At 72.5% G+C, this 56,029-nt stretch carries 56 protein-coding genes and 1 pseudogene (1 of these 57 cut by a window edge); 29 read left to right on the top strand and 28 right to left on the bottom strand.

Annotated elements, in window-relative coordinates; genetic code table 11:
- The 10 genes from AB0D01_RS22785 to AB0D01_RS22740 form a co-directional block, all read right to left on the bottom strand.
- A protein-coding gene (locus AB0D01_RS22785; RefSeq protein WP_363058006.1) for a TetR family transcriptional regulator crosses the window boundary here: on the bottom strand, positions 1–674 show its 5' portion. The gene continues 76 nt to the left of window position 1, outside the view; the window shows 674 of its 750 coding nt (coding positions 1–674); it begins with the start codon at positions 672–674; its stop codon lies beyond the left edge, outside the window.
- Positions 675–685: 11 nt separating this feature from the next.
- Entirely contained in the window at positions 686–1,120 is a 435-nt protein-coding gene (locus AB0D01_RS22780; RefSeq protein ID WP_363058004.1) for a DCC1-like thiol-disulfide oxidoreductase family protein, read from the bottom strand.
- Between the two features lie 3 nt (positions 1,121–1,123).
- Positions 1,124–1,528 (bottom strand): hypothetical protein, encoded by a 405-nt coding sequence (locus AB0D01_RS22775; RefSeq protein WP_363058002.1) that lies wholly within the window; start codon positions 1,526–1,528, stop codon positions 1,124–1,126.
- Between the two features lie 104 nt (positions 1,529–1,632).
- On the bottom strand, positions 1,633–2,742 hold the full coding sequence (locus AB0D01_RS22770; RefSeq protein ID WP_363058000.1) for a protein kinase family protein: 1,110 nt from the start codon (positions 2,740–2,742) through the stop codon (positions 1,633–1,635).
- 105 nt (positions 2,743–2,847) lie between these two features.
- Positions 2,848–3,387 carry a hypothetical protein gene (locus AB0D01_RS22765; protein WP_363057998.1) on the bottom strand — a complete coding sequence of 180 codons (540 nt, stop codon included), beginning with the start codon at positions 3,385–3,387 and terminating at the stop codon, positions 2,848–2,850.
- A gap of 152 nt (positions 3,388–3,539) precedes the next feature.
- On the bottom strand, positions 3,540–4,298 hold the full coding sequence (locus tag AB0D01_RS22760) for a succinate dehydrogenase iron-sulfur subunit (RefSeq protein ID WP_363057996.1): 759 nt from the start codon (positions 4,296–4,298) through the stop codon (positions 3,540–3,542).
- Complete coding sequence (sdhA, locus tag AB0D01_RS22755; protein ID WP_363057992.1) at positions 4,298–6,052, bottom strand: succinate dehydrogenase flavoprotein subunit; 1,755 nt, start codon at positions 6,050–6,052, stop codon at positions 4,298–4,300. The genes AB0D01_RS22760 and sdhA overlap by 1 nt, the downstream gene beginning before the upstream one ends.
- A 23-nt stretch (positions 6,053–6,075) precedes the next feature.
- Positions 6,076–6,558, bottom strand: coding sequence for a succinate dehydrogenase hydrophobic membrane anchor subunit (locus tag AB0D01_RS22750; protein ID WP_363057990.1), 483 nt, complete (start codon positions 6,556–6,558; stop codon positions 6,076–6,078).
- Positions 6,559–6,563: 5 nt separating this feature from the next.
- Entirely contained in the window at positions 6,564–6,944 is a 381-nt protein-coding gene (gene sdhC / locus AB0D01_RS22745; protein WP_360872662.1) for a succinate dehydrogenase, cytochrome b556 subunit, read from the bottom strand.
- 152 nt (positions 6,945–7,096) lie between these two features.
- A complete protein-coding gene (locus tag AB0D01_RS22740; RefSeq protein ID WP_363058170.1) occupies positions 7,097–7,678 on the bottom strand; it encodes a 2-oxo-4-hydroxy-4-carboxy-5-ureidoimidazoline decarboxylase in 582 nt (193 codons plus the stop codon).
- Between the two features lie 370 nt (positions 7,679–8,048).
- On the opposite strand from AB0D01_RS22740, the gene AB0D01_RS22735 reads away from it, so the two are divergent.
- A complete protein-coding gene (locus AB0D01_RS22735) occupies positions 8,049–8,780 on the top strand; it encodes an RNA polymerase sigma factor (RefSeq protein WP_363058168.1) in 732 nt (243 codons plus the stop codon).
- A complete protein-coding gene (locus tag AB0D01_RS22730; RefSeq protein ID WP_363057988.1) occupies positions 8,780–9,796 on the top strand; it encodes a hypothetical protein in 1,017 nt (338 codons plus the stop codon). The genes AB0D01_RS22735 and AB0D01_RS22730 overlap by 1 nt, the downstream gene beginning before the upstream one ends.
- A gap of 238 nt (positions 9,797–10,034) precedes the next feature.
- Here AB0D01_RS22730 and AB0D01_RS22725 read toward each other — a convergent pair whose 3' ends face one another.
- Positions 10,035–10,916, bottom strand: a complete 882-nt coding sequence (locus tag AB0D01_RS22725; RefSeq protein ID WP_363057986.1) for a L,D-transpeptidase family protein — start codon at positions 10,914–10,916, stop codon at positions 10,035–10,037.
- A gap of 299 nt (positions 10,917–11,215) precedes the next feature.
- Here AB0D01_RS22725 and leuE point away from each other — a divergent pair, with 299 nt between their 5' ends.
- On the top strand, positions 11,216–11,866 hold the full coding sequence (gene leuE, locus AB0D01_RS22720) for a leucine efflux protein LeuE (RefSeq protein ID WP_363057984.1): 651 nt from the start codon (positions 11,216–11,218) through the stop codon (positions 11,864–11,866).
- Here the strand turns inward: leuE and AB0D01_RS22715 are convergent.
- Entirely contained in the window at positions 11,859–13,217 is a 1,359-nt protein-coding gene (locus AB0D01_RS22715) for a polysialyltransferase family glycosyltransferase (RefSeq protein WP_363057982.1), read from the bottom strand. The genes leuE and AB0D01_RS22715 overlap by 8 nt on opposite strands.
- Complete coding sequence (locus AB0D01_RS22710) at positions 13,214–14,245, bottom strand: glycosyltransferase family 2 protein (protein ID WP_363057980.1); 1,032 nt, start codon at positions 14,243–14,245, stop codon at positions 13,214–13,216. The genes AB0D01_RS22715 and AB0D01_RS22710 overlap by 4 nt, the downstream gene beginning before the upstream one ends.
- A 203-nt stretch (positions 14,246–14,448) precedes the next feature.
- Here AB0D01_RS22710 and AB0D01_RS22705 point away from each other — a divergent pair, with 203 nt between their 5' ends.
- From AB0D01_RS22705 to AB0D01_RS22650, 12 genes and pseudogenes are all read left to right on the top strand, one after another.
- Positions 14,449–15,783: a DUF6716 putative glycosyltransferase gene (locus AB0D01_RS22705; RefSeq protein WP_363058166.1), complete on the top strand. Its 1,335-nt coding sequence runs from the start codon at positions 14,449–14,451 to the stop codon at positions 15,781–15,783.
- A pseudogene (locus AB0D01_RS22700) lies at positions 15,780–16,280 on the top strand (NTP transferase domain-containing protein); the annotation flags it as partial. The gene AB0D01_RS22705 and the pseudogene AB0D01_RS22700, both read left to right, overlap by 4 nt.
- Before the next feature lie 390 nt (positions 16,281–16,670).
- Complete coding sequence (locus AB0D01_RS22695; protein WP_363058164.1) at positions 16,671–17,600, top strand: N-acetylneuraminate synthase family protein; 930 nt, start codon at positions 16,671–16,673, stop codon at positions 17,598–17,600.
- Between the two features lie 36 nt (positions 17,601–17,636).
- Positions 17,637–18,809, top strand: a complete 1,173-nt coding sequence (locus tag AB0D01_RS22690) for a hypothetical protein (RefSeq protein WP_363057978.1) — start codon at positions 17,637–17,639, stop codon at positions 18,807–18,809.
- Positions 18,810–18,946: 137 nt separating this feature from the next.
- Positions 18,947–20,191, top strand: coding sequence for an amidohydrolase (locus AB0D01_RS22685; protein ID WP_363058162.1), 1,245 nt, complete (start codon positions 18,947–18,949; stop codon positions 20,189–20,191).
- Between the two features lie 230 nt (positions 20,192–20,421).
- Positions 20,422–21,483: a BMP family ABC transporter substrate-binding protein gene (locus AB0D01_RS22680; RefSeq protein WP_363057976.1), complete on the top strand. Its 1,062-nt coding sequence runs from the start codon at positions 20,422–20,424 to the stop codon at positions 21,481–21,483.
- A gap of 271 nt (positions 21,484–21,754) precedes the next feature.
- Positions 21,755–23,389 (top strand): ABC transporter ATP-binding protein, encoded by a 1,635-nt coding sequence (locus tag AB0D01_RS22675; protein WP_363058160.1) that lies wholly within the window; start codon positions 21,755–21,757, stop codon positions 23,387–23,389.
- Positions 23,386–24,501 carry an ABC transporter permease gene (locus AB0D01_RS22670; RefSeq protein WP_363057974.1) on the top strand — a complete coding sequence of 372 codons (1,116 nt, stop codon included), beginning with the start codon at positions 23,386–23,388 and terminating at the stop codon, positions 24,499–24,501. Before AB0D01_RS22675 ends, AB0D01_RS22670 begins: the two co-directional genes overlap by 4 nt.
- Complete coding sequence (locus AB0D01_RS22665) at positions 24,498–25,760, top strand: ABC transporter permease (RefSeq protein ID WP_363057972.1); 1,263 nt, start codon at positions 24,498–24,500, stop codon at positions 25,758–25,760. The genes AB0D01_RS22670 and AB0D01_RS22665 overlap by 4 nt, the downstream gene beginning before the upstream one ends.
- Complete coding sequence (locus tag AB0D01_RS22660; protein ID WP_363057970.1) at positions 25,757–26,173, top strand: cytidine deaminase; 417 nt, start codon at positions 25,757–25,759, stop codon at positions 26,171–26,173. Before AB0D01_RS22665 ends, AB0D01_RS22660 begins: the two co-directional genes overlap by 4 nt.
- Before the next feature lie 95 nt (positions 26,174–26,268).
- Positions 26,269–27,546, top strand: coding sequence for a thymidine phosphorylase (locus AB0D01_RS22655; RefSeq protein ID WP_363057969.1), 1,278 nt, complete (start codon positions 26,269–26,271; stop codon positions 27,544–27,546).
- A 122-nt stretch (positions 27,547–27,668) separates the two neighbouring features.
- The gene (locus tag AB0D01_RS22650; RefSeq protein WP_363057967.1) at positions 27,669–28,007 is read left to right on the top strand and encodes an STAS domain-containing protein; all 339 of its coding nucleotides are present in this window, start codon (positions 27,669–27,671) and stop codon (positions 28,005–28,007) included.
- Here AB0D01_RS22650 and AB0D01_RS22645 read toward each other — a convergent pair.
- From AB0D01_RS22645 to AB0D01_RS22635, 3 genes are all read right to left on the bottom strand, one after another.
- Positions 27,894–28,919: a sigma-70 family RNA polymerase sigma factor gene (locus AB0D01_RS22645; protein ID WP_363057965.1), complete on the bottom strand. Its 1,026-nt coding sequence runs from the start codon at positions 28,917–28,919 to the stop codon at positions 27,894–27,896. The two genes, AB0D01_RS22650 and AB0D01_RS22645, sit on opposite strands and share 114 nt — an antisense overlap.
- A 76-nt stretch (positions 28,920–28,995) precedes the next feature.
- Entirely contained in the window at positions 28,996–29,703 is a 708-nt protein-coding gene (locus AB0D01_RS22640; RefSeq protein WP_363057963.1) for a L,D-transpeptidase, read from the bottom strand.
- A gap of 159 nt (positions 29,704–29,862) precedes the next feature.
- Positions 29,863–31,206, bottom strand: coding sequence for an MFS transporter (locus AB0D01_RS22635; RefSeq protein ID WP_363057961.1), 1,344 nt, complete (start codon positions 31,204–31,206; stop codon positions 29,863–29,865).
- Between the two features lie 119 nt (positions 31,207–31,325).
- On the opposite strand from AB0D01_RS22635, the gene AB0D01_RS22630 reads away from it, so the two are divergent.
- On the top strand, positions 31,326–32,243 hold the full coding sequence (locus AB0D01_RS22630; RefSeq protein ID WP_363057960.1) for a LysR family transcriptional regulator: 918 nt from the start codon (positions 31,326–31,328) through the stop codon (positions 32,241–32,243).
- A 30-nt stretch (positions 32,244–32,273) separates the two neighbouring features.
- Here the strand turns inward: AB0D01_RS22630 and AB0D01_RS22625 are convergent, their stop codons facing one another.
- Positions 32,274–33,344 (bottom strand): helix-turn-helix transcriptional regulator, encoded by a 1,071-nt coding sequence (locus AB0D01_RS22625; RefSeq protein WP_363057958.1) that lies wholly within the window; start codon positions 33,342–33,344, stop codon positions 32,274–32,276.
- A gap of 264 nt (positions 33,345–33,608) precedes the next feature.
- Here AB0D01_RS22625 and AB0D01_RS22620 point away from each other — a divergent pair, with 264 nt between their 5' ends.
- A complete protein-coding gene (locus tag AB0D01_RS22620; RefSeq protein WP_363057956.1) occupies positions 33,609–34,721 on the top strand; it encodes an ATP-grasp domain-containing protein in 1,113 nt (370 codons plus the stop codon).
- On the opposite strand, the gene AB0D01_RS22615 is transcribed toward AB0D01_RS22620, so the two are convergent.
- Together AB0D01_RS22615 and AB0D01_RS22610 are read right to left on the bottom strand one after the other, a co-directional pair.
- Complete coding sequence (locus AB0D01_RS22615; RefSeq protein ID WP_363057954.1) at positions 34,703–35,068, bottom strand: cupin domain-containing protein; 366 nt, start codon at positions 35,066–35,068, stop codon at positions 34,703–34,705. The two genes, AB0D01_RS22620 and AB0D01_RS22615, sit on opposite strands and share 19 nt — an antisense overlap.
- Before the next feature lie 45 nt (positions 35,069–35,113).
- On the bottom strand, positions 35,114–35,857 hold the full coding sequence (locus AB0D01_RS22610) for an alpha/beta hydrolase (protein ID WP_363057952.1): 744 nt from the start codon (positions 35,855–35,857) through the stop codon (positions 35,114–35,116).
- A 113-nt stretch (positions 35,858–35,970) separates the two neighbouring features.
- Here AB0D01_RS22610 and AB0D01_RS22605 point away from each other — a divergent pair, with 113 nt between their 5' ends.
- The 3 genes from AB0D01_RS22605 (at position 35,971) to AB0D01_RS22595 (ending at position 38,386) form a co-directional block, all read left to right on the top strand.
- On the top strand, positions 35,971–37,119 hold the full coding sequence (locus AB0D01_RS22605; protein ID WP_363057950.1) for an adenosine deaminase: 1,149 nt from the start codon (positions 35,971–35,973) through the stop codon (positions 37,117–37,119).
- A 139-nt stretch (positions 37,120–37,258) separates the two neighbouring features.
- Positions 37,259–37,510, top strand: a complete 252-nt coding sequence (locus AB0D01_RS22600) for a hypothetical protein (protein WP_363057948.1) — start codon at positions 37,259–37,261, stop codon at positions 37,508–37,510.
- Positions 37,511–37,636: 126 nt separating this feature from the next.
- Entirely contained in the window at positions 37,637–38,386 is a 750-nt protein-coding gene (locus AB0D01_RS22595; protein WP_363057947.1) for a hypothetical protein, read from the top strand.
- Positions 38,387–38,422: 36 nt separating this feature from the next.
- On the opposite strand, the gene AB0D01_RS22590 is transcribed toward AB0D01_RS22595, so the two are convergent.
- The 3 genes from AB0D01_RS22590 to AB0D01_RS22580 all read right to left on the bottom strand — a co-directional run bounded on the left by AB0D01_RS22590 (position 38,423) and on the right by AB0D01_RS22580 (position 40,030).
- Positions 38,423–38,635 (bottom strand): PspC domain-containing protein, encoded by a 213-nt coding sequence (locus tag AB0D01_RS22590; protein WP_363057945.1) that lies wholly within the window; start codon positions 38,633–38,635, stop codon positions 38,423–38,425.
- 54 nt (positions 38,636–38,689) lie between these two features.
- The gene (locus AB0D01_RS22585; protein WP_363057943.1) at positions 38,690–39,256 is read right to left on the bottom strand and encodes a VanZ family protein; all 567 of its coding nucleotides are present in this window, start codon (positions 39,254–39,256) and stop codon (positions 38,690–38,692) included.
- A 123-nt stretch (positions 39,257–39,379) separates the two neighbouring features.
- The gene (locus AB0D01_RS22580; RefSeq protein ID WP_363057941.1) at positions 39,380–40,030 is read right to left on the bottom strand and encodes a PH domain-containing protein; all 651 of its coding nucleotides are present in this window, start codon (positions 40,028–40,030) and stop codon (positions 39,380–39,382) included.
- A 118-nt stretch (positions 40,031–40,148) separates the two neighbouring features.
- Between AB0D01_RS22580 and deoC the strand changes: the two genes are divergently transcribed.
- Genes deoC through AB0D01_RS22565 form a run of 3 tightly spaced genes read left to right on the top strand, consistent with a single transcriptional unit; the run spans position 40,149 to position 43,451 of the window.
- A complete protein-coding gene (gene deoC / locus AB0D01_RS22575; protein WP_363057939.1) occupies positions 40,149–41,117 on the top strand; it encodes a deoxyribose-phosphate aldolase in 969 nt (322 codons plus the stop codon).
- A 5-nt stretch (positions 41,118–41,122) separates the two neighbouring features.
- Positions 41,123–42,559: an aldehyde dehydrogenase family protein gene (locus AB0D01_RS22570; RefSeq protein WP_363057937.1), complete on the top strand. Its 1,437-nt coding sequence runs from the start codon at positions 41,123–41,125 to the stop codon at positions 42,557–42,559.
- Positions 42,552–43,451 carry an aldehyde dehydrogenase family protein gene (locus tag AB0D01_RS22565; protein ID WP_363057935.1) on the top strand — a complete coding sequence of 300 codons (900 nt, stop codon included), beginning with the start codon at positions 42,552–42,554 and terminating at the stop codon, positions 43,449–43,451. The genes AB0D01_RS22570 and AB0D01_RS22565 overlap by 8 nt, the downstream gene beginning before the upstream one ends.
- 305 nt (positions 43,452–43,756) lie before the next feature.
- Here the strand turns inward: AB0D01_RS22565 and AB0D01_RS22560 are convergent, their stop codons facing one another.
- On the bottom strand, positions 43,757–44,110 hold the full coding sequence (locus AB0D01_RS22560; RefSeq protein ID WP_363057933.1) for a hypothetical protein: 354 nt from the start codon (positions 44,108–44,110) through the stop codon (positions 43,757–43,759).
- Between the two features lie 155 nt (positions 44,111–44,265).
- Between AB0D01_RS22560 and AB0D01_RS22555 the strand changes: the two genes are divergently transcribed.
- Positions 44,266–44,907 carry a uridine kinase gene (locus tag AB0D01_RS22555; RefSeq protein ID WP_363057931.1) on the top strand — a complete coding sequence of 214 codons (642 nt, stop codon included), beginning with the start codon at positions 44,266–44,268 and terminating at the stop codon, positions 44,905–44,907.
- Positions 44,908–45,043: 136 nt separating this feature from the next.
- Here the strand turns inward: AB0D01_RS22555 and AB0D01_RS22550 are convergent, their stop codons facing one another.
- Positions 45,044–45,739, bottom strand: a complete 696-nt coding sequence (locus AB0D01_RS22550; protein WP_363057929.1) for a SigE family RNA polymerase sigma factor — start codon at positions 45,737–45,739, stop codon at positions 45,044–45,046.
- Between the two features lie 175 nt (positions 45,740–45,914).
- Here AB0D01_RS22550 and afsQ1 point away from each other — a divergent pair, with 175 nt between their 5' ends.
- The 3 genes from afsQ1 to AB0D01_RS22535 are packed head-to-tail and all read left to right on the top strand — an operon-like array spanning position 45,915 to position 48,821.
- Entirely contained in the window at positions 45,915–46,592 is a 678-nt protein-coding gene (gene afsQ1 / locus AB0D01_RS22545; protein ID WP_180291024.1) for a two-component system response regulator AfsQ1, read from the top strand.
- Positions 46,589–48,076, top strand: a complete 1,488-nt coding sequence (locus AB0D01_RS22540) for a HAMP domain-containing sensor histidine kinase (RefSeq protein WP_363057927.1) — start codon at positions 46,589–46,591, stop codon at positions 48,074–48,076. The genes afsQ1 and AB0D01_RS22540 overlap by 4 nt, the downstream gene beginning before the upstream one ends.
- Positions 48,060–48,821, top strand: coding sequence for a hypothetical protein (locus AB0D01_RS22535; protein WP_363057925.1), 762 nt, complete (start codon positions 48,060–48,062; stop codon positions 48,819–48,821). Before AB0D01_RS22540 ends, AB0D01_RS22535 begins: the two co-directional genes overlap by 17 nt.
- A gap of 88 nt (positions 48,822–48,909) precedes the next feature.
- Here the strand turns inward: AB0D01_RS22535 and AB0D01_RS22530 are convergent, their stop codons facing one another.
- The 3 genes from AB0D01_RS22530 to AB0D01_RS22520 form a co-directional block, all read right to left on the bottom strand.
- Complete coding sequence (locus tag AB0D01_RS22530) at positions 48,910–50,571, bottom strand: phospho-sugar mutase (RefSeq protein WP_363057923.1); 1,662 nt, start codon at positions 50,569–50,571, stop codon at positions 48,910–48,912.
- A 31-nt stretch (positions 50,572–50,602) separates the two neighbouring features.
- Complete coding sequence (locus tag AB0D01_RS22525) at positions 50,603–51,409, bottom strand: purine-nucleoside phosphorylase (RefSeq protein WP_363057921.1); 807 nt, start codon at positions 51,407–51,409, stop codon at positions 50,603–50,605.
- A gap of 183 nt (positions 51,410–51,592) precedes the next feature.
- Complete coding sequence (locus AB0D01_RS22520; protein WP_363057919.1) at positions 51,593–52,030, bottom strand: gamma-glutamylcyclotransferase; 438 nt, start codon at positions 52,028–52,030, stop codon at positions 51,593–51,595.
- A 320-nt stretch (positions 52,031–52,350) separates the two neighbouring features.
- On the opposite strand from AB0D01_RS22520, the gene AB0D01_RS22515 reads away from it, so the two are divergent.
- Both AB0D01_RS22515 and AB0D01_RS22510 read left to right on the top strand, forming a co-directional pair.
- Entirely contained in the window at positions 52,351–53,790 is a 1,440-nt protein-coding gene (locus tag AB0D01_RS22515) for an NAD(P)H-quinone dehydrogenase (protein WP_363057917.1), read from the top strand.
- A 187-nt stretch (positions 53,791–53,977) separates the two neighbouring features.
- Positions 53,978–54,958 carry a DeoR/GlpR family DNA-binding transcription regulator gene (locus tag AB0D01_RS22510; protein ID WP_363057915.1) on the top strand — a complete coding sequence of 327 codons (981 nt, stop codon included), beginning with the start codon at positions 53,978–53,980 and terminating at the stop codon, positions 54,956–54,958.
- A 111-nt stretch (positions 54,959–55,069) separates the two neighbouring features.
- Here the strand turns inward: AB0D01_RS22510 and AB0D01_RS22505 are convergent.
- Positions 55,070–56,029: biotin/lipoyl-containing protein (locus AB0D01_RS22505; RefSeq protein WP_363057913.1), on the bottom strand; the 960-nt coding region annotated here is incomplete at its 5' end.

The following is a 56,029-nucleotide window of genomic DNA, read 5'->3' as shown; positions in this document are numbered from 1 at the left end:
GCCATGCCCGGCAGGAAGTCCGCGAACAGTTCGTGCACTTCCCGCACCAGCGGCCGCAGCACCCGGAAGCGGGCCAGGATGATGCCCCGCGTGGTCAACTGCGCGCCGCGCTCGGCGAGGCGCCGGGTCTTCTCGCTGTCGGGGGACCGGTCGAAGACCCAGTAGAGGACCAGGCCCATCTGCGAGAGCCACATCAGCTCCGGCAATACGTCGGCCAGTTCGGCCGGCACCTTGGTCTTCGCCCCGCGCAGCACCTCGCGGTGGATGTCGATGGCGGCGTTGCGGGCCGGCTCCGACTCCGGGGAGAACGGGCTGAGCGGGCTCTCCGGGTCCGCCGCGTTCTTGAAGAACTGCGAGGCGAACTCGTGGTACGGCGCCGCGATGTCCATCCAGCTCGTCAGGACGCCGGCGAGCCGCTTCTGGAGGTCCGTCTCGTTGTCCAGGATCGGCCGGACCGCCGCCTGGTGGGCCGCGCCGATCCGGTCGTAGAACCCCTGGACGAGGTGTTCCTTCGACTCGAAGTAGTAGTACGCGTTCCCGACCGAGACCCCCGCCTCCTTGGCGATGCCCCGCATGGTCGTCTTGTCGAAGCCGCGCTCCTGGAAGAGCCGGAGCGCGGTTTCGAGGATGAGCGTCCGGGTCTGTTCGCTCTTGGGTGCCTTCTGCTCTGTCACGGTGTCCGACCTTATCGGGGCGCGGCGCACCGGTCGTCACAGGCCGGGTCCTGCGGCTGCGCCCCGGGCTCGGTGCGCACCGCGTGGCGCACCGCCGCCGCCGTGTGCATGGCCGCCCGGGCGAAGGGCCGACCGGTCGGGGTGGCCAGCCAGTTGGCCTTCTGGCGGTGCTCGGCCAGGGCCCACAGGCACACCACGAAGGCGTCCGTGCCGGTCCAGAACTGTCCTTCGTCCCCGATCACGGTGATCTCGCGCAGCGTCGCCGCGTGGTCCAGGAGGGGGAAGCGCCGCCGCGCCTCGAAGGAGCCCGCCGGCACCAGCCGCAGCGGTACGAGCCACCGCTGGCCGAGCAGCCAGTGCCGGATGTGGACGCACACCGGGCAGTCGGCGTCGTAGAGGACGGTCAGGTGCCGGACGGTCCCCGTGGTCCCCGTCGCGCGGGCCACGGTTCAGACCCCGGCCTGCGCGGTCCACCCCTGGGGGGCGACCGGCGGGGTGTGCTGCCGCTCCTGGATCCCGCGCCGGCGCATCCGGTTCAGCACCCACACGTTGCCCAGGTGCATGAAGCCGAGGACCAGCAGGACGACGCCGAGCTTGACCGAGAGGGCCTCGAAGAGGTCGCGGGCTTCGAGGATCGTGTCGGCCGAGCGCAGGTAGAGGGTCACGAAGCCGATGTTGACGAGGTAGAAGCCGACGACCAGGAGGTGGTTCACCGCGTCCGCGAGCTTCTCGTTGCCCTGGAGGACGTCCCCGATGAAGACGCGGCCGTTGCGGCTCAGCGTGCGGGCCACCCAGATGGTCAGGCCGATGCTGATGAACAGGTAGATGACGTACGCGACCACGGTGAGGTCCATTGCCCCAGCCCCTTTGAACGTGTTCAACTGCTGACGTCGTTGACTCTAGACCTCTTTTTGAACAGGTTCAAGCGAATGGGCGGGGCGGTTCCGGGCCCGGTCCCCTACGGCTGCCCGTACCCGTACCCGTACGTCCCTTCCGCCCCGTACGTCTCCTCGTGCCCGTACGTCTCCCCGTGCTCGGGGTCGTGTTCGTGCCGGGCCAGCGCCTCCGCCGGGTAGGGGGTCCGCTTCGTCTCCTCCGTCAGCCGCCGGTGGAACTCGTCCAGCACGGCCGAGGTCCCCGCGCGCCGGTCCAACAGCGCCGCCACCTCGGGCCGCAACCCGCCGGCCGGACGTCGCCCCGCCACCCAGCCCCGTAGCAACTCCTCGTGCTCCAGGCCGGCCCGGTCCCGCGACGACAGGTGGTGGCGCAGCAGGTGCGCGGCCGAGTACGCGCCGTCGTAGCCCAGGTGCGCCGTCAGGAAGCGGCGCTCCTCGGGGGACAGGTCGAAGGCCTCGGCGCAGGCCAGCCCGAAGTCGGCGAGGTAGAGCATCCGCCCGTCGGTGAGCACGTTGTGGAAGTGCGCGTCGAAGTGCACCAGGCCGCGCGAGCGCGTGAACTCCGCCGTCCGCGCGAGCGCCTCGGCCACCCAGGGCAGTTCCGCCACCGGATCGCGGCGACCCGCCAGCCAGTCGGACAGCCGGTGCGGGACGTACTCCAGGAACAGCACGAGGCTGTGCGAGGCCCGCCCGATCGCCTCCAGCCGGCGGCGCACCGCGTCGGAACCCTCCCAGTGCGCGACGGCCCCGTCTATCCCGCCGAAGGCGTCCGCGAAGTGCTCGGGAGGGGAGTCCGGCAGCAGCCGCCAGTGGTACATGAGCGGGAAGCCGCGGTGGGCGCCGCCGAGCACCCAGTGCGTGGTCATGACGTGCGCGGCCAGCTCCCGCCACGCACCGAACCCGGCCGAGCCGATCCCGTACTGGTAGAACAGCGGCAGCCCGAAGAGGTTCTCCGTCGAACGCAGCCGGCGCGGCAGCAGCTCCGCGTCCGTCACCGGCACCCGCTTCACGAACACCCGCGTCCCGCCCACGTCCAGCTCCGCCGAACGGCCGCCGACCCCCGCCCCGAGCGGGGCCGCGGCCGAGACCATCGCACCCAGGCGGTGGTCGCTGAGCAGGGACAGGGCGGTCGCGACGGCTCCGTGGGCCGCGAGGCGTTCATCGCTGTGCATGCGCGGACACTACCCATCGGTACCGGCCATACCGACGTCGTTTTCCGGCGGTTCCCGATCAAGGCACGAGGGGCCGTCCGCTTCCGGCGACGCCGGGCGGGCGGCTCAGACGCTCAGCGAGCGCGCGTAGCTGAGCTGACCCATCACCCACTGCATCGTGTAGGCGTCCGCCGCCGGGATCATCGTCGCGTGGTGCCGGCCCCCGCTGGAGACGGTGACCTGGATGAACCCGGTGGTGACCTTCTCCTTCATCAGGAGGAAGAGCAGGCCCAGCAGGCAGGCCAGCGCGAAGACGATGGCCAGGACGATCGCGTGGGTCGGGATCTTCTCCTCGGTCCGCGAGAAGTCGACGGCGTTCCACATGGCGCCCTTGAGCGGCATCGTCCCCGAGGGGGTGATGATCTGGTCGCCGGCGACGGTGATGTCGCCCAACGCGAAGCCCCCCGCGCCGAATCCCGCCGCGCCGTATCCGCCCGCGACGGGGCCCGCACCGAAACCGGGTGCGGGCATCCCGGCGCCCAACGTCGGCTGCTGGTTCGCCGGCAGGTCCCCGTAGGGCTGCGGGTAGCCGTAACCGGGATTGCCGGGCCCCCACTTGTAGTCGCCCGAGTGGTCCGAGTACGGGTTCGGCTGCTGCTCGCTCATGCCCTGATCCTTGCACAGCCCCCCGACCCGCGACCGGGCGATCGCCCCGCCGATCCCCACCCCCCGGCGGGCCCTTCGGGCCAGACGCGGCGAGGGCCCCCGCCCCGGAGCGAGTCCGGGGCGGGGGCCCTCGTGCGCGTACGTACCGCGGATCAGAAGCGGCGGGTGATCAGGGCCCGCTTGACTTCCTGGATGGCCTTCGTGACCTCGATGCCACGCGGGCACGCGTCGGTGCAGTTGAAGGTCGTGCGGCAACGCCACACGCCGTCCTTGTCGTTCAGGATCTCCAGGCGCTGCTCGCCCGCCTCGTCACGCGAGTCGAAGATGAAGCGGTGCGCGTTGACGATCGCCGCCGGGCCGAAGTACTGGCCGTCGTTCCAGAACACCGGGCACGAGGACGTGCACGCGGCGCACAGGATGCACTTGGTGGTGTCGTCGAAGCGCTCGCGGTCCTCGGCGGACTGCCGGCGCTCGCGCGTCGGCTCGTTGCCCGTGGTGACCAGGAACGGCATGACGTCCCGGTACGCCTGGAAGAACGGCTCCATGTCCACGACCAGGTCCTTCAGGACCGTCAGGCCCTTGATGGCCTCGACCGTGATCGGCTTCTCCGGGTTGATGTCCTTGATCAGCGTCTTGCAGGCGAGCCTGTTCTTGCCGTTGATCCGCATCGCGTCGGAGCCGCAGATGCCGTGCGCGCACGAGCGACGGAAGGTCAGCGTGCCGTCGAGGTCCCACTTGATCTTGTGGAGACCGTCGAGCACGCGCTCCTTCGGGTCGATCTCGACCTGGAAGTCCTGCCACTCGGCCTGGTCGGAGACCTCGGGGTTGAAGCGGCGGATCCGGAACGTGACCGTGATGAACGGCGAGGCGGCGGCGGCCGCCTCCATCTTGTCCAGGGTGGGTGTGGCCATCAGTACTTACGCTCCATCGGCTGGTAGCGGGTGACGACGACGGGCTTGTAGTCCAGGCGGACGGAGTCCTTGCCGTCGGCGCCGACCTCGCGGTACGCCATGGTGTGGCGCATGAAGTTGACGTCGTCGCGGTTCGGGTAGTCCTCGCGGTAGTGACCACCGCGGGACTCCTTGCGCGCGAGCGCGGACACGGCCATGACCTCGGCCAGGTCGAGCAGGTTGCCCAGCTCGATGGCCTCCAGCAGGTCCGTGTTGAAGCGCTTGCCCTTGTCCTGGACGGACACGTTCTCGTACCGCTCGCGCAGCTCCGCGATCTTCTCGACCGCGGTCTTGATGGTCTGCTCCGTACGGAACACCATGACGTTCGCGTCCATCGTCTCCTGGAGCTCCAGGCGCAGGTCGGCGACCCGCTCGGTGCCCGTGGAGTTGCGCAGGCGCTCGACGAGGTCGACCACGAGCTGCGCCGGGTTCTCCGGCAGCTCGACGTAGTCGTTCTCGGCCGAGTACTTGGCCGCCGCGATGCCCGAACGCTTGCCGAAGACGTTGATGTCCAGCAGCGAGTTGGTGCCCAGGCGGTTGGCGCCGTGCACCGACACGCACGCGACCTCGCCGGCCGCGTACAGGCCGGGGACGACGGTGGTGTTGTCCGACAGGACCTCACCCTCGACGTTGGTCGGGATGCCGCCCATGGCGTAGTGCGCGGTGGGCTGGATCGGGATCGGGTCCGTGTAGGGCTCGATACCCAGGTAGGTGCGCGCGAACTCGGTGATGTCCGGGAGCTTCGCGTCGAGCTGCTCCGGCGGCAGGTGCGTCAGGTCCAGGTACACGTGGTCACCGGCGGGACCGCAGCCGCGGCCCTCACGGATCTCGGTGTAGATGGAGCGCGAGACGACGTCACGGGACGCGAGGTCCTTCATGACCGGCGCGTACTTCTCCATGAAGCGCTCGCCGTCCTTGTTGCGGAGGATGCCGCCCTCACCGCGGGCGCCCTCCGTCAGCAGGATGCCCATGCGCCAGATGCCCGTCGGGTGGAACTGGAAGAACTCCATGTCCTCCAGCGGCAGGCCGCGGCGGTAGCAGGCCGCCTGGCCGTCACCCGTGAGGGTGTGCGCGTTGGAGGTCACCTTGAAGAACTTGCCGGTGCCGCCGGAGGCGTAGATGACGGCCTTCGCCTGGAACACGTGGATCTCGCCCGTGGCGAGCTCGTACGCGACCACACCGGCCGACTTCTTGACGCCGTCCTCTTCGACGATGAGCTGGTCGAGGACGTAGAACTCGTTGAAGAACTCCACGCCCTCCTTGACGCAGTTCTGGTACAGCGTCTGGAGGATCATGTGACCGGTGCGGTCCGCGGCGTAGCAGGACCGGCGGACCGGCGCCTCGCCGTGGTTGCGGGAGTGACCGCCGAAGCGGCGCTGGTCGATGGTGCCGTCCGGGGTGCGGTTGAACGGCAGGCCCATCTTCTCGAGGTCGAGGACCGCGTCGATGGCCTCCTTCGCCAGGATCTCGGCGGCGTCCTGGTCGACCAGGTAGTCACCGCCCTTGACCGTGTCGAAGGTGTGCCACTCCCAGTTGTCGTCCTCCACGTTGGCCAGCGCGGCGGCCATGCCGCCCTGCGCGGCGCCCGTGTGGGAGCGGGTGGGGTAGAGCTTCGTCAGCACGGCGGTGCGGCTGCGCTTCGTCGCCTCGATGGCGGCGCGCATGCCCGCGCCACCGGCGCCGACGATGACGGTGTCGTACTTGTGGATCTTCATGGGATTCGCCTCAGCCCCGTTGCCTAGCGGATGTTCGGGTCGAAGGTGAAAATCACCAGCGTGCCCAGAAGGATGGTGAACACCGTGGCGGTGTAGAGCAGGCCCTTCAGCCACAGCCGCGTGTTGGCGCGCTCCGCGTAGTCGTTGATGACGGTACGCAGACCGTTGGCGCCGTGCAGCATGGCCAGCCACAGCATCAGCAGGTCCCAGACCTGCCAGAACGGGGACGCCCAGCGGCCGGCCACGAAGGCGAAGCCGATCTTGGAGACGCCGCCGTCCAGCACCAGCTGGATCACCAGGTGGCCGATGACGAGGACGACGAGCACGATGCCCGAGAGGCGCATGAAGAGCCACGCGACCATCTCGAAGTTGCCGCGGGTCGAGCGCGGGGTCTTGCCCGTGCGCTTGCGCGGGGCCTCGATGTACGGCGCCGGGTTGTCGACGTCGTAGAGGGACACGCCCTCTACGTCGCCGATCGTCTTGGCGGAAGAAGTGTCAGAGGACATGCGCGTCACTTCCCGAACAGTTCAGCGGCTGCGTGGCCGAGCACGGGGTACAGGGCCCCGACCATCAGCACGACCCAGATGCCCACGACGGTCCAGAGCATCTGCTTCTGGTAGCGCGGGCCCTTGGACCAGAAGTCCACAGCGATGACACGGAGACCGTTGAGCGCGTGGAAGAGGATTGCGGCGACGAGGCCGTACTCCAGCAGCGCGACGATCGGAGTCTTGTAGGTAGCCACGACATCGTCGTACGCCTCGGGGGAGACGCGGACGAGAGCGGTGTCGAGGACGTGTACGAACAGGAAGAAGAAAATGAGGACGCCGGTGACTCGATGAGCCACCCAGGACCACATTCCTTCCCGGCCGCGGTACAACGTTCCAGCCGGCACGGAAAACCCTCCGGAAGCGGGGCGGGGGCCAGCCGGCTTCTTTGTCGGTCGGGCCCGGCCGGGTACGGTCCACCGGCCCCGGACATCGTAGCGACGCTTTGTCGGTTCCCTCGCGCGGGGTCCTTCGGTGTGATCAAACAGGCACGGACGGGCTATCCCACAGGGGCGAATAGCCCGAAATCGGCCGCAGACAGCCCATCGTCGGGCCCCTCCCCGGCCGTACCGGCCAGGGTGTCGAGCAAACGGACCAGTCGGGATCGCGCCACGAGCCGCAGTTCGTCGGCGGCGATCGAGCGTTCCTCGTCCACCTCGTGAGCCATCCTGCGGCGGATCGCGGCCAGCAGCTGGTCCACCCGCTCCTCCGGCGGGTGCCCGTCCAGGCAGATCACGAAGGCGTGCCCGAAGGTCCGCTCGTACTCCGCCCGCGCCGCGTCGAGGGCCAGCAGCGCGGCGTAGGGGGCGCCGCGCCCCAGTTCCGCCGAGGACTCCCCGGCCAGGGCCTCGGTCAGATCGCCCTGCGAGAGGTCGTACGCCGCCTCGTCGGCCCCCGCCAGCAGCGCGGCCACGTCGGGGTAGGGGCGGTGGGCGGCCATCCGGTGCGCCCACCGGCGGCTGCCGCAGCAGTGCAGCAGGGCGGCCCGGGCGCTCTCGTGCGGCAGGGAGTTCAGACGCGCCAGCCCCGAACCCGGGGCGGAGCCGGGGCCGCGGACCTGCGCCGGAAGCTGGCTGGACAGCGGAGGTCTCCTCGGGGCGGGACGGGGGTGTACCGCCACGCTAGCGAGCACGGAGAGGGTGTGGCGTACCCGTGTGAGGATTTCACCCGGAAGTGAGCCGAAAGGATGAACGACGCGTCATGCGGGTCGTCCGGAGGAAGGGGAGGACGACCGAGGCCGCCACCCCCCACAGGAGAGGCCCCGGTCGCCATCCGACACGGGCTCGTGCGACAAGCCCGTATCCCTGTCAGCGCCGCGGGTGCGTTTTGTGTCACACCTCGCTCCGCGCAGGGTTGGTTGCTGGTTGTACAACTCGTGGACGAGAGGTACGTGAAAGCCGTAACGTGCGGATTTGCGCCACACGTACAGGACGTTGAACGGGTTGGGGACTTTGCTGGGGGACGACGCGGAGCTGACCGCCGCGGTGCTCGCGGCACAGGACGGCGACGAGAGCGCGTTTCGGACTGTGTACCGCGCCGTGCACCCGCGCCTGCTCGGATACGTACGCACGCTCGTCGGTGACGGCGACGCCGAGGACGTGACCTCCGAGGCCTGGCTGCAGATCGCCCGCGACCTCGACTCCTTCACCGGCGACGCCGACCGCTTCCGCGGCTGGGCCGCCCGCATCGCCCGCAACCGGGCCCTCGACCACATCCGCATGCGCGGACGCCGTCCCGCCATCGGCGGCGACGAGACCGAACTGACGGGCCGCGCCGCCGACAGCGACACGGCGGGCGAGGCCATGGAGGCCCTTTCCACGGGCGACACCATGGCCCTCATAGCCCAGCTCCCCCAGGACCAGGCCGAGGCCGTCGTCCTGCGGGTGGTCGTCGGCCTGGACGCCAAGAGCGCCGCCGAGACCCTCGGCAAGCGCCCCGGCGCCGTGCGCACCGCCGCGCACCGCGGCCTGAAGAAGCTCGCCGAGCTGCTGGCCGACGGGGCCGGCGCCGCGGGCCGGCGGGAAAACGAAGCGGAACCCCGCGCGGGGGTCGGCCATAATGCCGGGGGCCAGGCGTGGGAGGGCGACCTCGACGCGGTACCGGCGCAGCGCGCGCGGGCCGCCGAGCTCGTGGAACGAACCGGTGTGACGCATTCACGTTGGCGGACGCAGAAGGACATGTGATGGCCGACGAGCACAAGGGGTGGCTGGACGCCGCCGCGGCGGACCGACTGCTGCGCGGAGAGCCGGCCGGCCCGGTCGGAGCCGACGCCGATCGCGTCGCCCGGGCCGAGGCCGCGCGGCTGCGCGCCGCCCTGGACGCCCTGACCCCGCCCCGATCCGCCGGGACCACCGAACTGCCGGGCGAGGCCGCCGCCGTCGCCGCGTTCCGGGCCGCCGCGGCCGCCCGGAACTCCGTGCCCGCCGCGGACCGCCCCGCCGCACGCCGGGCCGCGCCGGTCGCCGTGGCGGACGAACCCCTGGTCGACCTGGCGCCGATACCCCCCGTACGGATCCCCGCGCAGCGGCGCGCCGGCGCGCCCGTCCGCTTCGGGCTGGCCGCGGCCCTCGCCGGGGTCGCGGTCGGAGGGATCGCCGCCGTCGCGGGCACGGGCCTGTTCGACCGGGACTCCCACCACACCGCGGGCCCCGCCCCGGCGGTGTCCGTCAGCTCCGACACGGACCCGGCGCCCGCCGGCGACAGCGCCGTCCCCACCCTCGTCCCCCAACTGCGGCCCACGCCCCGGTTCGACGGCGACCACCTCCCGCCGTCCGCGGCGCCGGGGTTCTCGCGCGCGCCGGGCCCGGAGGAGAGCCGTTCGACGCCCGGGACCACTCCCGCAACGCCCTGGACGCCGATCACCTCCGGCGCCGCCACCGTCGCCCCGGACGGGGGCCACGAGCCCACGCCCGACCGCAACTCCCTCACCGAGGACAAGAGCCGCGACCGGGACGGCCAGGCGGCCAAGCCGGTCGACCTGTGCCGCGAGTACAAGACGGGCAACATCAGCGGGGAGCGCCGCGAGCGGCTGGTCAAGCTGGCCGGAACCCTGGCGAAGGTGTCCCGCTTCTGCGAGACGGCCATGGACGGCGGCCCCCGCGGCAACCCGCCCAAGGGCGGCTCCGCCGACCAGGGCAGCGCCGTCGTCAGCCCGCCGCCGCAGAAGCCGGGCGGTTCGCTCGGCTTCCGCAGCCGCTGACGGCGCCCCGGGCGCGGTCCGGGAAACACTCCCGTACGAGGGCAGTAACACTTTTCGAAGCCGCGGCGCAGTACATATTGAGCCGACTGGTCATCGGCCGCGCATGAGCCGGGGTTCCCCCCGTACCCCTGGGCTCTGCGCACCCGGCGCGGGCGGGGCACGTTCCCCCGGCCCTGCCCGCGCCCTCAATCTTGCGACCCCATCCCGGGTCCGAACCCGATTCCGAGCCCGGCGCGGCTCACCAGTAGACGACGACCTTGTCGTTCACCTGGACCTGGTCGAACAGGGTCGCCAGCTTCCCGCGGTCGCGGACGTTCACGCAGCCGTGCGAGGCACCGGCGTAGCCCCGGGCCGCGAAGTCCGAGGAGTAGTGCACGGCCTGGCCGTGACTGAAGAACATCGAGTACGGCATGTCGGTGTGGTAGATCGTCGACCTCCACTCGCGGGCCTTCCACTCCACCTTGAACTCGCCCTCGCGGGTCGGCGTGTTCTCGGAGCCGAAGCGCACGTCCATCGTCGAGACGACCTTGCCGTCGATCATCCAGGCGAGGGTGCGGCTCTCCTTGCTGATGCACATGACCCGACCCTGCATGCAGCGCGGGTCCGGGGCGTCCACCTCGTTGGTGGTCGGCGGACGCAGCTCCTCCTCCGTCGGCTGCTTGCTGACGGAGCGCACCTTCTCCCAGGTGGCCTGGTCCACCGCGCCGGTCGCGCCCAGTCCGTGCTGCGACTGGAAGGTCTTCACCGCCGCCGTGGTCTTCGATCCGTAGAAGCCCGTGGGCGCGGTGGACACCAGCTTCAGCTGGCGCAGCCGGGCCTGGAGTTCGCGGATCTGGTCGCTCTCGTCGCCGTTGGCCATGATCGGCTTGACGCCGGGGGAGGCCGAGGCGCCCGGGGAGGCCGCGGACGAGGACGGGGAGGGCGAGGAGCCGCCCGGCTTGTCGTCCGAGGAGGGGGAAGCGGAGCCGGGGGCGGACGGCGAACCGCCGGCGGACGGCGACGTGGACGTCGTCGCGCCGGCGTTCGGGTTCTGCGGACCGCAGCCGGTCGCGGCGGTCGCGGCGAGCGCGACGGCCGTCGCCAGGCCGAGCGTACGGATCATGACTGTCTGGCGCTGCATCGCGTTACCCCCCGTTTTCACGTCGTGTATCTAGGTGATGCCTGACGGGCGCCGACAGTTGCGGACAGTTCCGGGATGTTGCGCCATTGTGACCAGCGGCCGTCGCGGGGACGGTCGTACCGGTCCTGCGGGGCGCTCGGGGCACGCGACCCGAGCCGCGCCCCGACCCGCGGCGGGTGCCGGCGAGGCCGGTAAGCGGAATGCCCGGCGCACCGGTTCGCGGGCCGCCGGGCCGCGCCCGGCGGCTGGGACGAAAATCACGGGGCTGACAGGTGCAACCCTGTGGGACACTCCTGCTCATGCTGGGTGTCACTGACCTTCCGACGTACCTCGCCGCCGTGGTGCTCATCGTGCTGCTGCCGGGGCCGAACTCCCTCTACGTGCTCTCCGTCGCCTCCCGGCGCGGGGTCCGCGAGGGCTACAAGGCCGCGGCCGGGGTGTTCACCGGCGACACGGTGCTGATGGTGCTGGCGGCGGTCGGCGCGGGCGCGCTGTTGACGACCAGTCCGCTGCTGTTCACCGTCGTCAAGGTCCTCGGCGCCGGCTACCTCGGCTGGCTCGCCGTCGGCATGCTGCGGGCCGCCTGGGGCATGTGGCGCGACCGCGGCACGCGGCACGAGGACGCGGCGCCGCAGGGGGAGCCCGCGGGCGCCGCCGAGCGGCCCTACCGGCGGGCGCTGGTGGTGAGCCTGCTCAACCCGAAGGCCATCCTCTTCCTGCTGTCCTTCTTCGTGCAGTTCGTGGACCCGGACTACGCCTACCCGGCCGTGTCCTTCCTGCTCCTGGGCGCCGTCTCCCAGCTCGTCAGCTTCCTCTACCTGTCCACGCTGATATTCGCCGGCACCCGGTTGTCCGCCGCCTTCCGCCGCCGCAAGCGGCTCTCGGCGGGGGCCACCTCGGCGGCGGGCGTCATCTTCCTCGGCTTCGCCGCCAAGCTCGCCGTCAGCTGACCCGGCGCAACCCCCGCCGCAGCCGGTGCGCGGCGCGCCGCACGGCGGGGCTGCGGGGCAGGAACGCCAACCGGGCGGGGAGCCCGCCCGGCAGGCCCAGCGCGGTGAGCCGGCGCCGCGTGAAGTAGCGCCGGGTGTCCGCGTCCGGGCCGCCGGCCAGGTAGGCCTCCGTCCGCGCGCGGTGCTCGGCGAGGACGCGGGGCTGCATGCTGAAGCCGACCGCGCCGACGAGGCCCGGCAGGTCGGCGGGCGGGCGGTGCTCCGCCGCCCCGACCAGGTCCGGTACCAGGGCGTCCACCAGCGTCAGCGGGATCCGGTTGCTGTTCTGGTACGGGGTCAGGCGGGCCAGTATCGTCCCCGTCCCGGTCCGCGCCACGGGGATCCCGTACAGCGCCCGCGCGGTCAGCAGGCCGGTCGAGAAGCAGCCGACGACCAGCGCGGGGTTCAGCCGGAGGTACAGCGTCTCGGCCAGGACCGGGGCGTCGAGCACCGTCAGGCGGGCCCCGAGCCGCTCGGCCTCGGCGCGTGCGCGCCGGCAGTGGGCGGCGGGGGCGTTCGGGTGCGGTTTGAAGACCAGTTCCCGGTGGCCCCGCCCGACCGCGCCGCGCACCATCGCGACGTGCAGTTCCTCCTCCTCCGCCGGCGACATCAGCTCCAGCGCCGACAGGTACTGGCCCAGCAGCAGGGCGGGCGGTTCGTCGGCGCGGGGCGCGTACGCGCCGGCGCCCACCGGGTCGGGCAGGTCGGCCAGCTCCGCCAGCACCTTCGCGAGGGCCGGGGAGGGGACCGCTTCCGCGCGGACGCCGAACTCCGTCAGCAGCAGCGGTCGCAGCCCCGGCACCAGGTCCGGGTGCAGGACGCGGCGCACGCGCGCGCCGATCTGCGGGTCGAGGCGGAAGCGGGTGGGGCCGTAGGACATGAGCCCGTCGGCGTAGACGTCGATCGCGGCTCCCGGGAAGAGCCGGGCCAGGCTCTGCGCCGGGGGCACCTGGAGGGACTCCACCACCAGCTCGACGCGGTCCTCGCCCAGCGACCACAGGGCGCGCAGCTGCCGCTCCCACAGCGGGACGTCCTCCGGGCGGGGGGCCCAGGTGCTCGGGTGCTGCGGGGCGAGCACTGCGTTCCAGTCGAGGACCTCGTCGAAGCGGGTGCGCAGGGAGGCGAAGCCGGGCATGGTCTCGATCCCCGGGGTGACCTCGGGGGCGGGGGAGTGGTTGCTCGTCAGCAGGATCCGGCGGGCGGCCGCGGGGAAGGCGCCCGCGTCGACGCAGGCGGCGAGGGTGGCCGTCCCGTAGAGGGTCGAGGCGAGGAAGACCTGGGTGACGCGGGCGCCGGGCCCGGTGCGGGTCACGCGGCGGCCCCCGGGGCGTCGGGGGTCCGGCCGGGGGCGTCCGGGGTCCGGGCGGCGCGGCCGGGGCGGGCGGGGGTGCGGCGGCGCAGCCGGCGCAGCACGGCGGACCGTTCGACGTCCATCGAGTCCAGGGCCCCGTCCAGGACCGACCGGGGCATCCGCGCGAGTGCGTCGGAGGCCATGGCCCGGAGTTTCTTCGCCACGGCCGGTTCGAACCTTTCGATGGATCCGATGTGATGCGCGATGATCGCACAATATGTTCGGACGGCTTTGGGGAGCAGGAGTTCGGATTCCCGATCCCGTTCGGTGTCCGCCAATACCTGATCGAATGCGCGGATGAAATCGAGCTGCCGCTCGTCCCCGACCTGCGTGAGCGAGGTGGAAATTCCGCGCCGGTAGAACACCCCCGCCGTGCCGACCGCCGCGAAGGAGTCGGCCTCCCGGTGCAGCCGCCAGATCCACGGCCGGTCCTCCGCCGTCCGCAACCCGTCGGTGAAGTGCAGCAACCCGCGGTCCAGCAGCCGCCGGTGGTACATCCCGGCCCAGGCGTACGGATAGTCCACCGCCGTCGCCCGCGAGGCCGGCAGGATGCCCGCGCGCGGATCGCCCACCACCCCCTGCGGACCGTACGGAACGCGCTGCACGCTCCGGTTCCGACCCGTCACCCGCACATGGTCCGTCCGGACGAAATCGCAGTTCAGAGCCTCGATGGCGGCCAGCGTGCGGGCGAGGTGACCCGGCGCCAGCCAGTCGTCGCCGTCCAGGAAGGCGATGTACTCCCCGCGCGCCGCGTCCAGTCCGGTGTTGCGGGCGGTGGCCAGGCCGCCGTTGCGGTCCCGTCTGAGGAACACCGCCCCCGGCAGCGAGCGGGCGGCCCGCTCCAGCAGCTCGGGCGTCCCGTCCGTGGAACGGTCGTCGACGAGCAGGAACTCGAAATCGTCCCGGGCGTTGACTTCGAGCGCCTTCAGGGCTTCCGGTGCGTATGTCTGCACGTTGTAGAACGGCACGACGACAGAGAGCTTGGGCACCCGCGAGAGATTAGGGCGCGGTTCACCGTTCGGCGTGGCCCGGACGCGGATTCCATGTGAACGAAACGGGGCGGGCGCGTTAACCCGTGCGCTTTCGCATTTCGTCGACGGGTTGTTAACCCACCGTTGTGCGGTCGTTGGGCCGAACAGCGGAAATGCGGAATAGCTTCTGCCGGGTGTCAGCGCCACTGAGCAGAACGCCGATGGGCCGCAACCCGGCCGATCTCCGGATCGCCGTACTCGCCGATTCCGACACGCGGTGGAAATGGGGCGCGCTCACCGCGCGCCGCCTCGCCCCCGACGCCGCCCCACGGCGGATCGACGGGTACCTGCTGCGCGGCCGGGCCACCCCCACCGCCCGCCAGCTCGGCGAGGTGGGCGCGGGCGAGGCGGTCGAGGTCACCTGCGCGCGGTTCCTCGCCCGGCTGCGCGAGGAGCCGTACGACGTGGTCGTGCTCGCCCTCGTCGGCGGGGCCGTCCAGGCCGTGCTGCACGGGATCCGGGCCCAGTGGCCCGAACCCGCCGCCCGCCCCGTCCTCGTCACCGGCTACGTCGGGGTGGTCTACGAGAAGCTCGCCGACGGACTGCTGCTGCGGCACGGCGCCGACCTCGTACTCGCCAACTCCCGGCACGACGCGGACCGCTTCCGCGCCGTCTACGCGGGCGTCGGGGCGAGCACCGACGCCGTCACCGAGACCGCCCTGCCCTTCCTCGAAGGGGCCCCGTACGAGAGCCCCGGCGGCCGGGTCCACCGGGTGGTCTTCGCCGTCCAGCCCTCGGTGCCGGAGGGCCGGGCCGACCGCGCGTACCTGCTGGAGCGGGCCGCCCGCCACGCGCGGGCGCACCCCGGGCGGGAGGTCCTGGTCAAACTGCGCAGCCGGCCCGGGGAGCACACCACGCACCTGGAGGAGCACCCCTACCAACGCCTGGTCGAGCGGCTGCCCGCCGGGCTACCGCCCAACTGCCGCCTGGCGTACGGGAACATGGGCGAGGTCCTCGACACCACCGACCTGCTGGTCACCGTCTCCTCCACGGCCGCCCTGGAGTCCCTGCACCGGGGCATCCCGACCGCCGTCCTGACCGACCTCGGCGTCCGCGAGAGCCTCGGCAACCACCACTTCCTCGGCTCGGGCTGCCTGACGTCCTGGGACCACCTCGACGCGGGCCTCCTGCCGACCCCCGACCCCGCCTGGCTCGCCGCGCACGGAGTCCCCGGCGCGCGGGCCGCCGCCGCGGGGGAGCACGACCCCCACGCCGCCGCCCGCGCGCGCCTGGCCGCCCTGCTCGGAGCCGGGGAACTCCCGCCCGTCGCCCCCTACTACACGCCCGCCACCGCCCCCGGATACCTGCCGGGGATCCTGGCCCGCCACCACCTCGCCCCCGACGGGACCCCGCGGCCGGACGCCGCCCGCCGGGCCGCGGGGGAGTCGGCCGCCCGCCGCTGGCTCCGCTCCCACCTGCGCGAGGCCGCCCGCGGGGCCTACCGGCACGGGGTGCAACGCGTGGCCCCGGCGATCCGCAGGCTGGGCGAACTGTGACCCCGCCCCCGCCCCGCGCGGCGGCACCGATCCCGGCGGCACCGACCCCGGCGGTACGGCCCCCGGCCGCGCCCGGCCCGGCCGCCGCGCCCGCTCCCGCCCCGGCCGTCCCCGTACGCGTCCCCCGCGTGCTCGCCGTCGTGCCCGCGCGCGGCGGGTCCAAGGGGGTGCCGGGCAAGAACACCGCGCCCGTCGGCGGGGTGCCGCTGGTCGCCCGGGCCGTACGGGCCTGCCTGGCCGCGCCCACCGTCACCGACGTGGTCGTCTCCACCGACTCCGGGGCCGTCGCCGTCGCCGCCCGCGCGGCCGGGGCCGCGGTGGTCCGCCGTCCGGCCGCCCTCTCCGGCGACACCGCGAGCAGCGAGGCCGCCGTCCTGCACGCCCTGGACGCCTTCGAGGAACTGCACTCCCTCACCGTGGACGTGGTCCTCCTCGTCCAGTGCACCAGCCCCTTCCTGACCCCCTGCGACGTCGAGTCCGTGGCCGCCGCCGTGGCCTCGGGAGGCGCCGACTCGGCCCTGACCGCGGCCCCGTTCCACGGCTTCCTGTGGCGCACCGACCCCGAGGGCCGCGGCAGCGGCGTCAACCACGAGGCGGCGTACCGTCCCCGCCGGCAGGACCGGCCCGCCGAACTGCTGGAGACCGGCGCCGCCTACGCCATGGCCGCCCCCGGCTTCCGCGCCGCACGCCACCGCTTCTTCGGGCGGATCCTGCCCGTCGCCACCGACCCGGCCCGGGTCCTGGAGGTCGACGACCCGCACGACCTCGCCCGCGCCCGCCTCCTCGCGCCCCTGCTCGACCAGCCCCTGCTCGACCAGCCCCGCCCCACCCGCCCCACCCTCACCCCACCGACCCCGCCGCGCACCGAACGAAGGGCACCCGCCGCCATGACCGTCGACGCCACCCCCCACTCCCGCCTGCGCACCTTCGGCTCGCGCACCGCCGGCCCCGGCCGGCCCGTCTACGTGGTCGGCGAGATCGGCATCAACCACAACGGCGACCTCGGCACCGCCCTCGCGCTGATCGACGCGGCCGCCGACGCCGGCTGCGACGCCGTCAAGTTCCAAAAGCGCACCCCGGAGATCTGCACCCCGCGCGACCAGTGGGACGTCGAACGCGACACCCCCTGGGGTCGGATGACCTACATCGACTACCGCCACCGCGTCGAGTTCGACGAGTCCGACTACCTCGCCATCGACGCGCACTGCGCCAAGCGCGGCATCGACTGGTTCGCCTCCCCCTGGGACACCGAGGCCGTCGCCTTCCTGGAGAAGTTCGACCTCCCCGCCCACAAGGTGGCCTCCGCCTGCCTCACCGACGACGACCTGCTGCGCGCCCTGCGCGCCACCGGACGCACCGTCGTGCTGTCGACCGGCATGTCCACCCCCCGCCAGATCCGGCACGCCGTCGAGGTGCTGGGCAGCGACAACATCCTCCTGTGCCACGCCACTTCGACGTACCCGGCGAAGGCCGAGGAGCTGAACCTGCGGGTGATCAACACCCTCCAGGACGCCTACCCGAACGTGCCCATCGGCTACTCCGGCCACGAGACCGGCCTCCAGACCACCCTGGCCGCCGTCGCCCTCGGCGCCACCTTCGTCGAACGGCACATCACCCTCGACCGCGCGATGTGGGGCTCCGACCAGGCCGCCTCCGTCGAACCCGGCGGCCTCACCCGCCTCGTGCGCGACATCCGCACCATCGAGACCGCCCTCGGCGACGGCGTCAAGCGCGTCTACGACTCCGAACTCGCCCCGATGAAGAAGCTCCGGCGCGTCCCCGGTCAGGCGGGGGCCGGCGCCCCGACCGCGGTCTGACCACCCCACCCCCCTCCTCCCAGAGCGGAGTACCCGGTGACCCCTCCCGCCCCGACCCTGGCCCTCGTCGAGAGCCCGGTCCAGCTCCTGAACGTGCTGGAGTGGGCCTACGCCCGCCACCGCGCCGCCGGTCCGCTGCTGACGGCGGTCCCGACCCAGCCCGGGCCCCTCGCGGCCAGGGCGCCCGGCGTGCAGGCGCCGCCCGCCGGGGCCCCGTACACCCCGCCCGCGTACGCCGAGCCGCTCGACGTCGTCGTCCTGCCGCCCACCGACCCCATGTCCCGCGGTCAGCTCCGCCGGATCGCCGGGATCGCCCGTGACGAGGGCCACACGGTCCACTGGCAGGAGGCCCGCGGCGGCGCGGGCGCCCCGGCGCGGGCCCTGGCCGCGCTCGCCGGCAGGGTGCGCGGGGCCCCGCGGATCGTCGTCGGGGACCCCTTCTCCCGCTTCGTGCAGCTGCTGCTGGTCCCGGCCCGCGCCGCCGAACTGGTCGTCGTGGACGACGGCACCGCCACCCTGGAGTTCGTCGCCCAGCTCGACCGGGGGGAGCGGCTGCGCCGCTGGCACCGCACCGGCGGCGGGGCCGCCTCCCGGGCGCGGGAGCTCGCGTACGCCCCGGTGTCCGCCGCGGCCCGCCGCCGGCTGACCCCGCGCGACGGGAGCGGGGTGGAGCTGTTCACCTCGATGCCGGTGGCCCCGCCGGCCGGGGCGCGCCTGCGGACCAACGACTTCGCCTGGACGCGCGCCCGCTTCGGCCCGCCCCGGCTGACCAGGGGCACCGACCTGGTCGGCACCTCCCTGGTGGAGACGGGCGTGGTCGATCCGGCCCACTACCTGCGGGCGGTGCGGTCCCTGACTGCGGAGCACGGCGCGACCCGCTACTTCGCGCACCGCAGGGAGGCCCCGGAGAAGCTCCGGGAGCTGAGCGAGGCGACCGGGCTGGAGATCGTACGGCCGGACCTGCCGCTGGAGCTGGTCGCCCGGCGCGGCCCCATCGGTCGTACGATTGTCAGCTTCCCGTCCACGGTCGTCCACACGTTGCCCTACGCACTCACCGGTACCGGTGTGACGGTGGCGGTATGCGACATCGACCCCGACTGGATCACGGCCGGCGCCTCGCCGCGCGCCCGGGGGTTCCTGGCCGGCGTGACCGAAACGGCCCGCGATGTGCGCAGACTCCCGCGCCGGCCGGCTCCGGCCGCCGGATGAGCGCGCGAGTTTACCCCCGCGCACATCCGGTCATGCGTCCAGAGGTCGGGTTTCTTTCCCCTAACGGCATGAACTTTTGGTGATCTCCGGCCAGTTGACCCATCCGTGCGCCTACCCTTCAACGGGTGAACCAGTTGATGTCCCGCGAGTCCACGTCCGCCCTGCCCGGCAAGCCCGTCCGGCCCGAGCTGCCCGGCAAGCTCCCGGATCACCTGCGTGCCGAACTGATCGCCTTCCGCCGGGACTTGCACATGCATCCCGAGCTAGGACACCAGGAGTTCCGCACCACGGCGGCGATCAAGGCCCGGCTGGAGAAAGCCGGCCTGCGCCCCCGGGTACTGAAGTCCGGAACCGGCCTGATCTGTGACGTGGGCACCTGGGACGGGGTACGGCCGATGCTGGCCCTGCGCGCGGACATCGACGCCCTGCCCATCCCGGACGCGAAGACGCACGTCGCCTACCGCTCCACCTACCCCGACCGCGCCCACGCCTGCGGCCACGACGTGCACACCGCCGTCGTCCTCGGCGCGGGCCTGGTCCTCGCGGACCTCGACCGCCAGGGCCTGCTGCCCCGGCCCGTGCGGCTGCTGTTCCAGCCGGCCGAGGAGGTGCTGCCCGGCGGGGCGACGGAGGCGATCGAGTCCGGGGTCCTCGACGGGGTGGGGCAGATCATCGCCGTCCACTGCGACCCGCGCGTCGACGCCGGACGGCTCGGCCTGCGGCCCGGCCCGATCACCTCGGCCTGCGACCGGCTGGAGGTCACCCTGTCCGGCGCCGGCGGCCACACCGCCCGCCCGCACCTGACCACCGACCTGGTGACGGCCGCCGCCCGGGTCGCCGTCGACGTACCGGCGCTGCTGGCCCGCCGGATGGACGCCCGCTCGGGCATGTCGGTCACCTGGGGCCGGATCGAGGCCGGACACGCCTGCAACGTCATCCCGATGCACGCGGAGCTGTCCGGAACCGTGCGGTGCCTGGACCTCAACGCCTGGTACGAGGCGCCCGACATGATCCACGCGGCGATCGACGAGGTGGCCACCATGCACGGGGCCAAGTTCGAGATCAACCACGTGCGCGGGGTGCCGCCCGTGGTGAACGACCCGGTGGTCACGGAGCTGCTGCGCGAGGCGATGGCCGCCCGCCGGGGCGCCGAGTCGGTCGAGGACACCGAGCAGAGCCTGGGCGGGGAGGACTTCTCCTGGTACCTGGAGCACGTCCCGGGCGCCATGGCCCGCCTCGGCGTCCGCAGGCCCGGGGACACCGCCAAGAGGGACCTGCACCGGGGCGACTTCGACGTGGACGAGGCCGCGATCGGCGTCGGAGTGGAGTTCTTCACGGCCGCCGCGCTGCTCGACGGACGGCGCGGACGACCCGTGGCGTAAAAGATCCGGCAAAACTCCCTACATCATCGGCGGGTCTGCCGTCGGAGGCGTCCAACCCTTGGTACACAAGGGCTGGACGCCTTCGCCGTTACCGATCGGTCACTGTCCGGTTCGCGACGATCCGATAACGACTCATGAACGGGCCTTTAACTGACATCTACGCGCGTTACGATCGCCGCGAAACCAGCGCCGGTCGTGGCGCTTCGGTCAGGTTTTGAAGGAGCCTCCCCTTGCGCCGGATCACCAGGATCGCCACCGTGGGCATCGCGTCCGCGGCGCTGGCCCTCTCGGCCACCGCCTGTGGCGGTAAGAAGTCCACCGACACCCCGTCCTCCGACGGCACCGCGAAGGCCGCCGCCAGCGCCGCCATCGCGTACGACATCGGTGGCCGTGGCGACCAGTCGTTCAACGACGCCGCCTACGCCGGCCTGGAGCAGGCCAAGACCCAGCTGAAGGTCGCCGGCAACGAGGCCGAGCCCACCGACGGCGAGGGCGAGGCCGACAAGGTCCAGCGCCTGACCGAGCTGGCGCGCAAGGGCAACAACCCGGTCATCGGCGTCGGCTTCGCCTACGCCCCGGCCGTCAAGAAGGTCGCCGCGAAGTTCCCGAACACCACGTTCGGCATCATCGACGACACCTCGGTCACCGGCCCGAACATCGCCAACCTCGTCTTCAACGAGGAGCAGGGCTCCTACCTGGCCGGCGTCGCCGCCGCCAAGGCGTCCAAGTCCGGCACGGTCGGCTTCATCGGTGGTGTCGAGGTCCCGCTGATCAAGAAGTTCGAGGCCGGCTTCGCGCAGGGCGTCAAGGACACCAACCCGAACGCCAAGGTCCTCACCAAGTACCTGTCGCAGCCGCCGAACTTCGAGGGCTTCGCCAAGCCCGACCTCGGCAAGGCCGCCGCGCAGGGTCAGCTGGACGCCAGCGCGGACGTGATCTACGCGGCCGCCGGTCTGGCCGGCTCGGGCGCCATCGAGGCCGCCGCCAACAAGGGCGCGTGGGCCATCGGCGTCGACTCCGACCAGTACAACCAGGCCGGTCTGTCGAAGTACAAGGAGCGCATCCTGACCTCGGTCACCAAGGACGTCTCCGACTCCGTCTTCAACCTGATCAAGTCGGTCAAGGACGGCAAGCCCGAGGCCGGCGAGATCCGCTACGGCCTCGACAAGGACGGCGTCGGCCTGGCCGACTCCAACCCCGAGTACAAGAAGATGACCGACCTCATCGCCGCCGTGGACAAGGCGAAGGCCGACATCATCGCGAAGAAGATCACCGTCAAGACCGCGCCGTAAGGCCCCGTCTGACGAACGGTCGCGGGCTCCGGGGTCCGGAAGCGGTCTCCACCGCTCCCGGGCCCCGACCCGCGTCCCTCCCCAGTCCGTGTCGACTTGTGGCCGGTTGGCCGCAAGTTTTCACTTTCGACAGTGCTACGCGCGTAGAGGCATCGTGGACGCGATACCTTCTCTCCCCCGCCCTGTCCCCCCTGCCAACTTGGCTTTCCAGCTCCTTCCGCGCCAAGGAGAGTGCGTCATCAACGCGTCCAGCCCCCCTCTCGCCGTCGAACTGCACGGCATCACCAAGCGCTTCCCCGGCGTCGTCGCCAACAAGGACATCGCGATCAGCGTCCGCAAGGGCACGGTCCACGCCTTGATCGGCGAGAACGGCGCCGGCAAGTCGACCCTGATGAAGATCCTCTACGGCATGCAGAAGCCGGACGAGGGCACCATCGCCATCGACGGGGAGCAGGTCTCCTTCAGCAGCCCCGGCGAGGCCATCGTCCGCGGCATCGGCATGGTCCACCAGCACTTCATGCTGGCCGACAACCTCACCGTGCTGGAGAACGTCGTCCTCGGCGGCGAGAAGCTCCACGGCATCGGCGCCAAGGCCCGCAAGAAGATCAAGGAGATCTCGGACGCGTACGGCCTCGGCGTGCGCCCCGACGCCCTGATCGAGGACCTCGGCGTGGCCGACCGCCAGCGCGTGGAGATCCTCAAGGTCCTCTACCGCGGCGCGAAGATCCTCATCCTCGACGAGCCGACCGCCGTGCTCGTGCCGCAGGAGGTGGACGCCCTCTTCGACAACCTGCGCGAGCTCAAGGCCGAGGGCCTGACCGTCATCTTCATCTCGCACAAGCTGGGCGAGGTGCTGAAGGTCGCCGACGACATCACCGTCATCCGCCGCGGCACCACGGTCGGCACCGCCGACCCGAGGACCGCGACCCCCAAGCAGCTCGCCGAGCTGATGGTCGGCGCGGAACTGCCCTCCCCGGAGACCCGCGAGTCCACGGTGACGGACGTCCCGATGCTCCAGGTCAAGGGGCTGACCCTGGCCGCGAGCGACGTGGTCGTCGCCGAGCCGGAGGTCCTCGCGCCCGCCGCCCCGGCCGACTCCGCCGCCCGCGAGAACGTCGCCGTCGGTCGCCTGCTCCTGGACGACGTCGACTTCACGATCCACAAGGGCGAGGTCCTCGGGATCGCCGGCGTCGAGGGCAACGGCCAGACCGAGCTCATCGAGGCCCTCATGGGCATGGCTTCGGCCGACTCGGGCGTCATCACGCTGGACGGCAAGGACATCACCAAGTCGCCCGTCCGCGCCCGTCGCGAGGGCGGCATCGGGTACATCCCCGAGGACCGTCACCGCCACGGCCTGCTCCTGGAATCCCCCCTGTGGGAGAACCGCATCCTCGGTCACGTCACCGAGGCGCCGAACTCCAGGAAGGGCATCCTCGACCCGAAGGCCGCGCGCAAGGACACCGAGCGCATCGTGCGCGAGTACGACGTCCGCACGCCCGGCATCGACGTCACCGCGGCCTCGCTCTCCGGCGGCAACCAGCAGAAGCTGATCGTCGGCCGCGAGATGAGCCACAACCCGAAGTTCCTCATCGCCGCCCACCCGACCCGCGGTGTGGACGTCGGTGCGCAGGCGCAGATCTGGGACGCCATCCGCGAGGCCCGCCGCGAGGGCCTGGCCGTGCTCCTGATCTCCGCCGACCTGGACGAGCTCATCGGCCTGTCCGACACCCTGCGCGTGATCTACCGCGGCCGCCTGGTCGCGGACGCCGACCCCGCGACCGTCACCCCCGAGGAGCTCGGCACCGCCATGACGGGCGCCGCCTCCGGGCACCTGGAAGCCCCCGACAACCACTCCGCCGCCGGTACCGACGCTGGTACCGACTCCCCGGAGGACGAGGCCCGATGAAGAAATTCGACAAGGACCGGCTGCTCATCGCCGCCGCGGGACCGCTGCTCGCGCTGGTCACCGCCTTCCTGCTGACCATGGTCGTGCTGGCGGCGACGGGCATCGACCCGATCGAACCGCTGCGCCTCATGGTCGAGAACGCCGGTTACGAGGACGTCCAGGTCCTCATCCTCAACCAGGCGGGCACGTACTACCTGGCAGCCCTGGCCGTCGCCATCGGCTTCCGCATGAACCTCTTCAACATCGGCGTCGACGGCCAGTACCGCCTGGCCGCGATGGTCTCCGCGGTCGTCGGCACGGCCGTCACCCTGCCGGGCCCGCTGCACATCCTGCTGATCGTGCTCGTCGCCATGCTGACCGGTGCCTTCTGGTCCGGCATCGCCGGTGTCCTCAAGGCCAAGCGCGGCGTCAGCGAGGTCGTCTCGACGATCATGCTGAACGCCATCGCGACCAGCCTGATCGCCTGGCTGATCCTGCCGAAGAACCTCGGCGTGCAGCCCGAAGGCTCCAACGACCTGACGACCGGCGACATCGCCGAGTCCGGCTGGTTCCCCGCCCTGACGATCGGCGACGGGCTGGAGATCTACGGCTTCACCTTCGTGGCCTTCGCCCTGGGCGTCGTCTACTGGTTCGTGCTCAACCGCACCCGCTTCGGCTTCGACCTGCGCGCCACCGGTGCCAGCGAGTCCGCCGCCCAGGCCTCCGGCGTGGACGCCAAGAAGATGATCATCACCTCGATGCTGATCTCGGGCGCCGTCGCCGGTCTGTCCGGCATGCCGCAGCTGCTGGGCGAGACGCACACGTACAACCTGTCCTTCCCGGTGGGCGTCGGCTTCACCGGCATCACCATCGCGCTGCTCGGCCGCAACAGCCCGGTGGGCATCCTCTTCGCCGCCTTCCTGATGGCCTTCATCGACAAGGCCTCGGCCTCGCTCGACACGGCCGGGTTCGCGAAGGAGATCGGCACGATCATGAAGGGCCTGATCGTGATCGCGGTGGTCGTCTCCTACGAGCTCGTCCGCCGTTACGGGATCCGCCGCCAGCAGCAGAAGGTCGGCGAGGAACTGGCCGCGGGCCACGCCATCAAGACCGAGAAGGAGGTCGCGGCGTGAGCACCAGCACCGTTCCCACGAAGAACGCCGCCCCGAAGAAGCAGGGCGGCCGCTCGAAGCTCAGCCTGGCCACCATCATGCTGATCATCGCCGGCGGCCTCGCGCTCGTCTCGCTGGTCCGCATCATCAGCGGCGCCAACGACCTGACCTCCGTCGGCCAGGTCTCCGGCGCCCTCTCCCTCGCCGTGCCGATCGGCCTCGCCGGTCTCGGCGGTCTGTGGGCCGAGCGCGCGGGCGTCGTCAACATCGGCCTCGAAGGCATGATGATCCTCGGCACCTGGTTCGGTGCCTGGGCCGGTTACCAGTGGGGCCCCTGGACCGGTGTCCTCGTCGGCATCGCCGGCGGCGCGCTCGGCGGCCTGCTCCACGCGATCATCACCGTCACGTTCAACGTCAACCACATCGTCTCCGGTGTGGCCGTGAACATCCTGGCGCTCGGTTTCACCCAGTACCTGTCGAACTTCACCTTCGCCGACGCCCCGGGCGGCTCCTCCAAGCAGTCCCCGCGCGTCGAGGAGATCTACAAGATCACCGTGCCGGGGCTGTCCGACTGGATGGACAGCCTCCAGGGCAAGCACTGGTTCTTCGTCTCCGACCTCGCCGGCGTGATCGGCGGCCTCGTCACCGGTCTGTCCCTGCTGACCGTCGTCGCGCTGCTGCTCATCCCCGGCACCTGGTGGGTGCTGTGGCGCACCACCTTCGGCCTGCGCCTGCGCTCCTGCGGCGAGAACCCGATCGCCGCCGAGTCCCTCGGCGTCAACGTGTACAAGTACAAGTACATCGCCGTGGTCGTCTCCGGCGCCCTCGCCGGTCTCGGCGGCGTCTTCCTCTCCGAGGTCGCCAGCCCGATCTACCAGGAGGGCCAGACCGGCGGTCGCGGTTACATCGGTCTCGCCGCGATGATCTTCGGCAACTGGATGCCGGGCGGCATGGCGCTGGGCGCCGGCCTCTTCGGCTTCGTCGACAGCCTCAAGCTGCGCGGCTCCGAGAACGTCCACGCCCTGCTGCTCCTGGTCGCGATCCTGCTGGTGCTCGTCGCGGCGTGGCAGGCGTACCGCAAGAAGTACCTCCAGGCCGGCATCTCGGCGGTCTTCGCCGTCCTGCTGTTCGTCTGGTACGCGACGACCGACTCGATCCCGAGCCAGTTCGTGGACGCCGCCCCGTACCTGACGACGCTGCTCGTGCTCGCCCTGTCGGCGCAGCGCCTGCGGATGCCGAAGGCGGACGGCATGCCGTACCGCAAGGGCCAGGGCAAGTGACCCCGGACCCCGCGGCGCACGAGGGCGCCGGCGTGGACTGGGAGGCCCTGCGGGTCGCGGCGCGCGAGGCGATGACCCACGCGTACGCCCCCTACTCGGGCTTCCCGGTCGGCGTCGCGGCCCTCGTGGACGACGGGCGGGTCGTGACCGGCTGCAACGTCGAGAACGCCAGCTACGGCCTCGGCCTGTGCGCGGAGTGCGGCCTGGTCTCCGCCCTCCAGGCCGGCGGCGGCGGTCGGCTGACCCACTTCACCTGCGTGGACGGCAAGGGGCAGAGCCTCGTGCCGTGCGGGCGCTGCCGTCAGCTGCTCTACGAGTTCGGCGGTCCCGAGTTGCTGGTGGAGACGCCGGACGGGATCCTGCCGCTGAGCGCGATGCTGCCGCAGGCCTTCGGGCCCGACCACCTGAAATAGCCGTACCGACGGCCCTTCGCCCCCGCGGGCGGAGGGCCGTCTCCCTTCCCCTCTCCCCAACCCCTCTCTCTATGCGCGTAGAAGGAAGTCACCTCATGGACGTCATCTCCGTCATCCGCACCAAGCGGGACCGCGGCGAGCTCAGCCCCGAGCAGATCGACTGGGTCATCGACGCGTACACCCGCGGGGTCGTCGCCGACGAGCAGATGTCTGCGCTGGCCATGGCCATCCTCCTCAACGGCATGAACCGCTCCGAGATCGCCCGCTGGACCGCGGCGATGATCGCCTCCGGCGAGCGGATGAACTTCGACTCCCTCTCCCGCCCGACCGCCGACAAGCACTCCACCGGCGGCGTCGGCGACAAGATCACCCTCCCGCTGGCCCCGCTCGTCGCCGCCTGCGGCGCGGCCGTGCCGCAGCTCTCCGGCCGCGGCCTCGGCCACACCGGCGGCACCCTCGACAAGCTGGAGTCCATCCCCGGCTGGCGCGCGCTGCTCTCGAACGAGGAGATGCTGAACGTCCTCGACACCACCGGCGCCGTCATCTGCGCCGCCGGCGACGGCCTGGCCCCCGCCGACAAGAAGCTCTACGCCCTGCGCGACGTCACCGGCACCGTCGAGGCCATCCCGCTGATCGCCTCCTCGATCATGTCGAAGAAGATCGCCGAGGGCACCGGCTCGCTCGTCCTGGACGTCAAGGTCGGCACCGGCGCCTTCATGAAGAACATCGAGGACGCCCGCGAGCTGGCCTCCACGATGGTCGCCCTCGGCACCGACAGCGGCGTCAAGACGATCGCCCTGCTCACCGACATGTCCACCCCGCTGGGCCTCACCGCGGGCAACGCCCTGGAGATCCGCGAGTCCGTCGAGGTGCTGGCGGGCGGCGGCCCCTCCGACGTCGTCGAGCTGACCCTGGCCCTGGCCCGGGAGATGCTGGACGCCGCCGGCATCAAGGACGCCGACCCGGCCAAGGCCCTCGCCGACGGCTCCGCGATGGACGTGTGGCGCCGGATGATCGCGGCCCAGGGCGGCGACCCGGACGCGGCCCTGCCCGTCGCCCGCGAGCAGCACGTGGTCACCGCCTCCGCCTCGGGCGTCCTGACCCGCCTGGACGCGTACGCGGTCGGCGTCGGCGCCTGGCGCCTGGGCGCGGGCCGCGCCCGCAAGGAGGACCCGGTGCAGGCCGGCGCCGGCATCGAGCTGCACGCCAAGCCGGGCGACACGGTCACCGCGGGCCAGCCGCTGATGACCCTGCACACCGACACCCCGGAGAAGTTCGAGTACGCCCTGGCCTCCCTGGAGGGCTCCTACGACGTCGCCCCGGCGGGCACCGCGTTCTCGCCGACCCCGATCGTCCTGGACCGCATCGCGTAACGGTCCCCCCTGGGGCACCGCCCCGGGGCGAAGCCCTCCCGCACCCCACGGCGCGGGAGGGCTTCGTCGTACCGCCCCGCGCCCGGCCGATGAGTTCCGGGGCCCCGGCGAGTCAGCCCCTCGTGACGACCCCACGCATCGAACTGCCCGGACCCGGCCCCCGCCGCGCGGAGGTGCCCCTGCTGTGCGCCCGACTGGCCCGCCTCTACGACGACGGGGCCCGGGCGGTGGTGTGCGACGCGACCGCCGTCACGGCGCCGGACCTCCTCGCCGTCGAGGCCCTGGCCCGGCTGCGGCTGACCGCCCGCGGACGCGGCGCGTTCACCGTCGTCGGGGCGCCGCCGCCCTTACGCGCCCTGCTGGGCCTCGTCGGTCTCGTCGAGCTGCTCGGGGAGGTCGAAGAGCGGGAACCAGCGGTCGGTGTCGAGGAAGGCGTTCAGCCCGACGATCTTCCCCTGTGAGACCTCCAGCACCTGGAGCGCCCACGGCACGTACCCGGGCGCGCCGTCCTCGCGCGGCCGGTACTGGCCGAAGGCCGGCAGACCGTTCGCCGTGGTGGGCACCAGGCGCGAGCCCTTGCAGCCGATGCCCTGCTCCAGGTGCCAGGCGGCGATGTCCTCGTGCCCGCGCAGCCACAGGTCGTACGGCGGCATCGACAGCACCGCGTCCTCGTGCAGCAGGGTGGTCAGCCGGGTGATGTCGTAGGCCTCGAAGGCCGACAGGTACGCCTCCAGCAGCTTGGCCTGCTCCCCGTCGAGCGGGTCGACGGGGTCGCTCGCGCGCAGTTCGCGGCCCGCGAGGGTGGCCCGGGCCCGTTGCAGGGCGCTGTTCACGGAGGCCACGGTGGTGTCGAGGAGCCGGGCCACCTCGTCGGCCTTCCAGGCCAGCACCTCGCGCAGGATCAGCACGGCCCGCTGCTTGGCCGGCAGGTGCTGGAGGGCGGCGACGAAGGCCAGCCGCACCGATTCCCTGGCCAGCGCCGTCTCGGCCGGATCGGCGGTCTGCGGCAGCACCCGCCCGTCCGGCACCGGCTCCAGCCAGGTCACCTCGGGCCGCTCGTTGAGCACGGCGGAGGCCTGGTGCTGCGGGGCGCCGAAGTCCATCGGGCGGGCCCGCTTGCGGCCCGCGTTCAGCTGGTCCAGGCAGACGTTGGTGGCGATCCGGTACAGCCACGAACGCAGCGAGGAACGGCCCTCGAACCGCGCGTGGGCCCGCCAGGCGCGGATGTACGTCTCCTGCACGGCGTCCTCGGCGTCGAAGGCCGAACCGAGCATCCGGTAGCAGTAGCCGGTCAGCTCCACCCGGTGGCGCTCCATCGCGGAGTCCAGATCGGTCGGGTCCGCTTCCGTCGGCGTGGTGGCGAGATCACTCATGGCTGTCGTCCCCCAGGTGGTTTCCGCTCTCTTCGGAAACTACCCGAGGGCACTGACAACGGCAGCCGGGGAGGGCTCAGGTCCCGGGCTTGCGGCCGTACACGTAGACGTCCTCGCCGTTGCCCAGCATGCTCCAGTAGGCCTTGGCGTCGGTCGTGGTCATGTTCACGCAGCCACCGGAACCGGGCGGGTTCCACATGCTCTTGGTGACCGAGTGGAAGGCGATGCCCCCGTCGAAGAACTGCGAGTAGGGCATCGCGACGTTGTAGATCGTCGACCAGTGGTTGATGCTCCGGTAGTAGATCTTCTTCAGGCCGGTCCGGGTCGGGGTCCCGGCCTTGCCCGTGCGGACCGGCACCGGACCGTACTTCAGCACCGTGCCGTCCTGGATCCAGCTGAGCTGCCGCGTCAGGTCGACGCAGGCGATCCGGCCCCGGTTGGTGGGGCACTGACCGGCGGCGTTCGGGTTCTTCCCGGCCGCCCGCTGGGCCAGCATCGTGTTCATCGTCTGCCACGTCAGCGGGCCCGCGTACCCCGCCGTCGGCGTGATCCCGTGGGTGGCCTGGAAGCTCTGGATGGCGAGGCAGTCGGCCGCCGACTGCACCCCGTCCACCGGCCGCCCCAGGAACTGCTCCACCTGCCGCTGGTGCGGCCCCGTGGTCACGTTGCAGGCGGCGGCCGACGCCGATCCGCCCCCCGCGACCACCAGCGGCGCGGCCAGTGCCAACGCCCCGCCGAACACCACCGCGGCCCGTCGCCGCGCGCGCGTGCGTATCCCCGCCATCCGGTCCCTCCCCTGTCGGAATCGCACCTTGACGGATCGATGCCCGCCCGACAAGGGGGTGGACCGTAACGGGACGGCGTATTTTTCCTCAGCCCGGGAGCCGGCCCGGACTCGGCCTGGGGCCGGCTCCCGAACCGGCTCCCCGACCCCGCTCCCGCCTCAGCGCGCCGCGGCGGCCACGGCCGACAGCCGGCGCTCGGCGCGCGCTGCGTGCGAACCCCACAGGGTGATCGCGACGACGCCCACCACCGCGAGCAGCGCGATCCCGACCGTGGCCGCCCAGCCCGAGGCGTGGTAGGCCAGCGCGCCCAGGGTGCCGCCGGCGCTGGAGCCGAGGTAGTACGCGGACTGGTACAGCGCCGAGGCCTGCGCCCGGCCCGTCGTCGCGGTCCGGCTGACCGCCGCCGAGGCCACGGCGTGACCGGCGAAGAATCCCGCGGTGATCAGCACCAGCCCCGCCAGGATCGCGGCCAGCGAGTCCGCGAGGGACAGCAGCAGACCCAGCGCGGTCGTGGTCACGGCCAGGTACAGCGCCCCGCGCCGCCCGGCCCGCGCCACCAGCCCGCCCGCCGCCGCCGAGGAGACCGTCCCCACCAGGTACACCAGGAAGATCGACCCGACGACGCCCTGGCCCAGCGAGAACGGCTCGTCGATCAGCCGGTAGCCGATCACCGTGTACACCGCCCCGAAGACGGTCATGAACAGCGCGCCGATCCCGTACAGCCGCAGCAGCAGCGGATCGCGCAGGTGCCCGGCGACGGTACGCCCCACCGCGCGCGGATCCAGCGAGGCCGGACGGAAGAACCGCGCCCGGGGCAGCAGCACCAGGAAGGCCACCGCGCACGCCAGCGCCATCAGTCCGACGGCCGTCAGCCCGGCCCGCCAGCCCCACGCCTGCGCGGCCCACCCGGTGACGACGCGGCCGCTCATGCCGCCGATGGAATTGCCCGCCACGAACAGGCCGATCGCCCCGACCAGTGCCTTCGGTCGGACCTCCTCCGCCAGGTAGGCCATCGCGGAGGCGGGAACGCCGGCGATCGCCGCTCCCTGCACCGCCCGCAGCACGACCAGCCACTCCAGGTTCGGCGCGAACGGCACCAGCAGGCCGACGGCCACGGCGACCACCAGCGACCAGGTCATCATCCGGGTCCGGCCGAACCGCTCCGACAGGGCGCTCAGCGGCAGGACGAACAGGGCGAGCGAGCCGGTGGCCGCGGACACCGTCCAACTGGCCTGACCCGCCGTCACGCCGAACCCGGCGGAGATCGCGGGCAGCAGGGCCTGGGTGGAGTAGAGGAGGGCGAAGGTGGCGAGTCCGGCGGCGAACAGCGCGAGGCTCATCCGGCGGTAGCCGGGTCGGCCGGGCGCGTGCCGCTCGGGCGCGTGCCGCTCGGGGGCGCGCGGTGCGGGGCGCGGGTCCCGGGCGGGGGCCTCGTAGGGGAGAGGGGACGACGGGGTGGAGGCGCCCGGCTTCACGGGCGCCCCGGTATGAGCGGGAGGCATACGTCGACGGTAGGCCCGTCTTTTTCATGCGTCCAATGCACGAATTCGCCATAATCGATCCACTCACGCATCAGCGCAGTTCAGAGGGGCGCATGTCAACGAACCGTTACGAAGAAGACATGGCCGTGACAACCATGCTGGCCCCCAGGCTGGCCTGGTTCGCCGCCGTCGCCCGGCACGAGCACGTCACCCGCGCCGCGCAGGAGCTGGGCGTGCCCCAGTCCACCCTGTCCCGGGCCGTGGTCCGCCTCGAACAGGACCTGGGCGTCACGCTGTTCGCCCGCAAGGGCCGCACCGTCACCCTCACCACCGCGGGCCGCGCCTTCCTCGCCTCCACCGAGCAGGCCCTCGACAAGATCGCCCACGCCGCCGGATCCGTCCAACGGGACGCCGACCCCGCCTTCGGCAAGGTCGCGTTCGGCTTCCTGCACACCCTGGGCCCCGAGACCGTGCCCGGCCTGATCCGGGCCTTCCGCGCCGACCACCCGGGCGTGCGCTTCGCGCTCGTCCAGAACTACGGCGAGGCCATGCTGGAGAAGCTGCGCGCCGGCGAACTCGACCTCTGCCTCACCTCCCCGCTGCCCGACGCCCCCGACCTCGTGGCCCGACGCCTGGACGAACAACGGCTGCGCCTGGTGGTCCCCGACGACCACCGCCTCGCCGTGCGCAAGCGGATCCGCCTCGCCGAGGCCGCAGAGGAAACCTTCGTCACCCTGGAGGCCGGCTACGGCCTGCGCCGCATCACCGACGACCTGTGCGCGGAGGCCGGCTTCACCCCGCGCGTGGCCTTCGAGGGGGAGGAGGCCGAGACCCTGCGGGGCCTGGTCGCAGCCGGTCTCGGCGTGGCCCTGCTGCCGCCGCCCGCCGTGCCCCGGCCGGGGGTGGTCGAGCTGACGGTGACCGCCCCGCGCGCCGTCCGGGAGATCGGCGTCGCCTGGCTCGACGGCCACCCCGACACCCCGCCGGTCGCGGAGTTCAAGCGGTTCCTCCTCTCGCGGCGCGGTCGCCTGATCCCGGAACTGGAACCCCCGGCCTGACCGGCCGCCACCCCGCCGACCCCACCGCGCCTAGGCGGTGTCCTCCGCCCCGTCCTTCTCCGCGTTCAGGGACAGCAAGTACCCCATCTGGAAACGGGACTTGGCGCCCACCGCCCGCATGATCTCCGCGATGTGCCGCTGACAGGTGCGCTCCGACATCCCGAGCCGGCGCGCGATCACCTTGTCCTCCAGCCCCTCCGACAGCAGCCGCACGATCGTCTGCCGCAGCTCGTCGGAGAGGGAGCGGGCCGCCTCCGGGCTCACCGTCGTGGGGAACGGCCGCGCGCCCAGCCAGGACCGTTCGAAGGCCGCCGTCATGAAGTGCACGACGCTCGGCTCCCGCACCACCAGGGCCGCCCCGGCCCGGTCCGGCACCGCCATCAGCCCCGTCCGCTCGTCGAAGACCAGCATGCGCATCAGCCCGTCGCCCAGGGTGCGCACCTGCGCGCCCAGCGCCGTCACGCGTTCCACGTACGCCGCCGTCGGCCGCGAGTAGCGCGCCGTGTGCTGGTAGATCGTCCGCATCCGCACCCCGCGCGCCAGCAGCGACTCGTCCCGCCCGACGGCCTCCTCCAGGGTCTCCAGGGGCCGCCCCCCGCCCGGCTGCGAGGTGAGCAGCTCCCGCTCGCACCCCGCCACCAGCTCGGAGATCAGCCCGCGCACCGCCCCCAGGTCCGTCACCAGCTCCAGCCGCTCGCCGGCGCCCGGCTCCCGGCGCGCGCTGCCCGCCTCGTACGCGGGCACCAGCGCCTCCAGGCGCCCGCGCAGCCGGTCCATCTCGTCGTGGGTCTCCCGCACCAGCAGCGCCAGCGGGGCCAGGGCCCGGGCCGCCGCCGCCCGGGGCGCCACCGCGCTCCAGCGGTCCGGCCCGCCGCCGGGGGCGCGCTGCAACAGGTGTGCCGCGGCCAGCTCGGTGACGGCGGCGCCCGCGCGGGCGCCCAGCGCGGTGGTGGCCTCCTGCGGCGTGAAGGAGTGCCGCTCGACGGCGTACGCGTACAGGCGGCGCGCGGCGGGGCTCAGCTCGCCCGCGCGCGGGCCGCGGGTCCCGTCGGGCCCCGCAGTCCCGTCGACCCCGCTGACTCCGTCGGCTTCGGCTGGCATATGCGTATTCGTCCCTGCCTGTACGCGTTTATAAACCCCTCGTGTTCCCGCAAGGCGGCAAGTGGACGCCTGAACCCGTACGTCCGGCATATGCCGAACCGGCACAGTGGAGGCACGGCGTGACGGGGGGAGCGCGGATTGCTGCGAGAGACCACCGGCCGACGGGACAGACCCGTCGCCGTCCTGCTCAGTCCACGCACCGCCGAGGTGGCGGCCGCACGCCGCGCGGGAACGCGCACCGTGGTGGTCGCGCCGGATCCATCGGTGCCATCCGACCGTGAGGGGGCGGAGCGGCGGGTACGGACGGACTGGCGCGACCACCCCCGCCTCGTCGAGGAGATCGGCGGGCTGGAGGAGGTCCGCCGGGGCCGCGCCGCCGTCTTCGGTTTCGGCCCCGCGACGGCGCTCGCCGCCGCCCGCGCGAACGAGGCGCTCGGCCTGCCCGGCACCGCCACCCCCGCCGCCGTCACCGCCCTCATGGACAAGGCCGTCCTGCGCGCCCGCTCCAACACCCTCCACCCGGGCCGCCCCGTCTCCTTCGCGCGCTGCGGCCGGGCCTCGCTGCTGCCCTTCATCGCCGGCCTCATCGGCTACCCCTGCGTGGTCAAGCCCCGCTGGGGCGAGCGCGGGGAGGGGGTCGGGCTGCTCGTCGACGACGCCGCGGCGCGGGCGGCCGCGGGCTCCTACCCCGAGGTCACCGACCTCCTGGTCGAGGAGTTCCTCGAAGGGCCCGAGCTCGCCGTCGAAGCCCTCTCCCGGCAGGGCCGCCACCGCGTCCTCGGCTGGACCCGCCGCCTGACCGGCCCCGACCTCGCCGCCGTCGGCCACGAACTGCCGGTCGCCCTGGACCCCGCCGAGGCCGAAGCCGTACGGGCCCTCGTACGGGCCGTCCTCGACCTCGCCGGCCACCGCGACGGCCCCTCCCACACCGAGGTCGTCCTCACCCCGCGCGGCCCCCGCCTGATCGAGGCGCACGCCCGCCCCGGCGCCGAGGACCTCGTACGACTGCTGCGCCTGGCCCACGGCACCGACGTGCTCGCCCTCGCCCTCGCCGCCGCCCTCGGCCTGCCCGACCCGCCCCGCCGCCCCCGCGCCGCCCACGCCGGACTGCGCTACGTCGACTTCCCGCCCGGGTTACGCCTGGCCCTGGCCGCGCCGGCCCTCGCCGCGGCCCGCGCGGTGCCCGGCGTCGTACGGGCCCGCCTGGACGTGCCCGCGCACGCGACCGTGCGCCACGCCCCGACCGGCGCCCTGCACCACGCGCACGTCATCGCCTCGGCCCCGACCGCCGCCGCCCTGCACGGGGCCCTCGACCGCGCCACCGCCCTGCTGCGTCCCTCGGACGCGGACCGCGCCGGCTACGCGGGCTTCGCGTAGTCGCGGAACCCGGTCCAGTCGACCACCACGCACCGCTCGTCGCCCACCACCCACGCGTCGTGCCCGGGCGCCACCTGCATGAAGTCCCCGGGGCCGAACTCCGTGTCCTCGCCGTCGTCCATCACGACGCGCATCCGACCGCTCGCCACGTACCCCGTGTGCGCCGCCCGGCAGCTGTCCGTACCCGCCAGCGGCTTGATGTGGAGCGACCAGCGCCAGCCCGGCTCGAACACCGCGCGCCCCACGTCCCCGCCGTCGGTCCGGATCAGGTCCAGCCTGCCCGTACCGGCCTCGAAGGGTCGCGTCTCGTCGGCGCTGTCGAAGTTCCTGCGCACCAGTCCGGCCATGGCCCATCGCCTCCGGGAGAGGAGTGCCCCGAGTCCGTTCCCACTCTACGCTCGCGCCCGGGGCCCGGACCGGCCCCGCGGCGAACGCCCGAACCCCGAGGCCAGCGGCATCCGCAACCCCAGCGGCGGGGGCGCGGCCAGGGCGTCGACGACCGGCCGCGACCAGGGGCCCGAGAACATCGCCCCGAGGACGAAGTCCACGCCCAGCGCCACGACTTCCTCCCGGTGCTCCCGTAAGCCGTGGCCGTCCGAGTGCACCTCGAAACGGCACGTGGAACGATTCGCCTTCTTCGCCCGCTCGGCGAGCCGGAAGGAGGACTCCGGGTCGCTGCGCGCGTCGTTGGTGCCGTGCACGATCAACACCTGTCGGCCGGCGAGCTGTTTCACCGGTTCAGGGGAGCGGTCGTCCGCACTCTCCGCCAGACAAGGGGCCATCGCCAGCACGGAGTTGACCGCCGCGTGCCCGGCGGCGAAGAGCGCCGCCCGACCGCCGGCCCCGTAGCCGGCCAGGCACACCGGCACGTCCCCGTACCGGCGCACCACCTCCTCGGCGGCCCAGTGCGCGGCCTCCTCCCGGGGCGCGTCGCCGTGCACGACACCGTGCGCGACCAGGCCCCGCGCACCGCCCGCCCGGGCCAGGGCGCGCGCGAGCGGGCGCACCGGACCGGGGGAGAACCGGGACGCTCCGGGGAGCAGGAGCACCACACCACTGACCGTCGAGACCGAGCCGTTCGCGCCGGCAGCCCGCCCCAGGCGGGCCCCGCGCGCCGGCGGCGCATGCTGTGCCATGGCGGAACAGTCTCAGACGCGGAGGTGTACACCACCCGTCCTTACGGTCTCTGTTACATATCGACCGCCGATGCCGACGCGTGCTCTACGCGCGTAGGAGCTAGAGTGCGCAGATGACGAGCGAGACCGCCAACCTGCCCACCCCGGATCAGATCCGCCGCTCCCCGAAGGTGCTGCTGCACGACCACCTCGACGGTGGCCTGCGGCCCGGGACCATCATCGAGCTGGCCCGCGAGGTCGGCTACGACAAGCTGCCCGAGACCGACGCCGACAAGCTCGGCGTCTGGTTCCGCGACGCCGCCGACTCCGGCTCCCTCCCGCGCTACCTGGAGACGTTCGCGCACACCTGCGCCGTCATGCAGACGAAGGCGGCGCTCTTCCGCGTCGCCGCCGAGTGCGCCGAGGACCTCGCCGAGGACGGCGTCGTCTACGCCGAGATCCGCTACGCCCCCGAGCAGCACCTCGAAGCCGGTCTGACCCTCGAAGAGGTCGTCGAGGCGGTCAACGACGGCTTCCGCGAGGGCGAGCGCCGCGCGCGGGCCAACGGCCACCGCATCCGCATCGGCGCCCTGCTCACCGCGATGCGCCACGCCGCTCGCGCGCTGGAGATCGCCGAGCTGGCCAACCGCTACCGCGACAACGGCGTGGTCGGCTTCGACATCGCCGGCGCCGAGGCGGGGTTCCCTCCCACCCGCCACCTCGACGCGTTCGAGTACCTCAAGCGCGAGAACAACCACTTCACCATCCACGCGGGCGAGGCCTTCGGCCTGCCGTCGATCTGGCAGGCCCTGCAGTGGTGCGGCGCCGACCGCCTCGGTCACGGCGTGAAGATCATCGACGACATCGAGGTCGCCGCCGACGGGTCGGTGAAGCTGGGTCGCCTGGCCTCCTACGTCCGCGACAAGCGCATCCCCCTGGAGATGTGCCCCACCTCGAACCTCCAGACCGCCGCGGCCGCCTCGTACGCCGAGCACCCGATCGGCCTGCTGCGCAAGCTGCACTTCCGGCTGACGGTCAACACCGACAACCGCCTGATGAGCGGCACCAGCATGAGCCGCGAGTTCGAGCACCTGGTGGACACCTTCGGCTACACGCTCGACGACATGCAGTGGTTCACCGTCAATGCGATGAAGTCCGCGTTCATTCCTTTCGATGAACGACTGGCCATGATCAACGACGTGATCAAGCCCGGTTACGCGGAGCTGAAGTCCGAGTGGCTGTTCCGTCAGACCGCTTCGACCAGCGGTTCCGTCTCGGCCTAGGCCACGGATTGACGGACCGAAAGCGCCCGGGAGGAGCAATTCCCGGGCGCTTTCTCGTATTTGATGATGTTTGCGGGCGGGGGTTTGAAGTGACTAGTTTGCGGAGCCGCTCAATTCCCCGTCGCAAGGACTGACCTTCATGAAGAAGTCTGCAAAGACCCTCGGTGTCGCCGCGCTCGGCGCCGCCTTCGTCGCGGCCGCCGCCGGCGCCGCCTCCGCCACCCCGGCCGTCGGCCTGGGCGACGCGCTCGGCGCGGTCCAGGGCCTCACCAGCCAGCAGCAGGTCAGCGGCGAGGAGGGCAAGCCGGCCACCGACGCCGCCGCCCCCGTCACCGGCCTCCTCGGCGGCCTCGCCCCGGCCACCGGCGCGCTGAACGGCCTCGGCGGCTGACGCTGCCGCGATCCGCACGCACGTACGGCGGGCGCACGCACCTTCGACGGGGTGTGTGCGCCGCTGTGCGGTGTGTCACCATCACCCCCAACCGGCCGCCGACACACGGGGTATGAGGTTCTGGTCATGCGCATCAAGGCACGAGCGACGAGGGTCGCGTTGGTTCCCGTCCTGCTGTTCGCGGCCGTCGGCTGCGGCGGTACGGACACCCCCGCGGCGGACAAGGCCCCCGCCGCCAAGGACTCCCCGGCGGCCGCCTCGGGCGCCCCCGGAGCCCCCGCGGGCTCCGCGACACCGCGGCCCGCGCCCACCGGCCTGGAGCGCGCCGCGCTGGAGCAGGGCGATCTCGCCGGCTACCAGATCTCGGCGCAGGGCAAGAACCCCAACGCCCCCGACGGTCAGCCGCAGTCCGACAAGAAGGCCTGCCAGCCGCTCGCCGACATCATGGGCGACAAGCCCGATCCCGCCGCACGGCAGACCGTCAACCGCGGCATCGGCTCCCAGAAGGCCGTCGGACTCGCGGTCTCCGCCTCCGTCAGCTCCTACGACGAGGCCGGCGCGAAGCGGGTCCTGTCCCGGCTGCGCGAGGCCGTCGCGGCCTGCTCCTCCGGCTTCACCGCCACCGTCGAGCAGCAGACCGGCACCTACAAGGACGTGAAGGCGGCGTCGTACAAGACCCCCGGCGACGAGAGCGTCAGCTGGACCACCACCGTGGCCGCCCAGAACGTCTCCGCGCAGGTCCACCTCGTCGTCGTGCGCGAGGGCGACACCGTCGTGCGGCTGATGGCCCTCAATCTGGCCGCCGCCGACCAGAAGGCACTGGTCCCCCGCGAAGTGGTCGACAAGCAGCTGGAGAAGGTCAAGAAGGTCGCCTGACCCCGGCCGGAGCCCGGGCGGGCGCGCGGACCGTCGTTACCAGGCGGTCCGCGCCGAGCCGGCGGAGGCCTTCTCGTTGGGCAGCAGCAGCCACAGCGCCAGGTAGATCAGGAACTGCGGACCGGGCAGCAGGCACGAGACGACGAAGATGATCCGCATCGTCCGCGCCTTGATCCCGAAGCGCCGCGCGAGTCCGGCGCAGACGCCACCGATCATCCGTCCGTCACGGGGGCGGGTAATCGCGCTCATGGGGCTTCTCCTTCGTAGGGATTCGCGCGAAGGTGAGGTGCCCCTCGCGATGCCTCAATACTCGCGCGGCACCGCCGACAGGACCTCGGTCCACGGGCCGATGCCGACCCTGGTAATTCTCGGGGTGACCCCCTGAGAGCGCCGCAGCCTGCGCCTGAGGGCCGGTACGACGGCCACGTGCGCGATCAGCGCGCCGGCGGTGTTCAGCAGCAGCGAGTCGACGTCGACCACCTGCCCCGGCACCGCCGTCTGGAGCATCTCGATCCCGAGCGAGATCAGCACCGTCGCCGAGAGCGTCCGGGCCAGTGAGGCCCACGCGCCCGACGGCCCGGCCGCGAGCCGACCCCCGGCCAGCGGCAGCAGCACCCCGAGCGGGGCCAGCAGGGCCAGCCCCTCGCCGATCCGCCGGGCCGCCTCCAGCGGGCCGTAGGCCAGGTCGGCGCGGATCCCGTCCAGGAACGTGAGGTTCGACGCGGCCGTCCAGGGGACGTCCAGCGGTCTCAGGGTGAGCCAACCGACGAGCACCAGATGCGCGGCCAGCAGGGCCCCGCCCAGGATCCGGAGCCGGAGGGGGAGCTGCGTGGCGGTGGCGGCGGTGCCGCTGCCCTCATGACGGTGCACACCAGGCAGGACGCGCCCCCCGGTGGCGGCGGTTCCGACCGGCCCCGTCCCGTGGCCCACGCCACTCGCCCGGGGGGCTCGCGGGGCCGCGTCGCCCGCCGGCGGGCCGGTGGGCCGCGGGACTCAGCCCGTGGCCCACAGGACGACGAGGGCCACCGCGCCCACGACGGCCGGGACGATGATCTCGTAGGCCCAGCGCACCGAGACGGAGCCCTGCGCGCCGGGGCGCGCCGCGCCGCGCTCGGCGAGTTCGCGCAGCTCGTCGATGACCTTGTCGGCCGCCGCCCGCGGCGGGCCCTCGGGGGCCGCGGCCGGGGTCGGCGTTCCGGCGACGCCCGCGCCGCGGCCTTGGCCCTTGCCGCCCAACGCCTCGCGCCGGCTGAAGGTGCGGGCCGCCTTCTTGCGCTCGCGCAGCGACACCGGCACCGACCACAGCTGGTACTTCGACCCCTCGGCCAGCACCTCCGCCGAGTACCCGGCGCGCACCGCGTCCACGGCGCCCCAGGGCAGCTCGATCACCCGGAAGGGATTGCGGATCCGCATCCGGTCGTCGTTGGCGAAGACGGCCGGCCGGACCGTGAAGGCGATCGTCATGGGCACGGCGAACAGGGCGACGGCCAGCGCGGTCCAGCGCGCCGAGCCCCCGCCGCGCACGACGGCGTCCCCGCACAGCCAGCCGATGAGCGCGAGCAGCAGCACCCCGGTGACGACGGCCATGGAGGAGCGGTAGACGCGGTCGTCGTAGACCGGCTCGTGGGGGGAGGGCGTAGTCATGGCGCCGATTCTGCCGTACGGGTCCGCGGCCGGCCCGGCCGCACCGATGGTGGACGTCACGCCCATATGTGCGCCGAGGGGGGTGACAGGTCGCTACGCGCGTAGATATGCTCATGTGGTGACCATGCCCACCACCCTCACCGCATTCGCTGACGTGACGACGTCCGACAGTGCGCTGCGCCGCTTCCTGCACGGGCTGCCCGGCGTCGACACGGTCGGACTGGAGGCCCGCGCGGCCTCCCTCGGCACCCGTTCGATCAAGACGACGGCCAAGGCGTACGCCATCGACCTGGCCATCTCGATGATCGACCTGACGACGCTCGAAGGCGCTGACACCCCGGGCAAGGTCCGGGCGCTCTCCGCCAAGGCCGTCAACCCCGACCCCCTCGACCGTACGACGCCCATGACCGCCGCGGTCTGCGTCTACCCCGACATGGTGGCCACCGCCAAGGCCGCGCTGAACGGCGCCGACGTCAAGGTCGCCTCCGTCGCCACCGCCTTCCCGGCCGGCCGCGCGGCCCTGCCCGTCAAGCTCGCCGACACCCGCGACGCCGTCGCCGCCGGCGCCGACGAGATCGACATGGTCATCGACCGTGGCGCCTTCCTCGCCGGCCGCTACCTGGAGACGTACGAGCTGATCAAGGCCGTCAAGGAGGCGTGCGTCCGCCCCGACGGCACCGCCGCCCGCCTGAAGGTCATCTTCGAGACCGGCGAACTGTCGACCTACGACAACATCCGCCGCGCCTCCTGGATCGGCATGCTCGCCGGCGCCGACTTCATCAAGACCTCCACCGGCAAGGTCGGCGTCAACGCCACCCCCGCCAACACGCTGCTGATGCTCGAAGCCGTCCGCGACTTCAAGGCGCAGACCGGCATCCAGATCGGCGTGAAGCCGGCCGGCGGCATCCGCACCACCAAGGACGCCATCAAGTTCCTGGTCCTGGTCAACGAGACCGCCGGCGCGGACTGGCTGACCAACGAATGGTTCCGCTTCGGCGCCTCCAGCCTGCTGAACGACCTGCTCATGCAGCGCCAGAAGCTGAGCACCGGGCGTTACTCCGGCCCCGACTACGTGACGGTGGACTGATCACCATGGCATCCCTCTTCGAGTACGCACCGGCCCCCGAGTCGCGGTCCGTCGTCGACATCGCGCCCTCCTACGGCCTCTTCATCGACGGCGAGTTCGTCGAAGCCGCCGACGGCAAGGTCTTCAAGACCGTCTCCCCCTCCTCGGAGGAGGTCCTCTCCGAGGTCGCCCAGGCCGGCGCCGCCGACGTCGACCGCGCCGTCAAGGCCGCCCGCAAGGCCTTCGAGAAGTGGTCCGCGCTGCCCGGCTCCGAGCGCGCCAAGTACCTCTTCCGCATCGCCCGGATCATCCAGGAGCGCAGCCGCGAGCTCGCCGTCCTGGAAACCCTGGACAACGGCAAGCCGATCAAGGAGACCCGCGACGCGGACCTCCCGCTGGTCGCCGCCCACTTCTTCTACTACGCGGGCTGGGCCGACAAGCTCGACCACGCGGGCTACGGCGCCGACCCGCGCCCCCTCGGCGTGGCCGGCCAGGTCATCCCCTGGAACTTCCCGCTGCTGATGCTCGCGTGGAAGATCGCCCCGGCGCTCGCCGCGGGCAACACCGTCGTCCTCAAGCCCGCCGAGACCACGCCGCTGTCGGCGCTGTTCTTCGCGGACATCTGCCGCCAGGCGGGCCTGCCCCGGGGCGTCGTCAACATCCTCACCGGCTACGGCGACGCGGGCGCTGCCCTCGTCGAGCACCCGGACGTCAACAAGGTCGCCTTCACCGGCTCCACCGCCGTCGGCAAGGCCATCGCCCGCTCGATCGCCGGCACCGACAAGAAGGTCACCCTGGAGCTGGGCGGCAAGGGCGCCAACATCGTCTTCGACGACGCCCCCATCGACCAGGCCGTCGAGGGCATCGTCACCGGCATCTTCTTCAACCAGGGCCAGGTCTGCTGCGCGGGCTCCCGCCTGCTGGTCCAGGAGTCGATCCACGACGAGCTGCTGGACTCCCTCAAGCGCCGCCTCTCCACGCTGCGCCTGGGCGACCCCCTCGACAAGAACACCGACATCGGCGCGATCAACTCCGCCGAGCAGCTCGCCCGGATCACGGCGCTCGCCGAGACCGGCGAGGCCGAGGGCGCCGAGCGCTGGTCCCCGGCCTGCGAGCTGCCGTCCTCCGGCTACTGGTTCGCCCCGACGCTCTTCACGAACGTCACCCAGGCGCACACCGTCGCCCGCGACGAGATCTTCGGCCCCGTGCTGTCCGTCCTGACCTTCCGCACGCCCGACGAGGCCGTCGCGAAGGCCAACAACAGCCAGTACGGCCTGTCCGCCGGCATCTGGACGGAGAAGGGCTCGCGCATCCTCGCCGTCGCCAACAAGCTCCGCGCCGGCGTCGTCTGGGCCAACACGTTCAACAAGTTCGACCCGACCTCGCCCTTCGGCGGCTACAAGGAGTCGGGCTTCGGCCGCGAGGGCGGTCGCCACGGCCTGGAGGCATACCTCGATGTCTGAGTCGACGACCACGCGCCTGAACGTCTTCAAGACCTACAAGCTGTACGTCGGGGGCAAGTTCCCCCGCTCCGAGAGCGGCCGGGTGTACGAAGTGACGGACTCGAAGGGCAAGTGGCTGGCCAACGCCCCGCTGTCCTCCCGCAAGGACGCGCGTGACGCGGTCGTCGCGGCCCGCAAGGCCTTCGGCGGCTGGTCCGGCGCGACCGCCTACAACCGCGGACAGATCCTCTACCGCATCGCCGAGATGCTGGAGGGCCGCCGCGAGCAGTTCGTCCGCGAGGTCGGCGAGGCCGAGGGACTGTCGAAGTCCAAGGCCGCCGCCGTCGTCGACGCCGCGATCGACCGCTGGGTCTGGTACGCGGGCTGGACCGACAAGATCACCCAGATCGTGGGCGGCGCCAACCCCGTCGCGGGCCCCTTCTTCAACCTGTCCACCCCGGAACCCACCGGCGTGGTCACGGTCGTGGCCCCGCAGGACTCCTCCTTCCTCGGCCTGGTCTCGGTGATCGCCCCCGTCATCGCCACCGGCAACACCGCGGTCGTCATCGCCTCGGAGAAGGCGCCCCTCCCGGCGCTCTCCCTGGGCGAGGTGCTGGCCACCTCCGACCTGCCCGGCGGAGTCGTCAACATCCTCTCCGGCAAGGCCGCCGAGATGGGCCCGCACCTGGCCTCCCACCAGGACGTCAACGCGATCGACCTGGCCGGGGCCGACACCGCCCTCGCCAAGGAACTGGAGATCGCCGCGGCTGACAACCTCAAGCGCGTCCTGCGTCCACAGCCTGTGGACGACTGGAACGCCGACCCGGGCACGTCGCGCATGACGGCCTTCCTGGAGACCAAGACGGTCTGGCACCCGACGGGCTCCATCGGCGCCGGCGGCTCGTCCTACTAGGGCTCGGTTCGCCTCCGGGGGCGCGGCAGTCGGCTCCAGGAGGGCGTACGTCCTCGAAAACGCTCGTTCCTCGCGTTTCCTCCGGGCGTTCGCCCTCCTTCGCCGACGCGCCCCCTTCGGCTCACTCGCCCGTGCGGGCTGCGAAGGGGGGGCGGAGGGCGGGCGCCGACGCGCCCCCTTCGGCTCACTCGCCCGTGCGGGCTGCGAAGGGGGCGGACGCGACGCGCCTTCGGCTCATCGGCCGCGAAAGGACCACCCCCGGCAGCCACCCCCGTGCTGCCGGGGGTTCGCGCGCTTCGGGACGGTCAGCGGGCGGCGCCGTTCAGGGGGCCCAGCAGGGACGAGGCCGCCGCCGTCGGGAGTTCGGACACCGACGGGCCCTGCGTCAGGATGCCCGTGACCATGCCCGTGCCCACCGACGGGAAATCGGCGACCTTCGTGGCCACCCCGTTGTCCAGCGGATCCACGCCGGTGTGGGCCAGCGGATTCACCTTGAGGTTCGCGATCGGGTCCGTGACACCCGCCAGGGCCGCCGGTACGGACAACTCGCCCGCCTGCGCCCCACCGGCGGCCATCGCCAGGGCCGCACCGGCCATGGACAGGGTCAGGCCCGCCGAACGGAGCCGCTTCGAGGGGTCGGAATGTGCGTGACGTGCCATGGGTTCCCGCCTGTGGTCGTAGTCGCGTGGCCACACAGGGTAGTCGAGGCGGCTCCTCCGGTTCCAACCGGCGCCGCCCGGCCGGGTGTGAGGGTTCTCGCAGCGTTCGTCTCCAATGTGTTGATAACCCCGGTCATGCCTCACACTGGTGTCCCGTGAGCCGTTCCCCTGCCTTGCCTACGCGTGTCGTCCTGTTGACCGGTCCCTCGGGTTCCGGCAAGTCCTCGCTCGCGGCTCGCTCAGGGCTGCCCGTACTGCGCCTCGACGACTTCTACAAGGAATGCACGGACCCGACCCTCCCGCTGGTCGAGGGGAGCTCCGACATCGACTGGGACTCCCCGCAGTCCTGGGACGCGGACGTGGCCGTCGCCGCCGTCGCCGAACTGTGCCGCTCCGGCCGCACCGAGGTCCCGGTCTACGACATCTCCACCAGCTCCCGCACCGGCACCGACACCCTCGACATCTCGCGCACGCCGCTGTTCATCGCCGAGGGCATCTTCGCCGCCGACATCGCGGTCCGCTGCCAGGAACTCGGCCTGCTCGCCGACGCGATCTGCCTGCGCGGTCGGCCCTCGACCACCTTCCGCCGCCGCTTCGTGCGCGACCTGCGCGAAGGCCGCAAGTCCCCGTTCTTCCTGCTGCGCCGCGGCCTGCGCCTGATGCGGGCCGAACGCGGCATCGTGGCCCGGCACGTCACGCTCGGCGCGCACCCCTGCGGCCGCGACGAGGCCCTCGGACGGCTCGCCGCCGCCGCGGCCGGCCGGCACCGCTCGGCGACCGGCGCCCCCGCCGCCTAGCCAGGCCGTACGGCCCCCGGACATGGGTGCGCGGGGCCGACCGGACCCCCATGGCCGGTCGACCCCGCGCTTTCCCCCCGTGGCCTCCGTCCCACCCCCGTAGGACGGACCCCCTTGGCCCGATGGTTCGTGTCGGCTACGCGACGAGCTCCCCGAAGGACTCCGCCTCGTCACGGCCGAAGCTCAGCACCTCGTCGTCGCGCAGGCGGCGCAGCGAGCGCCAGATGCTCGACTTCACGGTGCCGACGCTGATGCCCAGGATCTCGGCGATCTCCGGGTCCGTGCGGCCCTCGTAGTACCGCAGCACCAGCATCGTGCGCTGCGGCTCCGGAATGCGGGCCAGCGCCTGCCACAGCACGGCGCGCAGCTCGGTGCCGCGCATCGCGTCCGTGTCGGAGGCCGTCTCCGGCAGTTCCTCGGTCGGGTACTCGTTCAGCTTGCGCCGGCGCCACGCGCTGATGTGCAGGTTCGTCATGGTGCGGCGCAGGTAGCCGCCCACCGCCGCCTTGTCGCTGATGCGGTCCCAGGCGCGGTAGGTGGAGAACAGCGCGCTCTGCAACAGGTCCTCGGCCTCGTGGCGGTCGCCGGTGAGGTGGAAGGCCGTCGCGAAGAGCGCGGCCCGCCGCTCCTGCACGTACGCCGTGAACTCGGCCTCCGAGGCGGAGGACGTGGAGCGCGGTGCGGGAACCGCCTGGTACTGGTTCGCGTCAATGGCTGTGACGTGCGCCGGTCGCGGACGGGCGACCGGCACCGTACGGACACCCGCCCGGCGGTTCACATCGTGCAGCCGCGTGACAACCGCGCTGGTCGTGGTGCTGTGCAGCGTGTTCATCTCGCGCCCCCCGTCGTGGAGTCTGCTTCGGTCCGTCGTGTTGATGACAGAAGCCTGCCCGCCGGACATAACCGGGGTGTCCTTCGACTGTCACAGGCCTGTCACAGCCACCCGTGGCCGGATCCGTGGCGCCCGACGGTCGAAGTCCCGAGGGTCGATGGGACAGAATGAGCGCGTGCCTTTCCTGTTGCTGATCGAGGACGACGACGCCATCCGCACGGCCCTCGAACTTTCCCTGTCACGCCAGGGCCACCGTGTGGCCACCGCGGCGACGGGCGAGGACGGCCTGAAACTGCTGCGCGAGCAGCGGCCGGACCTGATCGTGCTCGACGTGATGCTGCCCGGGATCGACGGCTTCGAGGTCTGCCGGCGGATCCGCCGCACCGACCAGCTGCCGATCATCCTGCTGACCGCGCGCAGTGACGACATCGATGTCGTCGTGGGCCTGGAGTCCGGCGCCGACGACTACGTCGTCAAACCCGTCCAGGGACGCGTGCTCGACGCCCGGATCCGCGCCGTGCTGCGCCGCGGCGAACGGGAGGCCAGCGACTCCGCCGTCTTCGGCTCCCTGGTCATCGACCGGGCCGCGATGACGGTGACGAAGAACGGCGAGGACCTCCAGCTCACCCCGACCGAGCTGCGGCTGCTGCTGGAACTGAGCCGCCGCCCCGGCCAGGCCCTGTCCCGCCAGCAGTTGCTGCGCCTGGTGTGGGAGCACGACTACCTCGGCGACTCGCGCCTCGTCGACGCCTGCGTGCAGCGGCTGCGCGCCAAGGTGGAGGAAGTGCCCTCCTCGCCCACCTTGATTCGTACCGTCCGCGGCGTCGGCTACCGGCTGGACTCACCGCAGTGATCAAGGCCCTGTTCGCGGGCCGGCGCTGGACCAGCCTGCGGCTGCGCCTGCTCTTCGTGTTCGCCCTCGTCGCGCTGACGGCCGCCGTCTCCGCGTCCGGGATCGCGTACTGGCTCAACCGCGAGGCGGTCCTGACCCGTACGCAGGACGCCGCCCTCGGCGACTTCCGCCAGGAGATGCAGAACCGGGCCGCGGCCCTGCCCGCCGACCCGACCCCCGAGGAGCTCCAGCGCACCGCCGAGCTGATGGCGGGCAGCAGCCCCGGGTACAGCGTGCTCCTGGTGCACGCGCGCAAGGACGGCCGCGAGGTGTTCGGCGCGGCCGGCTCCGACTCCTTCGGGCTGGACGACGTACCGAAGTCCCTCCAGAGCGCCGTCAACGACCGGCAGAAGACGACCGCCGCCAACGACGCCGAGTACCACATGTACTGGCAGCGGACGAAGCCCGGCGGCAACCCCTACCTGGTCGGCGGCACCCGCATCGTGGGCGGCGGCCCGACCGGCTACATGTACAAGTCGCTGGCCACCGAACGCGACGACCTCAACGCGCTGGGCTGGTCCCTGACCATCGCCACCGGGCTCGCGCTGCTGTGCTCCGCGCTGCTCGCGCAGGCGGCGGCGCGCACGGTCCTGCGACCCGTGCAACGGCTCGGGGAGGCCGCGCGCCGGCTGGGCGAGGGCGAACTCGACCACCGGCTGGACGTGTCGGGCACCGACGAGCTCGCCGACCTCTCGCACACCTTCAACACGACGGCGGAGGCGCTGGAGAAGAAGGTCGCCGACATGAGCGCCCGCGAGGAGGCGAGCCGGCGGTTCGTCGCCGACATGTCGCACGAACTGCGCACCCCGCTCACGGCGTTGACCGCCGTCGCCGAGGTGCTGGAGGAAGAGGTCGACGGCCTCGACCCGATGATCGCGCCGGCCGTGGGCCTGGTGGTCAGCGAGACCCGACGGCTCAACGACCTGGTGGAGAACCTGATGGAGGTCACCCGCTTCGACGCGGGCACCGCACGCCTGGTCCTGGACGACGTGAACGTCGCCGACCAGGTCACGGCCTGCATCGACGCGCGGGCCTGGCTCGACGCCGTGGAACTCGACGCCGGGCGCGGGATCGTGGCCCGCCTCGACCCGCGGCGCCTGGACGTGATCCTGGCCAACCTGATCGGCAACGCGCTCAAGCACGGCGGATCGCCGGTGCGGGTGTCGGTGCGCGTGGAGGGGGAGTGGCTGGTGATCGCGGTCAAGGACAACGGGCCGGGCATCCCCGAAGAGGTGCTGCCGCACGTCTTCGACCGCTTCTACAAGGCGAGCGCGTCCCGGCCGAAGTCGGACGGCAGCGGGCTCGGGCTGTCGATCGCGGTGGAGAACGCGCACATCCACGGCGGTGACATCACCGCCGAGAACGGGGACGGGGGCGGCGCCGTGTTCACGCTGCGGCTGCCGGTGGACGTGGGGAAGGTGATCGCCGGTGACGTGGAGGCGTAGGGCCCTGACGGTCGTGGTGGGCCTGTGCGCCCTCGGCGGCCTCGCGGGGTGCGGGATCAGGGCGACGACCGTGCCGGTCGACGTGGGCGCGGCGCCGTCCCGGGTGTCCTGCGAGAACCCGGACGAGGCCCCCTCGGGCCAGAGCGGGGTGCAGGGGTTCCGGACCACGGTGGAACTGGTGTGCGGATCGCAGCTGGTGGGCGTGGAGCGGCTGGTCCCCGTACCGGAGAAGCGGCCGGCGCGGGACGCGGTGGCGCTCGTCACCCAGGCCCTGCTGGAGGCCCTCCAGAAGGAGCCCACCGCGGGCGAACGGGACGCCGGCTTCACCACCGGGGTCCCGGCCGGACTGACGGCCGCCGCGCCGCGCGCCGGGGACCCGGTGGGCACCGTACGGCTCAGCCGCAAGCCGGAGGACCTGCCGCCGGTGGCGCTGTCGCAGATCGTGTGCACCCTGTCGGACAGCGACGCGCTCTCCGCGGGCACGGGCCCGATCGTGCTGGGCGGGCCGGACGCCGACCCGCCGCGGGCCTGGGAGTGCAGCGACGCCGTCCGCGCCCGTCCGGAGGCGGTCCCGACGCTGGGCGACGTCGTCCGGCCGGGCACCACCCCGGCCACCGCCTCGGGCAGCCCCGGCCCCTCGACGTCACCGTCGCCGTCGGCGCCCACGCCCACGCCGTCGCCGCTGCGCGGCGCCCCGGCCGAACCGTCGGCCTCCGAACCGACGCCCACCCCGTCGAAGAGCTGACGCCCGACCGCACGGAGCGGACGCACGAAGACCGGCCCCGGACCAGGAGGTCCGGGGCCGGTCTTCGTACGGGGGACGATCCGGAGGACTAGAGGCCCATCGCGGCCGCGAGGTCCTTCTTGATCGAGTCCAGGACGCCCTGACCCGTGGCGCGGGCCGAGGCGAGGTCGGAGGCCTCGGCCACCGGGACCACGACCTCCAGGTAGCACTTGAGCTTCGGCTCCGTACCCGACGGGCGGACGATCACCCGGGCCTTGTAGTCGCCCTCCAGGTAGTACCGCAGGCCGTCCGTGGGCGGCAGCGTCCCGGTGCCCCGGCTCAGGTCCTCCGCCGAGGCGACGCGCAGGCCCGCCAGGGACACCGGCGGCTCGGCCCGCAGGGCCGCCATCGCCGAGGCGATGACCGACAGGTCCGAGACGCGGACCGACAGCTGGTCGGTGGCGTGCAGGCCGTGGGCCATCGCCAGGTCGTCCAGCAGGTCGCTCAGGGTGCGGCCCTGCTCCTTCAGCTCCGAGGCCAGCTCCGCCACCAGCAGCGCGGCGGTGACGCCGTCCTTGTCGCGGACGCCCTCGGGGTCGACGCAGTAGCCGAGCGCCTCCTCGTAGCCGTAGCGCAGGCCCTCGACGCGGGCGATCCACTTGAAGCCCGTCAGGGTCTCCTCGTGGCCGACCCCGGCCGACTCCGCGATCCGCCCCAGCAGCGAGGAGGAGACGATCGACTCGGCGAAGACGCCCCGGGCGCCCTTGTGCACCAGGTGCGCCGCCAGCAGTGCGCCGACCTCGTCGCCGCGCAGCATGCGCCAGCCCGACGCGGACGCGTCGTCCGGGACGGCCACCGCGCAGCGGTCGGCGTCCGGGTCGTTCGCGATCACGATGTCCGGGACCACCTCGGCGGCCTTCGCGAAGGACAGGTCCATCGCGCCCGGCTCCTCCGGGTTGGGGAAGGCCACCGTCGGGAAGGCCGGGTCCGGCTCCGCCTGCCCGGCGACCAGCACCGGGGCCGGGAAGCCGTGCCGGGCGAAGGCCGCCATGACCACGTCCTTGCCGACGCCGTGCATGGCCGTGTAGACGGTCCGCACCCCGCGCGGGGAGCCCGGGGTCAGGACGGCGTCCGTGCGGGCCAGGTAGGCCTCCAGCACCTCGTCGCCGAGCTCCTCCCAGCCGGACTCCGGCCGGGGGACGGACGCGAGGGTGGTCACGCGGTCGATCCGCGCGGCGATCTCGACGTCCGCCGGGGAGACGATCTGCGAGCCGTCGCCCAGGTAGACCTTGTAGCCGTTGTCCCGGGGCGGGTTGTGGCTCGCGGTCACCTCGACGCCCGCGACGGCGCCCAGGTGCCTTATGGCGTACGCGAGGACCGGCGTCGGCAGCGGCCGCGGCAGGACGGCCGCGCGCAGCCCGGCGCCGATCATCACGGCGGCCGTGTCACGGGCGAAGTCCGCCGACTTGTAGCGCGCGTCGTAGCCGACGACGACCAGACCTCCGGCGTGCCCCTGGTCCTTCAGGTAGGCCGCCAGGCCCGCCGCCGCCCGGATGACCACGCCGCGGTTCATCCGCATCGGACCCGCGCCGATCTCACCGCGCAGTCCGGCGGTGCCGAACTGGAGCGTGCCCGAGAAGCGGTCCGCGAGCTCCGCGGTGTCGCCCGCCTCCAGCAGGGCCGCGAGCTCCGCCGCCGTCTCCGGGTCCGGGTCCTCGGCCAGCCAGGCCTGCGCCCGGGTGATCAGGTCGTCCTGTGCCTGTTCCTGCACGGCTTCCGCCTTACCTCTCGTACGTCGTCGGTCAGATGCGGGCGAGGACCTGCGTCAGCAGCGTGCCCATGCGGGCGGCCGAGTCGCGGCCGGCCTGGAGGACCTCTTCGTGGTTGAGCGGCTCGCCGGACAGGCCCGCGGCCAGGTTGGTGACCAGGGAGATGCCCAGCACCTCGGCGCCGGCCTCACGGGCGGCGATGGCCTCCAGCACGGTGGACATGCCGACCAGGTCGGCACCCATGACGCGGATCATGTTGATCTCGGCCGGGGTCTCGTAGTGCGGGCCGGGGAACTGCACGTAGACGCCCTCTTCGAGGGAGGCGTCGATCTCCTTGCACATCGCGCGCAGGCGCGGCGAGTACAGGTCGGTGAGGTCCACGAAGTTCGCGCCGACGATCGGCGAGGTCGCGGTGAGGTTCAGGTGGTCGCTGATCAGGACCGGCTGGCCGGGCTTCATGCCCTCGCGCAGGCCGCCACAGCCGTTGGTCAGCACGACGGTCTTGCAACCGGCGGCGACGGCGGTGCGGACACCGTGGGCGACGGCGGCGACGCCGCGGCCCTCGTAGAAGTGGGTCCGGCCGAGGAAGACCAGCGCTCGCTTGTCGCCGATCTTGTAGGAGCGGATCTTGCCGCCGTGGCCCTCGACGGCGGCGGGCGGGAAGCCGGGCAGCTCGGTGACGAGGAACTCGGTCTCGGGGGCGCCGAGGGCCTCGGCGGCGGGGGCCCAGCCGGAGCCCATGACGAGGGCGACGTCGTGGGTCTCCACGCCCGTCAGCTCGCGGAGGCGGGCGGCGGCGGCGTCGGCGGCGGCGAAGGGGTCGGTAACAGATGCGTTCACGCGGACGAGCGTAGCCGCTCTTCGCCTACGCGCGTAGATGGCGCAGCTCACGGTGTTCGGATCGTTGCCTTGTCGTTTCCGCCGAATGGTCCGGGGCGGGGCGATACGTCCCGGGGGCGCGAGGGGCGCCGTGACGGGCCCGCAGGGGGCGACGGGGGCACCGGGCCGGCAGGGGCCGCCGGGTCAGCAGGGGCGCTTGCGCAGCTCCATCACGTAGTCGTGCGGGGCGCCCGCCGATTCGGCGGCGTCGGCGATCTCGCCCAGGTAGCGCGCCGAGGGCAGTCCGCCCTCGTAACCGTTCAGGACGTACACCCAGGCGGCCTCCTCGCCGTCCAGGGTGTGCACCCGCACCCGCATGCGGCGGTAGATGTCGAGCCCGACGCCCTCCCACCGGTCCATGGAGTCCTCGTCGAGCGGGGCGATGTCGTAGAGGGCGACGAAGACCTGCTGCCGGGGAGCCTCCACGATGGTGGCCAGCGCCCCCTCCCAGCCCATCTGCTCGCCGCCGAAGGTCAGCCGCCAGTCGTTGATCCAGCCCGTGCCGCGCAGCGGCGAATGCGGAGCGCGGCGCGTCATCAGCCGCGGGTCGAGGTTGCCGGCGTACGCGGCGTAGAGCGACATGGGGTCGAGGGTACGGGAGGGGCGAGCGGGGACGCGTGCCCGGTCGGTCCCCGGATGGCGGGACCGGGCACGAAGCACCTTGAAGCGTGCGGGACAATGGAGCACGGAATGCATCCCCCGGGGAGAACCCCCGGAACACCGGCCGGGGCGGCAGCCGGCCGGGTAGCGGCGAGTGAGCCCAAGGGGGCCCGTCGGCGAGGAGGGCGAGCGCCCCGAGGTACGGCGCGGAACGGGCCGTACCGAGGACGCACGCCGGCCTGGAGCCGACTCGGGCGCCCCCGGAGCGAACCGAGCCCTAGTAGACGTGAGGCGGACTTTTCGTGACCCGGATCGTGATCATCGGTGGCGGACCCGGCGGGTATGAGGCAGCCCTGGTGGGGGCCCAGCTCGGCGCGGAGGTGACCGTCGTCGACTGCGACGGTCTGGGCGGAGCGTCGGTCCTGACCGACTGCGTCCCCTCGAAGACGCTCATCGCGACGGCCGAGGTCATGACGACCTTCGACTCGTCGTACGAGGAACTCGGCATCGTCGTCGCCGACGACACCCCGCACATCGAGCAGGCCGCGCGCGTCGTCGGCGTGGACCTCGGCAAGGTCAACCGGCGCGTCAAGCGCCTCGCGCTGGCCCAGTCCCACGACATCACCGCCTCCGTGACCCGCGCCGGCGCCCGCGTCATGCGCGGCCGCGGCAAGCTCGGCGGCCCGCAGGGCATCGACGGCACCCGGGACGTCATCGTCACCGCCGCCGACGGCACCGAGACCATCCTCACCGCCGACGCGGTCCTGATCGCCACCGGCGGCACCCCCCGCGAGATCCCCGACGCCATGCCCGACGGGGAGCGGATCCTCAACTGGACCCAGGTCTACGACCTGGAGGAGCTCCCCGAGGAGCTCATCGTGGTCGGTTCCGGCGTCACCGGCGCCGAGTTCGCCGGCGCCTACCAGGCCCTGGGCTCGCGCGTCACCCTGGTCTCCTCCCGCGACCGCGTGCTGCCCGGCGAGGACCCGGACGCCGCCGCCGTCCTGGAGGACGTCTTCCGCCGCCGCGGCATGAACGTCGTCGGCCGCTCGCGCGCCGAGTCCGTCAAGCGCGTCGGCGACCGCGTCGAGGTCACCCTCTCCGACGGGCGCGTCCTCACCGGCACGCACTGCCTGATGGCCGTCGGCGCCATCCCGAACACCCGGAACATGAACCTGGAGGAGTCCGGCGTCCGGCTCAAGGAGTCCGGCCACATCTGGACCGACAAGGTCTCCCGCACCTCCTCGCCCGGCGTCTACGCGGCCGGCGACGTGACGGGCGTCTTCGCGCTGGCCTCCGTCGCCGCCATGCAGGGCCGCATCGCGATGTACCACTTCCTCGGCGACGCGGTGGCCCCGCTGAACCTCAAGACGGTCTCCTCCAACGTCTTCACCGACCCCGAGATCGCCACCGTCGGCTACACCCAGGCCGACGTGGACGCGGGCCGGATCGACGCCCGCGTGGTCAAGCTGCCCCTGCTGCGCAACCCGCGCGCCAAGATGCAGGGCATCCGGGACGGCTTCGTGAAGATGTTCTGCCGTCCGGGCACCGGCATCGTCGTCGGCGGCGTCGTCGTCTCGCCGCGCGCGAGCGAGCTCATCCACCCGATCTCGATCGCCGTGGACAACAACCTGACGGTCGAGCAGATCGCAAACGCGTTCACCGTGTACCCCTCGCTGTCCGGCTCGATCGCCGAGGTGGCCCGCCAGCTGCACACCCGCAAGACCGGCAGCGAGGCGTAGTACGGCGCCAACCGCCCCCGCCCCCACGGGGGTTGGGGCGGTTGGCGAGTCGCGGGACGGGTGGGGAACCGGGCTCCCGGCGACAACTGGACCGCGTATACCACCTGTTGCCCTCCCGTATGGACAACTTCGGTATTCCGGCGCAAAGAGCTGAAAGCAGACGGTCGTCCGGGTTACTGTCAGTTTCGTGTTCGCTGCAGAACGTCGCCAATTGATCCTCGAAATGGTGCGCGCCAACGGTGCGGTATCGCTCCGTGAGCTCGCCCGCGTCGTCCAGACCTCCGAAGTGACCGTACGGCGGGACGTGCGGGCACTGGAGGCAGAAGGACTCCTCGACCGCCGACACGGCGGTGCGGTATTGCCGGGCGGTTTCACGCGGGAGTCCGGCTTTCCGCAAAAGTCCCATCTCGCGACGGCGGAGAAGACCGCCATCGCCGATGTCGCGGCCGGCCTCGTCGAAGAGGGCGAGGCCGTCGTCGTCGGCGCGGGCACCACCACCCAGGAGCTGGCCCGACGGCTCGCCCGGGTGCCCGGCCTGACCGTCGTCACCAACTCGCTGCTCGTCGCCCAGGCACTGGCGCACGCCAACCGGGTGGAGGTGGTGATGACCGGCGGCACCCTGCGCGGTTCGAACTACGCCCTCGTCGGCAGCGGCGCCGAACAGTCCCTCCAGGGGCTGCGGGTCTCCCGCGCCTTCCTGTCCGGGAGCGGCCTGACCGCCGAGCGGGGCCTGTCCACCTCCAACATGCTCTCCGCGAGCGTGGACCGGGCGCTGGTGCAGGCGGCCGCCGAGGTGGTGGTCCTCGCCGACCACACGAAGCTCGGCACCGACACGATGTTCCAGACGGTGCCGACCGACGTGATGACGCGGCTGGTGACGGACGAGCCCCCGGCGCACGACGACCGGGCCGCCACGGAACTCCAGGCGCTGGCCGACCAGGGCGTACAGATCACCGTGGCCGGTTCCGCGCCCGCCTCCGGCGGCGGACACGGTACGGGCGCGGCCGGGGACGGCATGCAGGGCCGCAGGCCCCGGCGCGGGGACTCCCCCCTCCCGGTCCAGCGACGCGGCGGGCCCACCGACCGGCTGCGGAGCGCCCCCGCGTCGATGCTGGAACAGCAGGCGGCGGGAGAGCGCGCCCGCGTCGCGGACATGCGGCGTCGATAGGGCCGGTACGGCGAAGGCCCCGCCCGGGTGTTCCGGGCGGGGCCTTCGCGGTGTGGCCTTGGGGCCGTAGGACCGTAGGACCGTGGGGTCGTGTGGCTGGGTGACCCGGTGTCAGTCCTTGATCTCGCAGATGGTGGCGCCGGAGGTGAGGGAGGCGCCGACCTCGGCGCTGAGGCCGACGATGGTGCCGGAGCGGTGGGCGTTGAGGGGCTGCTCCATCTTCATGGCCTCCAGGACCACGATGAGGTCGCCCTCGTTGACCTGCTGGCCCTCCTCGACGGCGACCTTGACGATGGTGCCCTGCATCGGGGAGGCGAGGGTGTCGCCGGAGGCGGCGGGGCCGGACTTCTTGGCGGCGCGACGCTTGGGCTTGGCACCACCGGCGGCGGCGGTGCGGGCCAGCGTCATGCCCAGCGAGGAGGGCAGGGAGACCTCCAGGCGCTTGCCGCCGACCTCGACGACGACCGTCTCGCGGCCCGGCTCGTCCTCGGTGTCCTCGGCCGCGGGGGCCGTGAACGCCGGGATCTCGTTGACGAACTCGGTTTCGATCCAGCGGGTGTGGACGGTGAAGGGGGTGTCGTCGGTGGGGGCGAAGGCGGGGTCGGTGACCACGGCGCGGTGGAAGGGGATGGCGGTGGCCATGCCCTCGATCTCGAACTCGGCGAGGGCGCGGGCGGCGCGCTGGAGGGCCTGTTCGCGGGTGGCGCCGGTGATGATGAGTTTGGCGAGGAGGGAGTCCCAGGCGGGTCCGATGACGGAGCCGGATTCGACGCCGGCGTCGAGGCGGACGCCGGGGCCGGTGGGGGCGGCGAAGCGGGTGACGGTTCCGGGCGCGGGCAGGAAGCCGCGGCCGGGGTCCTCGCCGTTGATGCGGAACTCGATGGAGTGGCCGCGCAGGGTCGGGTCGTCGTAGCCGAGGGCCTCGCCGTCGGCGATGCGGAACATCTCGCGCACCAGGTCGATCCCGGAGACTTCCTCGGTGACGGGGTGTTCGACCTGGAGGCGGGTGTTGACCTCGAGGAAGGAGATGAGGCCGTCGGCGGAGACGAGGAACTCCACGGTGCCGGCGCC

Source organism: Streptomyces sp. NPDC048606 (genome assembly GCF_040650855.1).
Lineage (GTDB): Bacteria > Actinomycetota > Actinomycetes > Streptomycetales > Streptomycetaceae > Streptomyces.
This window is presented reverse-complemented; position numbering and strand designations above follow the sequence as displayed.

Excerpts from the sequence above, each read along its gene's own strand:
- AB0D01_RS22595 (WP_363057947.1), top strand. The coding sequence starts at position 37,637 with ATGCGCATCAAGGCACGAGCGACGAGGGTCGCGTTGGTTCCCGTCCTG.
- AB0D01_RS22705 (WP_363058166.1), top strand. The coding sequence starts at position 14,449 with ATGGGCCGCAACCCGGCCGATCTCCGGATCGCCGTACTCGCCGATTCC.
- AB0D01_RS22670 (WP_363057974.1), top strand. The coding sequence starts at position 23,386 with ATGAAGAAATTCGACAAGGACCGGCTGCTCATCGCCGCCGCGGGACCG.
- AB0D01_RS22625 (WP_363057958.1), bottom strand. The coding sequence starts at position 33,344 with ATGCCAGCCGAAGCCGACGGAGTCAGCGGGGTCGACGGGACTGCGGGG.
- AB0D01_RS22605 (WP_363057950.1), top strand. The coding sequence starts at position 35,971 with ATGACGAGCGAGACCGCCAACCTGCCCACCCCGGATCAGATCCGCCGC.
- leuE (WP_363057984.1), top strand. The coding sequence starts at position 11,216 with ATGCTGGGTGTCACTGACCTTCCGACGTACCTCGCCGCCGTGGTGCTC.
- AB0D01_RS22640 (WP_363057963.1), bottom strand. The coding sequence starts at position 29,703 with ATGGCGGGGATACGCACGCGCGCGCGGCGACGGGCCGCGGTGGTGTTC.
- AB0D01_RS22725 (WP_363057986.1), bottom strand. The coding sequence starts at position 10,916 with ATGCAGCGCCAGACAGTCATGATCCGTACGCTCGGCCTGGCGACGGCC.
- AB0D01_RS22655 (WP_363057969.1), top strand. The coding sequence starts at position 26,269 with ATGGACGTCATCTCCGTCATCCGCACCAAGCGGGACCGCGGCGAGCTC.
- AB0D01_RS22730 (WP_363057988.1), top strand. The coding sequence starts at position 8,780 with ATGGCCGACGAGCACAAGGGGTGGCTGGACGCCGCCGCGGCGGACCGA.
- AB0D01_RS22635 (WP_363057961.1), bottom strand. The coding sequence starts at position 31,206 with ATGCCTCCCGCTCATACCGGGGCGCCCGTGAAGCCGGGCGCCTCCACC.
- AB0D01_RS22610 (WP_363057952.1), bottom strand. The coding sequence starts at position 35,857 with ATGGCACAGCATGCGCCGCCGGCGCGCGGGGCCCGCCTGGGGCGGGCT.
- sdhA (WP_363057992.1), bottom strand. The coding sequence starts at position 6,052 with ATGAAGATCCACAAGTACGACACCGTCATCGTCGGCGCCGGTGGCGCG.
- AB0D01_RS22615 (WP_363057954.1), bottom strand. The coding sequence starts at position 35,068 with ATGGCCGGACTGGTGCGCAGGAACTTCGACAGCGCCGACGAGACGCGA.
- AB0D01_RS22760 (WP_363057996.1), bottom strand. The coding sequence starts at position 4,298 with ATGGCCACACCCACCCTGGACAAGATGGAGGCGGCCGCCGCCGCCTCG.
- AB0D01_RS22570 (WP_363057937.1), top strand. The coding sequence starts at position 41,123 with ATGGCATCCCTCTTCGAGTACGCACCGGCCCCCGAGTCGCGGTCCGTC.
- AB0D01_RS22590 (WP_363057945.1), bottom strand. The coding sequence starts at position 38,635 with ATGAGCGCGATTACCCGCCCCCGTGACGGACGGATGATCGGTGGCGTC.
- AB0D01_RS22630 (WP_363057960.1), top strand. The coding sequence starts at position 31,326 with ATGGCCGTGACAACCATGCTGGCCCCCAGGCTGGCCTGGTTCGCCGCC.
- AB0D01_RS22600 (WP_363057948.1), top strand. The coding sequence starts at position 37,259 with ATGAAGAAGTCTGCAAAGACCCTCGGTGTCGCCGCGCTCGGCGCCGCC.
- AB0D01_RS22560 (WP_363057933.1), bottom strand. The coding sequence starts at position 44,110 with ATGGCACGTCACGCACATTCCGACCCCTCGAAGCGGCTCCGTTCGGCG.
- AB0D01_RS22520 (WP_363057919.1), bottom strand. The coding sequence starts at position 52,030 with ATGTCGCTCTACGCCGCGTACGCCGGCAACCTCGACCCGCGGCTGATG.
- AB0D01_RS22750 (WP_363057990.1), bottom strand. The coding sequence starts at position 6,558 with ATGTCCTCTGACACTTCTTCCGCCAAGACGATCGGCGACGTAGAGGGC.
- AB0D01_RS22550 (WP_363057929.1), bottom strand. The coding sequence starts at position 45,739 with ATGAACACGCTGCACAGCACCACGACCAGCGCGGTTGTCACGCGGCTG.
- AB0D01_RS22770 (WP_363058000.1), bottom strand. The coding sequence starts at position 2,742 with ATGCACAGCGATGAACGCCTCGCGGCCCACGGAGCCGTCGCGACCGCC.
- AB0D01_RS22645 (WP_363057965.1), bottom strand. The coding sequence starts at position 28,919 with ATGAGTGATCTCGCCACCACGCCGACGGAAGCGGACCCGACCGATCTG.
- AB0D01_RS22695 (WP_363058164.1), top strand. The coding sequence starts at position 16,671 with ATGACCGTCGACGCCACCCCCCACTCCCGCCTGCGCACCTTCGGCTCG.
- AB0D01_RS22580 (WP_363057941.1), bottom strand. The coding sequence starts at position 40,030 with ATGACTACGCCCTCCCCCCACGAGCCGGTCTACGACGACCGCGTCTAC.
- AB0D01_RS22765 (WP_363057998.1), bottom strand. The coding sequence starts at position 3,387 with ATGAGCGAGCAGCAGCCGAACCCGTACTCGGACCACTCGGGCGACTAC.
- AB0D01_RS22775 (WP_363058002.1), bottom strand. The coding sequence starts at position 1,528 with ATGGACCTCACCGTGGTCGCGTACGTCATCTACCTGTTCATCAGCATC.
- AB0D01_RS22565 (WP_363057935.1), top strand. The coding sequence starts at position 42,552 with ATGTCTGAGTCGACGACCACGCGCCTGAACGTCTTCAAGACCTACAAG.
- AB0D01_RS22685 (WP_363058162.1), top strand. The coding sequence starts at position 18,947 with ATGTCCCGCGAGTCCACGTCCGCCCTGCCCGGCAAGCCCGTCCGGCCC.